Annotated in this window: 64 protein-coding genes and 2 pseudogenes (2 of these 66 only partly in view); 32 read left to right on the top strand and 34 right to left on the bottom strand. The window is 69.0% G+C overall.

Translation table 11 applies throughout. The features are described from left to right. The 9 genes and pseudogenes from C8D87_RS25065 to C8D87_RS25100 all read right to left on the bottom strand — a co-directional run. Positions 1-535 carry the 5' portion of a Uma2 family endonuclease gene (locus tag C8D87_RS25065; RefSeq protein ID WP_112228591.1) on the bottom strand. 14 nt of this gene lie to the left of the window's left edge, so the window shows 535 of its 549 coding nt (coding positions 1-535); its start codon is at positions 533-535; the stop codon falls past the left edge of the window. A 411-nt stretch (positions 536-946) separates the two neighbouring features. Further along, positions 947-1426, bottom strand: a complete 480-nt coding sequence (locus C8D87_RS46140; protein ID WP_170166571.1) for a hypothetical protein — start codon at positions 1424-1426, stop codon at positions 947-949. A 253-nt stretch (positions 1427-1679) separates the two neighbouring features. Further along, entirely contained in the window at positions 1680-4619 is a 2940-nt protein-coding gene (locus C8D87_RS25075) for an AfsR/SARP family transcriptional regulator (protein WP_170166572.1), read from the bottom strand. Beyond that, a complete protein-coding gene (locus C8D87_RS25080) occupies positions 4616-5203 on the bottom strand; it encodes a nitroreductase family protein (RefSeq protein ID WP_109639975.1) in 588 nt (195 codons plus the stop codon). The genes C8D87_RS25075 and C8D87_RS25080 overlap by 4 nt, the downstream gene beginning before the upstream one ends. A 59-nt stretch (positions 5204-5262) precedes the next feature. Then, positions 5263-5778 (bottom strand): DUF742 domain-containing protein, encoded by a 516-nt coding sequence (locus tag C8D87_RS25085; RefSeq protein WP_109639974.1) that lies wholly within the window; start codon positions 5776-5778, stop codon positions 5263-5265. Further along, positions 5775-6173, bottom strand: coding sequence for a roadblock/LC7 domain-containing protein (locus C8D87_RS25090; RefSeq protein ID WP_112228593.1), 399 nt, complete (start codon positions 6171-6173; stop codon positions 5775-5777). Before C8D87_RS25090 ends, C8D87_RS25085 begins: the two co-directional genes overlap by 4 nt. Further along, positions 6170-8314, bottom strand: a complete 2145-nt coding sequence (locus tag C8D87_RS25095) for a sensor histidine kinase (RefSeq protein ID WP_112228594.1) — start codon at positions 8312-8314, stop codon at positions 6170-6172. The genes C8D87_RS25090 and C8D87_RS25095 overlap by 4 nt, the downstream gene beginning before the upstream one ends. Further along, a complete protein-coding gene (locus C8D87_RS49410; protein ID WP_419503918.1) occupies positions 8314-8421 on the bottom strand; it encodes an MFS transporter small subunit in 108 nt (35 codons plus the stop codon). The genes C8D87_RS25095 and C8D87_RS49410 overlap by 1 nt, the downstream gene beginning before the upstream one ends. Before the next feature lie 134 nt (positions 8422-8555). Beyond that, positions 8556-9881 (bottom strand): annotated as a pseudogene (locus C8D87_RS25100) (OFA family MFS transporter); the annotation flags it as partial. 251 nt (positions 9882-10132) lie between these two features. Between C8D87_RS25100 and C8D87_RS25105 the strand changes: the two are divergent. Next, entirely contained in the window at positions 10133-10549 is a 417-nt protein-coding gene (locus tag C8D87_RS25105) for a DUF485 domain-containing protein (RefSeq protein ID WP_109639970.1), read from the top strand. A 3-nt stretch (positions 10550-10552) separates the two neighbouring features. Further along, positions 10553-12133 carry a solute symporter family protein gene (locus C8D87_RS25110; RefSeq protein WP_109639969.1) on the top strand — a complete coding sequence of 527 codons (1581 nt, stop codon included), beginning with the start codon at positions 10553-10555 and terminating at the stop codon, positions 12131-12133. Positions 12134-12146: 13 nt separating this feature from the next. Here the strand turns inward: C8D87_RS25110 and C8D87_RS25115 are convergent, their stop codons facing one another. Genes C8D87_RS25115 through C8D87_RS25125 form a run of 3 tightly spaced genes read right to left on the bottom strand, consistent with a single transcriptional unit; the run spans position 12147 to position 14748 of the window. Beyond that, entirely contained in the window at positions 12147-12794 is a 648-nt protein-coding gene (locus C8D87_RS25115; RefSeq protein WP_112228709.1) for a response regulator, read from the bottom strand. Further along, complete coding sequence (locus tag C8D87_RS25120) at positions 12791-14260, bottom strand: sensor histidine kinase (protein WP_170166573.1); 1470 nt, start codon at positions 14258-14260, stop codon at positions 12791-12793. The genes C8D87_RS25115 and C8D87_RS25120 overlap by 4 nt, the downstream gene beginning before the upstream one ends. A gap of 8 nt (positions 14261-14268) precedes the next feature. After that, entirely contained in the window at positions 14269-14748 is a 480-nt protein-coding gene (locus tag C8D87_RS25125) for a phosphatase PAP2 family protein (protein WP_215732472.1), read from the bottom strand. 214 nt (positions 14749-14962) lie between these two features. Here C8D87_RS25125 and C8D87_RS25130 point away from each other — a divergent pair, with 214 nt between their 5' ends. Then, positions 14963-15181 (top strand): hypothetical protein, encoded by a 219-nt coding sequence (locus C8D87_RS25130; protein WP_215732473.1) that lies wholly within the window; start codon positions 14963-14965, stop codon positions 15179-15181. Here C8D87_RS25130 and C8D87_RS25135 read toward each other — a convergent pair. Then, the gene (locus C8D87_RS25135) at positions 15112-15681 is read right to left on the bottom strand and encodes a DinB family protein (protein WP_112228597.1); all 570 of its coding nucleotides are present in this window, start codon (positions 15679-15681) and stop codon (positions 15112-15114) included. The two genes, C8D87_RS25130 and C8D87_RS25135, sit on opposite strands and share 70 nt — an antisense overlap. A 190-nt stretch (positions 15682-15871) precedes the next feature. Here C8D87_RS25135 and C8D87_RS25140 point away from each other — a divergent pair, with 190 nt between their 5' ends. Together C8D87_RS25140 and C8D87_RS25145 are read left to right on the top strand one after the other, a co-directional pair. Continuing rightward, positions 15872-16063 (top strand): hypothetical protein, encoded by a 192-nt coding sequence (locus tag C8D87_RS25140; RefSeq protein ID WP_146771862.1) that lies wholly within the window; start codon positions 15872-15874, stop codon positions 16061-16063. A 119-nt stretch (positions 16064-16182) separates the two neighbouring features. After that, the gene (locus tag C8D87_RS25145) at positions 16183-16701 is read left to right on the top strand and encodes a DinB family protein (RefSeq protein ID WP_109639965.1); all 519 of its coding nucleotides are present in this window, start codon (positions 16183-16185) and stop codon (positions 16699-16701) included. A 5-nt stretch (positions 16702-16706) separates the two neighbouring features. Here C8D87_RS25145 and C8D87_RS25150 read toward each other — a convergent pair whose 3' ends face one another. Next, a complete protein-coding gene (locus C8D87_RS25150) occupies positions 16707-18281 on the bottom strand; it encodes a sulfatase-like hydrolase/transferase (protein WP_112228599.1) in 1575 nt (524 codons plus the stop codon). An 83-nt stretch (positions 18282-18364) separates the two neighbouring features. Here C8D87_RS25150 and C8D87_RS25155 point away from each other — a divergent pair, with 83 nt between their 5' ends. Further along, positions 18365-19027, top strand: a complete 663-nt coding sequence (locus C8D87_RS25155; RefSeq protein ID WP_109639963.1) for a RibD family protein — start codon at positions 18365-18367, stop codon at positions 19025-19027. On the opposite strand, the gene C8D87_RS25160 is transcribed toward C8D87_RS25155, so the two are convergent. Beyond that, positions 19008-19409 (bottom strand): DoxX family protein, encoded by a 402-nt coding sequence (locus C8D87_RS25160; RefSeq protein WP_112228600.1) that lies wholly within the window; start codon positions 19407-19409, stop codon positions 19008-19010. The two genes, C8D87_RS25155 and C8D87_RS25160, sit on opposite strands and share 20 nt — an antisense overlap. Further along, complete coding sequence (locus C8D87_RS25165) at positions 19402-20136, bottom strand: CDP-alcohol phosphatidyltransferase family protein (protein ID WP_112228601.1); 735 nt, start codon at positions 20134-20136, stop codon at positions 19402-19404. Before C8D87_RS25165 ends, C8D87_RS25160 begins: the two co-directional genes overlap by 8 nt. A gap of 41 nt (positions 20137-20177) precedes the next feature. Here C8D87_RS25165 and C8D87_RS25170 point away from each other — a divergent pair, with 41 nt between their 5' ends. Continuing rightward, positions 20178-21176 carry a zinc-dependent alcohol dehydrogenase gene (locus tag C8D87_RS25170; protein ID WP_112228602.1) on the top strand — a complete coding sequence of 333 codons (999 nt, stop codon included), beginning with the start codon at positions 20178-20180 and terminating at the stop codon, positions 21174-21176. Continuing rightward, positions 21163-21855, top strand: coding sequence for a creatininase family protein (locus C8D87_RS25175; RefSeq protein ID WP_215732474.1), 693 nt, complete (start codon positions 21163-21165; stop codon positions 21853-21855). Before C8D87_RS25170 ends, C8D87_RS25175 begins: the two co-directional genes overlap by 14 nt. On the opposite strand, the gene C8D87_RS25180 is transcribed toward C8D87_RS25175, so the two are convergent. From C8D87_RS25180 to C8D87_RS25195, 4 genes are read right to left on the bottom strand one after another with little or no spacing between them, the layout of a single operon-like run. Further along, the gene (locus C8D87_RS25180) at positions 21769-22731 is read right to left on the bottom strand and encodes a lysylphosphatidylglycerol synthase transmembrane domain-containing protein (RefSeq protein ID WP_112228604.1); all 963 of its coding nucleotides are present in this window, start codon (positions 22729-22731) and stop codon (positions 21769-21771) included. The genes C8D87_RS25175 and C8D87_RS25180 overlap by 87 nt on opposite strands. Then, complete coding sequence (locus tag C8D87_RS25185) at positions 22731-23510, bottom strand: class I SAM-dependent methyltransferase (RefSeq protein ID WP_112228605.1); 780 nt, start codon at positions 23508-23510, stop codon at positions 22731-22733. Before C8D87_RS25185 ends, C8D87_RS25180 begins: the two co-directional genes overlap by 1 nt. Next, positions 23507-24478, bottom strand: coding sequence for a glycosyltransferase family 4 protein (locus C8D87_RS25190; RefSeq protein WP_325049710.1), 972 nt, complete (start codon positions 24476-24478; stop codon positions 23507-23509). Before C8D87_RS25190 ends, C8D87_RS25185 begins: the two co-directional genes overlap by 4 nt. After that, a complete protein-coding gene (locus tag C8D87_RS25195) occupies positions 24456-24866 on the bottom strand; it encodes a 6-pyruvoyl trahydropterin synthase family protein (RefSeq protein WP_109639955.1) in 411 nt (136 codons plus the stop codon). Before C8D87_RS25195 ends, C8D87_RS25190 begins: the two co-directional genes overlap by 23 nt. Before the next feature lie 93 nt (positions 24867-24959). Between C8D87_RS25195 and ribA the strand changes: the two genes are divergently transcribed. Both ribA and C8D87_RS25205 read left to right on the top strand, forming a co-directional pair. Beyond that, positions 24960-25595, top strand: coding sequence for a GTP cyclohydrolase II (ribA, locus tag C8D87_RS25200; RefSeq protein ID WP_109639954.1), 636 nt, complete (start codon positions 24960-24962; stop codon positions 25593-25595). Positions 25596-25633: 38 nt separating this feature from the next. After that, entirely contained in the window at positions 25634-26815 is a 1182-nt protein-coding gene (locus C8D87_RS25205; protein ID WP_112228607.1) for an amidohydrolase family protein, read from the top strand. Here C8D87_RS25205 and C8D87_RS25210 read toward each other — a convergent pair. From C8D87_RS25210 to C8D87_RS25220, 3 genes are read right to left on the bottom strand one after another with little or no spacing between them, the layout of a single operon-like run. Further along, positions 26773-27717 carry an NAD(P)-dependent alcohol dehydrogenase gene (locus tag C8D87_RS25210; protein WP_112228608.1) on the bottom strand — a complete coding sequence of 315 codons (945 nt, stop codon included), beginning with the start codon at positions 27715-27717 and terminating at the stop codon, positions 26773-26775. The two genes, C8D87_RS25205 and C8D87_RS25210, sit on opposite strands and share 43 nt — an antisense overlap. Next, entirely contained in the window at positions 27714-27938 is a 225-nt protein-coding gene (locus C8D87_RS25215; RefSeq protein ID WP_325049711.1) for a helix-turn-helix transcriptional regulator, read from the bottom strand. The genes C8D87_RS25210 and C8D87_RS25215 overlap by 4 nt, the downstream gene beginning before the upstream one ends. Beyond that, the gene (locus tag C8D87_RS25220; RefSeq protein WP_233442274.1) at positions 27935-28357 is read right to left on the bottom strand and encodes a hypothetical protein; all 423 of its coding nucleotides are present in this window, start codon (positions 28355-28357) and stop codon (positions 27935-27937) included. Before C8D87_RS25220 ends, C8D87_RS25215 begins: the two co-directional genes overlap by 4 nt. Positions 28358-28635: 278 nt before the next feature. Here C8D87_RS25220 and C8D87_RS25225 point away from each other — a divergent pair, with 278 nt between their 5' ends. Continuing rightward, the gene (locus C8D87_RS25225; RefSeq protein ID WP_233442275.1) at positions 28636-29352 is read left to right on the top strand and encodes a serine hydrolase; all 717 of its coding nucleotides are present in this window, start codon (positions 28636-28638) and stop codon (positions 29350-29352) included. Between the two features lie 262 nt (positions 29353-29614). On the opposite strand, the gene C8D87_RS25235 is transcribed toward C8D87_RS25225, so the two are convergent. Genes C8D87_RS25235 through C8D87_RS25245 form a run of 3 tightly spaced genes read right to left on the bottom strand, consistent with a single transcriptional unit; the run spans position 29615 to position 31278 of the window. Next, positions 29615-29980 (bottom strand): VOC family protein, encoded by a 366-nt coding sequence (locus tag C8D87_RS25235; RefSeq protein WP_109639945.1) that lies wholly within the window; start codon positions 29978-29980, stop codon positions 29615-29617. Beyond that, positions 29977-30321 (bottom strand): MmcQ/YjbR family DNA-binding protein, encoded by a 345-nt coding sequence (locus C8D87_RS25240; protein ID WP_112228611.1) that lies wholly within the window; start codon positions 30319-30321, stop codon positions 29977-29979. Before C8D87_RS25240 ends, C8D87_RS25235 begins: the two co-directional genes overlap by 4 nt. A 39-nt stretch (positions 30322-30360) precedes the next feature. After that, the gene (locus C8D87_RS25245) at positions 30361-31278 is read right to left on the bottom strand and encodes a DMT family transporter (protein WP_112228612.1); all 918 of its coding nucleotides are present in this window, start codon (positions 31276-31278) and stop codon (positions 30361-30363) included. Here C8D87_RS25245 and C8D87_RS25250 point away from each other — a divergent pair. From C8D87_RS25250 to C8D87_RS25265, 4 genes are all read left to right on the top strand, one after another. Next, a complete protein-coding gene (locus C8D87_RS25250) occupies positions 31277-32671 on the top strand; it encodes an aminotransferase-like domain-containing protein (RefSeq protein WP_112228613.1) in 1395 nt (464 codons plus the stop codon). The genes C8D87_RS25245 and C8D87_RS25250 overlap by 2 nt on opposite strands. A gap of 66 nt (positions 32672-32737) precedes the next feature. Beyond that, complete coding sequence (locus C8D87_RS25255; RefSeq protein ID WP_109639941.1) at positions 32738-33172, top strand: Fur family transcriptional regulator; 435 nt, start codon at positions 32738-32740, stop codon at positions 33170-33172. Between the two features lie 18 nt (positions 33173-33190). Next, a complete protein-coding gene (gene katG / locus C8D87_RS25260; RefSeq protein WP_112228614.1) occupies positions 33191-35437 on the top strand; it encodes a catalase/peroxidase HPI in 2247 nt (748 codons plus the stop codon). Between the two features lie 59 nt (positions 35438-35496). After that, on the top strand, positions 35497-36522 hold the full coding sequence (locus C8D87_RS25265; RefSeq protein WP_112228615.1) for an amidohydrolase family protein: 1026 nt from the start codon (positions 35497-35499) through the stop codon (positions 36520-36522). Here C8D87_RS25265 and C8D87_RS25270 read toward each other — a convergent pair. Next, entirely contained in the window at positions 36512-37153 is a 642-nt protein-coding gene (locus C8D87_RS25270; RefSeq protein ID WP_112228616.1) for a DedA family protein, read from the bottom strand. The genes C8D87_RS25265 and C8D87_RS25270 overlap by 11 nt on opposite strands. Before the next feature lie 282 nt (positions 37154-37435). On the opposite strand from C8D87_RS25270, the gene C8D87_RS25275 reads away from it, so the two are divergent. From C8D87_RS25275 to C8D87_RS25300, 6 genes and pseudogenes are all read left to right on the top strand, one after another. After that, positions 37436-37975, top strand: a complete 540-nt coding sequence (locus C8D87_RS25275; RefSeq protein ID WP_112228617.1) for a hypothetical protein — start codon at positions 37436-37438, stop codon at positions 37973-37975. Between the two features lie 71 nt (positions 37976-38046). Then, positions 38047-38574, top strand: a pseudogene (locus C8D87_RS49245) (phosphotransferase); the annotation flags it as partial. A gap of 211 nt (positions 38575-38785) precedes the next feature. Then, a complete protein-coding gene (locus tag C8D87_RS25285; protein ID WP_233440053.1) occupies positions 38786-39841 on the top strand; it encodes a heme/hemin ABC transporter substrate-binding protein in 1056 nt (351 codons plus the stop codon). Between the two features lie 123 nt (positions 39842-39964). Further along, the gene (locus tag C8D87_RS25290; RefSeq protein ID WP_109639935.1) at positions 39965-41449 is read left to right on the top strand and encodes a glycoside hydrolase family protein; all 1485 of its coding nucleotides are present in this window, start codon (positions 39965-39967) and stop codon (positions 41447-41449) included. Positions 41450-41492: 43 nt separating this feature from the next. Continuing rightward, a complete protein-coding gene (locus tag C8D87_RS25295; RefSeq protein ID WP_112228619.1) occupies positions 41493-42812 on the top strand; it encodes a hypothetical protein in 1320 nt (439 codons plus the stop codon). A gap of 44 nt (positions 42813-42856) precedes the next feature. Continuing rightward, positions 42857-43375, top strand: a complete 519-nt coding sequence (locus C8D87_RS25300) for a pyridoxamine 5'-phosphate oxidase family protein (protein WP_109639933.1) — start codon at positions 42857-42859, stop codon at positions 43373-43375. 123 nt (positions 43376-43498) lie between these two features. Here C8D87_RS25300 and C8D87_RS25310 read toward each other — a convergent pair whose 3' ends face one another. Next, complete coding sequence (locus C8D87_RS25310; RefSeq protein ID WP_109639932.1) at positions 43499-44548, bottom strand: alkene reductase; 1050 nt, start codon at positions 44546-44548, stop codon at positions 43499-43501. 59 nt (positions 44549-44607) lie between these two features. Between C8D87_RS25310 and C8D87_RS25315 the strand changes: the two genes are divergently transcribed. Beyond that, complete coding sequence (locus C8D87_RS25315; protein WP_112228620.1) at positions 44608-44979, top strand: MerR family transcriptional regulator; 372 nt, start codon at positions 44608-44610, stop codon at positions 44977-44979. A 15-nt stretch (positions 44980-44994) separates the two neighbouring features. On the opposite strand, the gene C8D87_RS25320 is transcribed toward C8D87_RS25315, so the two are convergent. Then, positions 44995-46038, bottom strand: coding sequence for an NAD(P)-dependent alcohol dehydrogenase (locus C8D87_RS25320; RefSeq protein ID WP_325049714.1), 1044 nt, complete (start codon positions 46036-46038; stop codon positions 44995-44997). Positions 46039-46178: 140 nt separating this feature from the next. Here C8D87_RS25320 and C8D87_RS25325 point away from each other — a divergent pair, with 140 nt between their 5' ends. After that, positions 46179-47048: a helix-turn-helix domain-containing protein gene (locus C8D87_RS25325; RefSeq protein ID WP_109639930.1), complete on the top strand. Its 870-nt coding sequence runs from the start codon at positions 46179-46181 to the stop codon at positions 47046-47048. Next, positions 47045-47332: an Rdx family protein gene (locus tag C8D87_RS25330; protein ID WP_109639929.1), complete on the top strand. Its 288-nt coding sequence runs from the start codon at positions 47045-47047 to the stop codon at positions 47330-47332. Before C8D87_RS25325 ends, C8D87_RS25330 begins: the two co-directional genes overlap by 4 nt. Positions 47333-47341: 9 nt before the next feature. Here C8D87_RS25330 and C8D87_RS25335 read toward each other — a convergent pair whose 3' ends face one another. Then, a complete protein-coding gene (locus C8D87_RS25335) occupies positions 47342-48124 on the bottom strand; it encodes an SDR family NAD(P)-dependent oxidoreductase (RefSeq protein WP_215732475.1) in 783 nt (260 codons plus the stop codon). A gap of 84 nt (positions 48125-48208) precedes the next feature. Here C8D87_RS25335 and C8D87_RS25340 point away from each other — a divergent pair, with 84 nt between their 5' ends. The 3 genes from C8D87_RS25340 to C8D87_RS25350 all read left to right on the top strand — a co-directional run bounded on the left by C8D87_RS25340 (position 48209) and on the right by C8D87_RS25350 (position 49829). Next, a complete protein-coding gene (locus tag C8D87_RS25340; RefSeq protein ID WP_112228622.1) occupies positions 48209-48796 on the top strand; it encodes a TetR/AcrR family transcriptional regulator in 588 nt (195 codons plus the stop codon). Positions 48797-48909: 113 nt separating this feature from the next. Further along, positions 48910-49413 carry a hypothetical protein gene (locus C8D87_RS25345; protein WP_146771863.1) on the top strand — a complete coding sequence of 168 codons (504 nt, stop codon included), beginning with the start codon at positions 48910-48912 and terminating at the stop codon, positions 49411-49413. Further along, entirely contained in the window at positions 49410-49829 is a 420-nt protein-coding gene (locus C8D87_RS25350) for an acyl-CoA thioesterase (RefSeq protein ID WP_112228624.1), read from the top strand. The genes C8D87_RS25345 and C8D87_RS25350 overlap by 4 nt, the downstream gene beginning before the upstream one ends. A gap of 1 nt (position 49830) precedes the next feature. Here the strand turns inward: C8D87_RS25350 and C8D87_RS25355 are convergent, their stop codons facing one another. Then, positions 49831-50124 carry a hypothetical protein gene (locus tag C8D87_RS25355; RefSeq protein ID WP_112228625.1) on the bottom strand — a complete coding sequence of 98 codons (294 nt, stop codon included), beginning with the start codon at positions 50122-50124 and terminating at the stop codon, positions 49831-49833. 301 nt (positions 50125-50425) lie between these two features. Between C8D87_RS25355 and C8D87_RS25360 the strand changes: the two genes are divergently transcribed. After that, on the top strand, positions 50426-51088 hold the full coding sequence (locus C8D87_RS25360; RefSeq protein ID WP_112228626.1) for an HAD family hydrolase: 663 nt from the start codon (positions 50426-50428) through the stop codon (positions 51086-51088). Position 51089: 1 nt separating this feature from the next. Here C8D87_RS25360 and C8D87_RS25365 read toward each other — a convergent pair whose 3' ends face one another. Then, a complete protein-coding gene (locus C8D87_RS25365; RefSeq protein ID WP_109639922.1) occupies positions 51090-51662 on the bottom strand; it encodes a dihydrofolate reductase family protein in 573 nt (190 codons plus the stop codon). Between the two features lie 129 nt (positions 51663-51791). After that, positions 51792-51998 carry a hypothetical protein gene (locus tag C8D87_RS25370; RefSeq protein ID WP_233442276.1) on the bottom strand — a complete coding sequence of 69 codons (207 nt, stop codon included), beginning with the start codon at positions 51996-51998 and terminating at the stop codon, positions 51792-51794. 89 nt (positions 51999-52087) lie between these two features. On the opposite strand from C8D87_RS25370, the gene C8D87_RS25375 reads away from it, so the two are divergent. Continuing rightward, a complete protein-coding gene (locus C8D87_RS25375) occupies positions 52088-52630 on the top strand; it encodes a TetR/AcrR family transcriptional regulator (RefSeq protein ID WP_233442277.1) in 543 nt (180 codons plus the stop codon). Positions 52631-52681: 51 nt separating this feature from the next. Beyond that, entirely contained in the window at positions 52682-52897 is a 216-nt protein-coding gene (locus tag C8D87_RS25380; RefSeq protein WP_112228628.1) for a hypothetical protein, read from the top strand. A gap of 22 nt (positions 52898-52919) precedes the next feature. Here C8D87_RS25380 and C8D87_RS25385 read toward each other — a convergent pair whose 3' ends face one another. Then, entirely contained in the window at positions 52920-53423 is a 504-nt protein-coding gene (locus C8D87_RS25385) for a hypothetical protein (protein ID WP_112228629.1), read from the bottom strand. A 7-nt stretch (positions 53424-53430) separates the two neighbouring features. On the opposite strand from C8D87_RS25385, the gene C8D87_RS25390 reads away from it, so the two are divergent. Beyond that, positions 53431-53727: an RICIN domain-containing protein gene (locus C8D87_RS25390; protein WP_170166574.1), complete on the top strand. Its 297-nt coding sequence runs from the start codon at positions 53431-53433 to the stop codon at positions 53725-53727. 41 nt (positions 53728-53768) lie between these two features. Then, positions 53769-54098 carry the start of a DNA alkylation repair protein gene (locus tag C8D87_RS25395; protein WP_233440052.1) on the top strand. The gene runs 342 nt beyond the window's last position, so only the first 330 of its 672 coding nucleotides appear in the window; its start codon is at positions 53769-53771; the stop codon falls past the right edge of the window.

Raw genomic sequence — 54098 nt, forward strand, 5'->3', positions numbered from 1 at the left:
ACTGGGCGCTGAGCTTCACCGCGAACGGGTACTGCAGTTCGATGATCTCCTCGCCTTCCGACCGCGCCTGTTCCACGTACACCCCGTTCTCGAGGTGCAGGCAGCGCAGCCACGGCCCGTCGTAGTCGATCATCCAGTAGTTCTCGCAGCCGACTTCCTGGAACTTCGCCCGCTTCAGTTCCAGGTCCACGTGTCGCGTCCGGGGCGAAAGGACCTCGACCGCCAGCACGGGCGGCCCCATGAGCGCCTGCTTCGTGAACTGTTCGCGACGTCCCACGACCAGGTCCGGGATGAAGACCGTGTCGTCGGCGAGCACCACGTCGACCGGAGCGGGGAGGACCTCCAGCTCCGGCGGGCAGACAGCCGTCAGCGCCACCAGCAGGCGGGCGACGACCCGCTGGTGCACAGGACGGGGCGAGGGGCTCATCACCAACACCCCGTCAACGAGTTCGAAACGGTGCCCGTCATCAGGCATCGCCTCCAGGTCCGCCCACGTCAGCGGTCTGCCGTGGGGAAACGTCGGGACACCACCCATGGTGCGTTCCACCCCCTGGTCGAGGCCACTGTCCGCCGGACGGGTCCCGGCGATGCCATTAGACAAGACTGGTCCGATTCTCACGACTCGCAAGCCCCTTTTGGCCGACCTCGCACCACTGCACGCACACGTCTCCGTGACCGCTACCCCGGAGCGTGAGGCCTCACTGGTCCTGTAGTGGAATGCGACACCCGGACGGAGCAGCGTTTTGGTTGCAATCGAACAAGTGGCTAATTTTTGATCAATTTTCGGGCGATTTTCGGTAACGCCATCACCGTTGCCAATTGCTCGCGAATGCGACCCTAACGGAATCTTACGAGCCAGCCAAGCACTCTGTTGGAGCAATACCTCACAACGGCCTCACATCCAGAAGATCAAATCACCTGGCGTGGGCTTCGAGCCCAATTCCGGTTAAAGGTGCGGGACAGTTCCCGACGGGCGGCGTTCAGGACGTCTGGGGCAGGTTCCGCAGCACCGGCGCCCGCCCGACGGGGTCCGCGAGCCGCTCGTACACCGCCGGCCCGCGCTGGTACCACCGCCGGGCCGCGACGAGGTCACCCGACGACCGCGAGAGGACGCCGAGGTTGCGGTACGCCCCGCCAGCTCACCGAGATCCTCGAAGACGTCCTTGGCCAGCAACGTCATCTCGTGCGCCAGGTCGTAGCGGCTCTGACTGATGTGCAACGACGCGAGCGAGCACCGCAGCACGGCCGCGCCGAGCACGTTGCCCGCCTTCTCACACGCTGCCAAGGCGATGTCGTGGGTGTGCTGCCATGCGTCGTGGTCCCCACCGGCCTCGAACAGTGGGAAGAACTTGGTGGCCACGCGGTGCGCGGCGTGCACGGCGAGCGTCGTCTTACCCGCCCCCACCGGGCTCGTCAGCAGCACCACCTGCGGGAACGGTGATGAGACGGTGTTGAGACGGGATCCGGAGCTCCCAGGCGGCACTGACGTGCGTACGACCCGCCGTTCGGAGCAATCCCGCGGCGGATCACCGGAATTTCGCTGGTGTGATCGCGGTGGGGACGCGGTGTGGACGCACTCCAACACGCTCGGTGGCATCACCACCGAGGGGAGCCGGAGATGCGCAGGACCACGGACAGAATCGCCCAGTACACCGCCATCGCACTGGTCGCGGGTGCCGCTACGACGCTGGTGCTGCTGGCGCTGTGGCTGTAGCGAGGACCCGCTTCGCCACGGCCATCGCCCTCGGCTGACGCAGGTGCTCGGCGGCCGCGACCGCCTCCTCGCCGTAGCGGATGGCGGTCTCCCGGTCGCCGAGCGCCAGGTGCAGAGTGGAGAGCTGGCCGAGCACCTTGTACCTGCTCCACCAGCGGCTGGTCGAGCTGACGACGGCCAGGCACCGCCGGGTGTGGCCGATCGCCTCGGTCAGCCGCCCGTCCAGCTGGGCGGCGAGCGACAGGGCCACGAGCATCGCGACCTGACCGATGTGGTCGCGAATCTCCTCCATCGCCGCCAGCACCGCGTGGTCGTCCGGCAGGTTCATGTACGCACGGCACAGTCTGCGCACCTCGCGCACCATCTCCCGGACGGCTGCGAAGTCACCCGTCTCGTACCGCCAGTAGGCGAACTCGGCCACGGCGATCGACTCTCCACGCCGGTCACCCGACTCCCGGTAGGCGGCCAGCGACCGCTCCGCGCAGGACCTGCTCTCCTTGTCGTTGGACATACCGAAGTGCACGTAGGCCAGGTCGTGCAGAACCCCCGCGTAGGCACGCACGTCACCGCGTGACTGCAACAGCGGAAGTGCTTGCTCCAGGTGCGTGAGCGCCTCGTCGTACTCCCCGCGCTCGGCGTGGAGGACGCCGATGTGCTCCAGCGCGTCCGCTTCCCCCGTCGGGGCACCCACCTGCCGCATCAGCACAAGGGCGCGTTGGTAGTGCTCCATCGCCTTGTCGAACTCGTGCTGTTCCCGTGCGGCCATGCCGAGCATTCCCAGTGTCGACGCCTCACCGCGCACGTCGCCGATCTGCCGCATCAGATCGAGAGCCTCGTGCAGGTGCTCCGCCGCCTTCTCGTAGTTCTCCTGCCCGAGGTGCGCCGATCCCAAGCCGCGCAACGCTTCCGCGCGCGCCTGCAGATCACCGAGGTGGTGCGCGGCCGCGAGCGCGACGCTCTGCACCTCGACCCGTTCCCGGCCGGATCCGCGCAACAGCAGGAAGTGCGCGAAGTGGTGTGGCAGCTGCCAGGCGTACCGGTAGTGCCCCTCGTACGCGGCCAGGTAGACGGCCGCCCTGAGGTTCCGCCGTTCCGCCTCCTGCCACGCCAGCGCCTCGACCGGCGTGGCGAACACGGGAGGATCGATCTGCTCGTACGTCACCGCCGAGTGGATCTCGGGCCGGCCGGGCGCGATCCGTTGCGCGGAGGTCGCCGCGCCGTGCAGGTAGTGGTCGAGGATGCGGACGACGGCCTCGTCCTTCTCGTCCGGCTCGACACTGGCCTTCGCGTGGTCGGCCAGGAGGTCGTGGAACCGGTAGCGGCCGTTCTCCTGTTGCTGCACCAGGTGCACGTCGAGCAGTTCGTCCAGCAGGCGTTCGGCCTCCGCCCGCGTCGTGCCGGCCACCGCCGCGGCGAGGTGCACGTCCCAGTCCTCACCGGTGTGCAGGCCCAGCCGCCGGAACAAACGCTGCTGGTCTGCCGTGAGTTGCTGGTAGGACAGGGCGAACGCGCCAGCGACGCTGCGCTCGCCCGCCTTCAGCTCGGTGAGGCGCTGCTCGGTGAGCCGGCGCGTGAGATCGAGCGCGGTCCACGCGGGCCGGGAGCGCCACCGGGCACCGACGATGCGCACGGCCAGCGGCAGGTAGCCGCAGAGCCGGACGATCTCGCGCGCCGCTTCCAGGTCGTGGTCGACCCGGTGCCGGCCGGCGATGCTCGCGAGCAGGTTGAGCGAGTCCACTTCGGACAGAACGCCGAGCGACACCGTGTACGCCGCGTCGAGGTCGACGAGCCTGCGCCTGCTGGTGACCAGGACCAGGCCGGTGCCGGGCAACAACGGGCGGACCTGGGCGGCGCTACCGGCGTTGTCGAGCACCACGAGTGCCTTGCGGTGGGCCATTTCCGCTCGCCATCTGGCGGCGCGGGCGTCCAGGCCGTCCGGGATGTCCTGCGCGGGCACGCCGAGCGCGGTGAGCAACGCCAGCAGCGCGTCCGACGGTGTTCGCGGTTCAGCGCCCTCCGTGTAGGAGTGCAGGTCCACGAACAGCTGCGCGTCGGGGAACTTCGGCGCCAGCCGGTGGGCGGCACGGACCGCGAGCGTGGTCTTGCCGATGCCCGCCATGCCGTCGATCGCGGTGATCGCGACGCAGCCGGACGGGACGGCGGCGAGGATCTCGTCGAGATCCTCGGCGCGGCCCGCGAAGTCGGGGATGTCACCGGGCAGGTCGTTGCGAGCCCTTGGCCGGTTGTCAGCCGTGAGGACCTGCTGATGGGCCTGCTGCAGGTCCCTGCCGGGGTCGAGGCCGAGCTCCTCGGCGAGCCTGGTGCGGATGTCGTCGTAGGCCCGCAGCGCTTCCGTCTGCCGGTCGCAGCGGTGCAGCGCGACGATCAGCTGGGCCCACAGGCGTTCCCTGGCCGGGTGCTGCCCGGTGAGCGTGCGCAGTTCCGGGACGAGCTGCTCGTGCCTGCCGTGCTTCAGATCCTGGTCGATCCGCGCTTCCAGCGTCGCGAGGTACTGCTCGGTCAGCGCGGGCACGTGGTCGCGTTCCAGCGCGTCGCTGCCGATGTCCGCGAACGGGCGGCCACGCCAGAGCTTCAGCGCTTCCCGCGGTTCCAGCAGGCCGAACCGGTGGACGTCGACCTCGTCCGGCCGCACGTCCAGCAGGTAGCCGCCGGGCCGGGTCTGCACGAGCTCCGGCCGGCCGAGGTCCTCGCGCAGCCTGCCGACCGCGGTCTGCAGGGCGTTGCGCGACCCGCCGGTCAGCTCGACCAGCTCGTCGACGCCGACCACCTGGCCTGGACGCAGCAGCAGCGCGGCGAGGATGACACGCCGTTTGCCGGACGGGACGTGGACGTGGTGCCCGTCGAGCACCACGTCCAGCGGCCCGAGCAGGCCGAACGACCTCACTTCCACTGACCCCAGTGGACCATCTCCTCGAACGGGGTGCGCTTGCGCGTCCGCGGCGACGCACCCTCGGAGATGCCCTCCTCCGCGGGGTGGCCGATCGCGATCATGCCGATCGGCACGTAGCTGTCCGGCACGCCGAACGCCGCCCGCAGCTCGGGCCACGTCTCCTTGTCGGTGCCGAAGAACACCGCGCCGAGGCCCTCGTCGACCGCGGTCTGCAGGATCAGCAGCGCGGCCATGCCCGTGTCGATGTCCCAGTACGGCACGGGCCAGCGGTTCTCGTCGCGGTCCGTCCACCCCTTGTCGGCCTGCGCGTACCGGTCGAGGTAGACGTCCTTGGCCGAGAACGGGATGACGACGACCGGAGCCGACTTGGCGCCCTCCCCGCCCCACCACTCGAACATCTCGCTGAGCCGCTTCAGCGACTCCCCCTGCAGCACCAGAAAGCCCTGCCCCTGCGAGAACCCGGCGGACGGACCACGCACCGCGTTGCGCATGATCCGCTGGATGCTCTCGTCACTGACCGGCTCGCCGGTGAACTTGCGCACCATGCGCCTGCGCCGGACCACGTCCTGAAACTCCACGTCAACCTCCCCAGATGTGATCTCGACCGTAGCAGCGGTCCGGGGGAGCTCGTGCGGAGTCAGAGCCGACGCAGTCCGGCCAGCACTCGTTCCAGCAGAGCACCATCGGGACGATCGCCGCCGTACGAGGAAGCCGTGCGGTGGACGTCGATCAGGCCGTGCGCGGCCATGTCGCCGAGCAGCACCTTGGTGACGCCCAGCGGCAGACCGCGCAACGCGGCGATCTCGGCCACCGAACGCGGCGAGTGGCACAACGCCAGCACGTCCTGGTGCTCCGGGCGCACGGCGGTCGCCGAGAACTCGTTCACCGAGACCAGGGTCTCGATCTCCAGATGCACCTCGGACGTGGTGCGGCCACCGGTCCAGGCGTAGGCGCGCACGATGGACGCCGACGACTCGATGGACGGCAGCGGCGGCACGTCGAACGGCAGCGTGGCGTACGGGTCCGGCTCCGGCGGGGGTTCCGCCGCGCGCGTGGCCTTCTTCTTGCCGCGCTTGCGGATCCGTTCGCTGTCGAAGCTGAAACCGCTGATCAGATCGCCGAAGTTGACCTGCTCGTCGGGCTCTCGGTTCATGCCAGCTCGGCCCGCAGTTCCGGCGTGAGCAGCTGGCCCACCTGCCGCACGACCACCGTCATCTCGTAGGCGACCTGCGAGACGTCGCACGAGGACGACGCCAGCACCGCGAGGACGGAGCCGTCGCTGATCGACATCAGCAGCATCACGCCCCGGTCCATCTGCACCACGGTGCGCACGACCGACTCACCGGCGAAGCACTGGGACGCCGACTCCGCGAGCGACACCACGCCTGCGACGATCGCCGCGAACTGGGGTGCGACGTGCGCCGGCAGCCTCGACGACGAGATCAGGACCAGACCATCGGCCGAGATCACCACCGCGTGCTCGATTCCGGGTGTGCGCTCGGTGAAGTTGGTGACCAGCCAGCCGAACTGGTCCACCTGCGTGCTCATCGACTCTCCTGCCGGTCGGGAAGGCCTCGCTGCACACCGCGCTGGAAGGCGTCGAGGAAGCCCCGAGCCGACTCAGGCGACTGGCGTGCTGGTGCGGGTGGAGGCGGTGGAGCGGCACCCGGTGACTCGAACCACGACGCCGGACCCGACGCCGTACCCGGCATCTGGGCAGGCGTCGCCGGTCGAACCGGACGCTGCTCGATCGCTTCCCCCCGGAAAGACTCCCAGGACTCCTCCCGCCGTGGGGCCAGTTCCGCCGGAACCAACACGATCGCGCGAGTGCCTCTGCCTTGTTGGGCATCGAGCCGTACCACGATCTGATGGCGCGCGGCCAGCCTGCCGACGACGAAAAGTCCCATTTCGCGGAAGACCTGGACGTCCGCGCCCTCGCCTGCGGCCTCGAGGCGGTGGTTCACGACCGCCAGTGCCTCCGGGTCGATGCCGATGCCGTGGTCGACCACGTCGATCTGCACGATGTCACCGGCCTCGATCGACGCGCTGATCGTCACCTGCGTGTGCGGCGGCGAGAAAGCCGTTGCGTTGTCAAGAAGTTCGGCCAGCAGCCGGACGAGGTCGCTCGCCACATAACCGACCACTTCGGCGTTCGGCGCCGTGTGCACCATCACCCGCTGGTACTGCTCGATCTCCGCGGCCGCCGCGCGCAGCACGTCCGTCAGCGGAATCGGCCGGGTGAACCGCCGCGCCACGTCGCCGCCGGAGAGCACCATCAGGTTCTCGTTGTTGCGGCGCATGCGGGTGGCGAGGTGGTCGAGCTTGAAGAGGTTCGCGAGCTGGTCCGGGTCCTCCTCGTACTTCTCCAGCTCCTCCATCAGCTTGAGCTGGCGTTCGACGAGGCTTTGGCTGCGCCGCGAGAGGTTCACGAAGATGTTGCGCATGTTCGCGCGCATGCCGGCCTGTTCGATGACCGAGCGGACCGCCTGCTGGTGCACCTCGTCGAAGGCGCGCGCCACCTGGCCGAACTCCTCGGTCGTGTCCACCGGCACCGGTTCGATCTGAGTGCTGCCGCGTCCGGTTGCCACCATTTCGGGAAGTTTGTGCCACGCCACTTCCAGCGCGGAGCGGCGCAACGCGTTGAGCGAGCGCAGCAGGTAACGGCCGACGACGAACCCGATCGTGCCGGCCAGGATCAGGCTGGCGAACAGGATGGCGGACGCCGCACCGGCGCGGTCGCTCGTCTCGTCGCGCAGGCGGTTCGCGGTGTCGCGCAGGTCGTTCTGCATGCCCTGCACCACGCCGTCGAGCGACGTCGCGACAGCTCCCGACGCCTTGCTCCAGTCCGATGCCGCGATCGGCAACGGCTTGGGCCTCGCCGTGGCGCTGTTGTTGCTGTTGTTGTTGCCCGTGCTGGGAGCGTCCGAGGCCGGATGCAGCACCGCGGTGGTGAGCATCTTGCGGTGGGCCTCGATGTCCGGGCCGTTGAACTTGGTGCTCCAGGTGCTCAGCTGGTCCGCGGTCGCGAGCGCGGCGAACTCGCCGGCGATGTAGCCGAGCTTGACGTTCGACTCGACGAGCGACCGCACCTCCGCGGTGACCAACTGGCCGCGCGTGAGCCCGGACAGCACGACCGCCTGCTGGTAGAGGACCTGCTCCTGCACGTGCAGCACGTGTTGCAGGCCCATCGCCGTGCGGAAGAGCGCGGCGTCGCCGAACTCGCTCGCGAGGACCTCGTCCACGTCGAGCATCGACTCGGTGAGGGCGGTGTACTCCCTGATCACGCCCGGCACGTCGGTGGTCCGCTCGCGCAACGCGGGCAGACCACCGATCTTGGCCGCGACGTCGTCCATGCGGGCCGTCACGACCTCGGCCAGGGAGGTCTTGGCGATCTGCCCGCGCAACGCCGTCCTGGACTCGTCGGTGCGGCGCACCTGGTCCTGGAGCGCCTGCTGCCCGGAACCCTCGGCGACGATCCGCCGTTCCGCCTGCACGCCCTCGATCACGGGGATCAGCGCGGCACGGACCTTCACCAGCCGCTGGAGCGCCGCGTAGGACTCGGCGCGTTCCATGTGGGACTGGATCTGCAGTACGCCGGCGCCCACCGCGATGAAGACCGGAACGATCAACACCGCGGCGAGCTTCACCGGCAGGCGCCAGTTGCGCCAGTTGACGAGCGCCTTGAACATCAGACGAAGAGCTTGGCGGCGTTCAGGAAGAGCCGGTACAGGCCGTAGGCGAGCGGGATGCCCACCCACAACCACGCACCGATCAGCAACAAGCGCTGGGAGTTCACTTCCGCACCACGCCTTCCGCGTCGACTGCGTCTTCCTCGTCGGCGGCCTTCGCGGCGTCCGCCGCCTCGGCCTCGTTCCACTTCGCGACCGTGGCCTCGTCGTCGGTCTTCTGCGAGGGCTCGTCGGTCTCGTCGGCAGCCTTGGGTTCGTGGAACTTCGGGTCGACCGGGCGGATCAACTCGTTCGCGACGAAACCAACGACCAGCAGCGAGATCATGATGTAGAACGACATCGCGTACAAGTCAGGCCCGACGTGTCCCGCCTTCTTGCCCGCGTCCGCGATGGCGTTGACGATCAGCGGCCCGAGCACGCCGGCGACCGACCACGCGGTCAGCAGGCGACCGTGGATCGCGCCGACCTGGTAGGTGCCGAAGAGGTCGCGCAGGTACGCGGGAACGGTCGCGAAGCCCGCGCCGTAGAAGGACAGGATCACCATCGCCGCGACCACGAACAGCGGGGTGCTGGTCGGGCCGAACACCAGCAGCACCAGGTAGAGCAGTGCGCCGACGCCGAGGTAGAGGCGGTAGATGTTCTTGCGGCCCACGATGTCCGAAGTGGACGACCAGATGAACCGGCCCGCCATGTTGGCGGCGCTCAGCAGCGCCACGAAACCGGTGGCCGCCGTGGCCGCGACCGGTATCGAGGACTCCTTGAAGAAGTCGACCAGCATCGGCGCGGCCTTCTCCAGGATGCCGATGCCCGCGGTGACGTTGAAGCACAGCACGACCCAGAGCAGCCAGAACTGCGGCGTCCTGATCGCGTTGTTCGCGGAGACGTTGAAGCCGACGGAACCCTTGGGCCTGTCCTTGAGCAGCTCCGCCTTCTCCTTGGTGAACTCCTCGGAGGGCAGGCGGATCAGCAGCACGCCGACGCTCATGAAGATCGCGTAGACGATGCCGTGGATGAGGAACGCCTTGCCGATGCCCGACGTCGAGGTGTTCCCGAACGCCGTCAGCATCGAGGTCGACCAGGGTGAGGCGATCAACGCGCCGCCGCCGAAGCCCATGATCGCGATGCCGGTCGCCATGCCCGGCCGGTCGGGGAACCACTTGATCAGCGTCGAGACCGGCGAGATGTAGCCGATGCCGAGACCGATGCCGCCGACGAGGCCGTAGCCCAGGACGACGACCCAGTACATGCCGGCCCACACGCCGACAGCCGAGATCAGCAGACCGGAGCAGAAGCAGACCAGGGAGGTGAACATCGCCCACCGCGGTCCCCGTCGCTCCACGGTCGTGCCGAGCACCGCGGCCGAGAGCCCGAGCATCACGATGCCGAGCTGGAAGGGCAGAGCCGACTGCGTTCCGGTGATACCGAGAGATTTCTCCAACGGCGTCTTGAAGACGCTCCAGGCGTAGGCCTGACCAATGGAGAGATGAATCGCCAGTGCTGCGGGCGGAACGAGCCAGCGGTTCCATCCGGGAGGCGCGACTGTGCGTTCGCGCGCTAAGAACCCCACTTTATCCCCAACCGTCACAAAAACGCGGACCGATCGATCCTAGGCCAGGCGTACACGTGCGACAACGGTCGGGAGCTGTCCTACCGCTGTTACATGGGACGCAACTGCGGTTCACGCAGACGAGCTACTCTCGCGTCCGACCATTTGAGACGAATGCAGTGTCCGGTTTTGCCCGTTTCCCGGTACTGGACGCGTTGACTGCACACGTGAGAGCGCTACAGTGGGCGCGCACGCATGAGGGGCGGGGGTACATGACCAAGGCGATGTGGTCGCCTGGAGAAACGCAGCACGAGGATCGGGAATTCCGGGGCTTCGCGTCGTTCGGCGACCCCGAGGCTTTGTCGTACGTCGATTCGAACGGCAAACCGAACTTCGCGCTGATTCGGCAGACCGACGAATTCCGCATCCTCCGCCGGCGGCTCACGACGTTCATCTTCCCGATGACCGTGTTGTTCCTCGCGTCTTACTTGACCTTCGTGCTGCTGTCCGCGTATGCGAGAGACGTCGTCAGCATCAAGGTGGTCGGCGTGATCAACCTCGGTATCCTGCTGGGTCTCGGGCAGTTCGTGACTTCGATCATCATCACGCTCGGCTACGCCCGTTACGCAAAGCGACGGCTGGACCCGCAGCGCAAATTGCTCGCAGAGAAGACAGGCGTCGAGGAGTAAGGCATGCCCACCACCGGCAACCCGGTGCTGAACCTCAGCGTCTTCGCGGTGTTCGTCCTGATCACCCTCTACATCGTCTACCGGGTCAGCAGCCGCAACGTCACGGCGTCGGACTACTACGCCGCGGGCAGCTCGTTCACCGGCGCCCAGAACGGTGTCGCACTCTCCGGTGACTTCCTGTCCGCCGCGTCGTTCCTCGGCATCTCCGGCGGTATCGCGGCGCACGGCTACGACGGCTTCCTCTACTCCGTCGGCTGGGTCGTCGCGTGGCTCGTCGGCCTGCTGCTGATCGCCGAGGGCCTGCGCAACACCGGCCGCTTCACCGTCGGCGACGTGCTGGCGTTCCGGATGAAGCAGCGCCCGGTCCGCGCGGCCGCCGCGAACGCGACCCTGGTGATCTCGTTCTTCTACATGATTGCGCAGATGGCCGGCGCGGGCGGCCTGATCGCGTTGCTGCTCAACGTGTCCTCGAAGTGGGGCCAGGCGCTGCTGATCGCGGTCGTCGGCATGGTCATGGTGCTCTACGTGCTGGTCGGCGGCATGAAGGGCACGACCTGGGTGCAGATCATCAAGGCCGTTCTGCTGCTGCTCTGCGTGACGCTGATGAGCGTCTTCCTGCTCGGCAAGTTCGGCTTCAGCCTGTCGGCGATCATGCAGCAGGCCACCGAGAACAACAAGCTCGGCGAGGCCGTGCTCGACCCCGGCGCGAAGTACGGCTTCAGCACGATGTCCAAACTGGACTTCGTCTCGCTCGCTCTGTCGCTCGTGCTGGGCATCGCCTCGCTGCCACACGTGCTGATGCGCTTCTACACCGTGCCGAACGCGGCGGAGGCCCGCCGCTCGGTCGTGTGGGCGACCTGGACGATGGTCATCTTCTACCTCTGCACGCTGGTGATCGGCTTCGGCGCGATGGCGCTGGTCGGCTCCGAGACGATCGCCGCGGCACCGGGTGGCGAGAACTCCGCCGCACCGCTGCTGGCGTTCCGGATCGGCGGCGCGGTCCTGCTCGGCGTCGTGTCCGCGGTCGCGTTCGCCACGATCCTCGCGGTCGTCGCTGGCCTGACCCTGGCGGCGTCGGCGTCGTTCGCGCACGACGTGTACGCGAACGTGATCAAGCGCGGCAATGCCGAGCCGCGCAAGGAGATCAGGGTCGCGCGGCTGACCGCGGTGGTCGTCGGCGTGCTGTCGATCCTCGGCGGTATCGCGGCGAACGGCCAGAACGTGGCGTTCCTCGTGTCGCTGGCGCTCGCGCTGGCCGCGTCCGCGAACCTGTCGACGATCCTCTTCACGATCTTCTGGCGGCGTTTCAACACGACCGGCACGCTGTGGAGCATCTACGGCGGGCTCGGGTCGTGCCTGGTGCTGATCATCTTCTCGCCGGTGATGTCCGGGGCGAAGACGTCGATCTTCCCGGACGTCGACTTCGCGTGGTTCCCGCTGGGCAACCCCGGCCTCGTGTCGATCCCGTTCTCGTTCCTGTGCGGGTTCCTCGGCACGATGTTCTCGAAGCCGGAGCCGGAGAAGGCGGACCTGGCCGCGGAGATGGAAGTCCGGGCCATCGCGGGTATCGGCACCAAGGCTTGATTCTCGGGCCTGATCACGCCGGGATCAGGCCCGCTTCGTGGGCGATGATCGCGGCCTGCACGCGGTTCCTGACGTTCAGCTGCCGGAGAATGGTGCTCACGTACACCTTGACGGTTCCCTCGACGACGTGGATCCGGCTCGCGATCTCCGCGTTGGACAGACCCGCGCCGACCAGGCCGAGCACCTCGCGTTCGCGTGCCGTGAGCACCTTGATCCGCTCGGTGGCGCTCGACCGCGGCCGGGCTTTCGCGAGCTGGTCGACGACTCGCCTGGCGACCAGGGGCGACAGGTAGGCGGCGCCGGTCGCGACGGCGCGAACCCCGGCGATGATCTCCTGCGGGTCGCCGGTCTTGAGCACGAACCCGGCCGCGCCCTCCCCCAGCGCCCTGCTGATGTAGGTGTCGTCGGCGAACGTCGTGAGCACCAGCGTCCGCGTCTCCGGGTGGCGCTCGCGGATCCGCGCGGCCGCGTCGAGCCCGTCGACGCCGGGCATGCGGATGTCGAGCACGGCGACGTCGGGCCGGTGCTTCGCGACGAGGTCGAGCGCCTCGCTCCCGTTCTCGGCCTCCGCGACGACCTCGATGTCCCCGCCGGTCGCGAGCACGGCCTTCACGCCGAACCTGACCACCGGTTCGTCGTCCGCGAGCACCACCCTGATCAACCGCTCCTCCTGGCGAGCCACTGCTTGGACACGAGCCGATCATCCCGGAAGCACAGCTGGTGGAGGTCGTGCCGGTGGCTGTCGAACGGGTTGGCGTGCGTGCTGTAGTACCGGCACTCGGCACCGGCCGGGGCGCTGACCCCGAGCGGGTTGTCGACGCGGGTGCGCAGCGGCAGGTCCAGGTCGTCCTCGTGGTGCCCGAACTCGGCCCGCGCGAACTGCTGTGGCGTGAGCACCGACGTCACCGCGTCGAAGACCATGTAGCCCGGCACGCCGATCGCGATCACCGCGCACACCACCGAGGTGATCAGCACGGTGCGTCTGGCGCTCTTGCGGATCTCGGCCTCGGCGGTCTGCCGGCGCACGTGCGTGGGAGTGGTGCGTGGCAACGGGCGTTCCGGCAGCTTTGCCCTGACCTCGAACCCGCCGTCATCGGTCGGCGCGGCCTCGAACCAGCCGCCGACGAGGGCGACGCGTTCGGCCAGCCCGACCAGTCCCTTGCCGCTGCCCACCGCGGAGGTCTTCGGCGCCGGTCCGTTGGTGATCCGCAGTTCGAGGTTCGCGCTGAGGCGGACGGTGACCTTCGCACCGGGAGCATGCTTGATCACGTTCGTCAACGCTTCGGCGGTCACCCGGTGCACCGTCCGCGCGATGATCCCGTCGATCGCCGTTCTGCGTCCGTTGGTGAGCTCCACGTCGAGGCCGCTGCCGGCCACGACCTCCTCGATCGTCGCCACGGGTTCGTCCGCGTCGGCCCTGAGCACCTGCATGACGTCGGCGAGCCGTTCCGCTGCCGCCGTGACACTGGCGCGAGCGGTCCTGGCCGCCTCGCGTTGCTGTGCGGTGAGAGTCGGTTCCAGTTCGAGCGCGCCCACCAGCAGCGCCGCCCGTGCGAGCTCGTGGCCCACGAGATCGTGCATCTCACCGGCGAGGCGCGCGCGTTCGGCGTTGCGGGCGTTGTCGGCGTCCCGCTCCAGCAGGGAAGCGTGCTCCCAGCCGACCTCCTGCAGCTCCGCGTACCGGCGCCGGAACCCCCCGAACGCCCACGGCACCACACCGAGCACGCCGATGCCGGACGTGACGGCGAGCGCGGTGTCCGATCCACCGCGCTCGATCAGTGCCACGACCACACCGGCGATCTCGGCGATGGTCAGCGCGATCGCGGTCGCCCGCGGGTCTTTCGCGTGCCGTCCGGCGAGGAAGCTCGTGAGGGCGAGCGCGGGCGCCAGCGCGATCAACCCGATGACGCTGTCGGACTCGACCCGGACGAGGTAGCAGACCAGCCATGCCCCGAGCGCGAGGCCGAGCGCCACCGCCGGCCTGCGGTGCACGACGGAGAACGCGGCGGCGAGCACGACCAGGTAGAGCACGACCTCCCAGACCGCGAGCCGGCCTGGCCGGGAGGTCTCCGCCGCGGCCACCACCAGCGTCGCCGCGCACACCCACAGGATCAGCCGAACCCACACGGGGCCCATCATCCCAGCCGGCTGAGAACCACGGTCGGTGCGTCGTCATGGCGTGCTTGCTTCTTCTTCAGCAGCACCGCGATTCCCCAGGAGACAAGCGCGCCCAGCAACAACCCCGCCAGCACGTCGTGTACATAGTGGACACCCACGATCACCCTCGACGACGCGGCCGCGAGCGCGCAAACCGCCGCGACCCAGCCGAGAGTCCGGTGCATCGCCCAGATCGCCATCGCGGACGACCCGGCGATCACGGAGTGGTTGCTGGGAAACGACCAGTCGCCCGGTGCGGGGCATTCGGCGAGCGAAGGCGCCGTGCGGCACGGCCTTTCCTCCTGCACGACCAGTTTGACCACCTCGCTCACCGCGTACGCCACCACCACACCTGCGCCGGCGAGGAAGGCGCGCAGCCGGAGTTTCATCACCAGCCAGGCGAACATCAACACGAACACGACCAGCACCGCATCGGTGCCCACCACGAGCCAAGTCACCCAGCCGAAGCTACGAAGATCCCGGCCGTCGCACCTCTGCCGATGGGAACCGATCAGACCTTACTTTCGACAAGGTCGGCCCCCGCGCCGATCCGGTCTGGACGGTGGAGAATCCACCCCTCGGCCCTTGGAGGAGAGCGACTCGGTGTGCTGATCCAGCGTGCGGCCATTGCCCTCGTCCAGGTTCCAGTGCCGTGGCAGTCAGCCTTTGCCCGTGTTCGGGGTGTTCTCCGCGTCGCTGAGCGAGGTCGCGGACCCGCGCTACGTCGGGACGGCGCTCACCGCGCTGACCGTCGTCGGGTTCGGGCTGACGGTGGTCGGCATCCAGCTCGTGCCGCTGCTCGCCGAGCTCGTGACCTGGCGCTACGCGTTCCTGCTGCTCGCGCCGGGGCCGCTCGCCGGAGCGCTCGCCATGCTCAGGACCAGGTCGTAGAAGCCCTCGGGGTTGTCGGCGCCGGACCGGCCGTCGATCAGCTCCCGCACGATGTCGCAGTGGCCGGCGTGCTGCGCCGTCTCCGCCACGACGCGGACGAGCAGGTGCCCGAACGTCGTCTGCCGCCGGTGCTCCGGCCACCACGGCACCGACGCGGGCGCGTCCAGCTGCAGCTGCGCGATCGACTCGTCGCTGTGCCGCCAGGCGAGGCGGTAGAGATCGAGCAGGTACTCGCGGCTCTCGTCGGGCTTGGCCCACATGTCGCCGTTCTCCCAGACGGACTTGTCCTCGACCCACGGCAGCTTGACGGTCGAGGGACGGCCGGAGGACTCGCCGAGGTAGCCGAGCTCGATGCCGATCAGGTGCTTCACCAGGCCGAGCAGGTTGGTGCCGCTGGGCACGAGCGGGCGGCGGGCGTCGTACTCGCTCAGTCCGTCCAAAGAGGACACGATGGAGTCACGTGAGGCCTGGAGGTAGTGGCGCAGGTCGTCGGAGGTCATGTCGCGACAGTAGCCACTGGGTCCGACAGTTTCTGGAAGCCTCGATCCCGTGCAGAAACTGATCTTCGCCGCCGGGTGGCTCGCGAGACAGATGGCCGACGGCGCCGGCTTCGACAAGGCCAACGCCCCGCGCGCACCCCGGTTCGTCTGCTGACGTTTGCCGGTCCGGCTCGTCGGAAACCACCAAGGCATGACCCAACACGAGCAGTTCACGACGCCGGAGGGCGGTGGCGAGCTCGTCGACGACGAGCCGGACGCGGTCGCGGTTGCCGCGGGCGAAAGCGACTACGTCTCCGCGACAGAGGAGACCGCCATGCACATCGAAGAGACCGAGGAGGGCGGAGGCAGAGTCGACCGGCCCGACGACGGCTACGTGGGCTGACCTGCGCAAACACAACGCCGAATTCTCGCCGCACGATCGTTCGTTCTTTAGGACAGCAGCTGACCGCAAGTGGTCATAGTGTTCTTCCTGTCGGGACAAACAAACGAAGGAAAAGAGCCATGACCAGCACCGAGATCCTCACCGGCGAGCGCGCGGACCTCCTCGAGACCCTGCGGCAGCACCGGTGGTTCCTGACGTTCACCGCGCAGGGCCTCACCGACGAGCAGGCCGCGTCCAGCCCGACGGTCAGCGCCCTGTCGATCGGCGGTCTGATCAAGCACGTCACGTCGGTCGAGGAGAACTGGGTCAGGTTCATCGAGTACGGCACCGAGGCGATCGCGTCCGACCCGGAATCGACGGACCACGAGGACCACGCTGCCAACTTCCGGATGGAGCCGGGCGAGACGCTGGCGAGCCTCCTCGAGCGGTACAACGAGGTCGCGGCCTACACCGACAAGCTGGTCGAGACGGTCGACCTGGACCTGTCGCACCCGCTGCCGTCCGCCCCGTGGTTCCCCGAGGGCAAGACGTGGTCGGCGCGGCGCGTGCTGGTGCACATCGTCGCCGAGACCTCGCAGCACGCGGGCCACGCCGACATCATCCGCGAGACGATCGACGGCCAGAAGACGATGGGCTGAGGCCCTCAGGGCCGCGGCGGCGAGAAGGTCGAGAGGAACTGGTCCCGGAAGTCGCTCATCCGCGACACCGGGGCCGACCCTCCCGGCCTGACGCCGTCGTCCCACTTCCAGTCCTCGACCCGGGAGAGCACGGCGGGGTCCTTGGCGACGATGGTGATCGGCACGTCCCGCGAGGCTTCCTCGCCGGTCACCATCTGCGCCGGCTGGTGGTCGCCCAGGAAGACGAACACCAGGTTCTCGTCGCCGTACCGCTCGACGTAGGAGATCACCGATTCCAGTGAGTACGAGATCGAGTGGCCGTAGTCGGCGCGCACGGCCGCCGGGTCGCGGCCGAAGATGGACTCCGGCGGGTCGTTCGAGGCGGGCATCGTGCGGTAGATCGAGCCGTCGCCCAGCGCCGACCAGTCGACGAAGTCCGGCGTCGGCGACCACGGCGCGTGCGAGGACACCATGGGGATCGCCGCCATCACGGGCTTGTGCTCACCGGTGCGCTCCGCGCGTTGGAACGACTCCAAGGTGAACTGGTCGGGCGTCGTCGCGTAGCCGAACCGCGGCCCGGTGTACCCGAGGTCCTGCGCCGCGTAGATCTCGTTGTAGTGGAAGAAGTTTCCTTCGGGCCACGCCTGGGTGATGCCGGGGACCACACCCACCGAACGCCACGACGCCTCGCGGAACGCCCGCGGCAGCGTCAGCCGGTCGCTCGCCACGAGGTTGCGGTAGCGCTGCTGGTTGTCGATCCACAACCCGGACAGCAGCGTCGCCTGCGCCATCCAGCTGCCGCCACCGGCCGTCGGCGAGGTCAGGAACGCCGAACGGGCGCTGTACCCGGCCGCCTTCAACCGGTCGTTGCCCTGCGCCAGCTTCGCGGCCACGTCGGGCAGGTCGAGCGCCGACTTGCCGTAGCTCTCGACGAACGTGAAGACGACGTCCTTGCCCTGCAAGGAGGACAGCAGCCCCGGATGCCCGCGGTAGGCGTCGACGGACGCCTCGGCCGCGAAGGCCTCCTGGTCCTGCAGCCCGGCCTGAAAGCGCCGCGCGTGATCCACCAGCGACGTCGCGGCGGCGTCCGAGTACACCGGAACCCCTGGGACAGCAAGCGAAACACACGCCACGGCCGTCAACGCCACGGCACGGATCGCGACCGGACGCCGCCCGGCTGCGGCAGAGCTGAGCCGGAGCACGGAGAACGAGGCCAGCACCACGATCCCGACGACCATCGCCGCGGCGGCCAGCACGGCCAGTACGGAGGCGACGCGGCCGAACGTCACGTCGACGAAGTCGACGGCGGGCACCAGCAACGGCCAGTCCAGCACGAGGTCGAACGGCCGGTACAGCACCATGTCGAAACCGATGTCCATGATCTTGACGACCGTGAACAACCCCAGCGCGACACCACCGGCGATCGCCAGCGGCCTGCGGAACCGGTCCGGCACCAGCACCAGCGCCATGACGCCGATGAGACCTTCGAGCGGCACCCGCAGGAACGCCTCGAACGTGAACTTCTCCAGGTCGCTCGGTGCGATGAGCACGAACAACACGAACAGCCCTGCCAAGACCGTGGCCGTCCGACGCAGCAACATCCTCACCGAGAATCCCCTTTCCTGACCTATGAGGGAAACGCACCACGACCCGCGACCGGTTCAACTGCACTACCATCTCGGCTGTGACCCGCCCGCACGTTCTGCTGAGCGTCGCCGTCAGCCTCGACGGCCACATCGACGATCGCGGCACCGAGAGGTTTCCGCTTTCCAACGCCGAGGACTTCGATCACGTCGACCGGATGCGCGCGGAGTCGGACGCGATTCTGGCCGGGGCCGAGACGCTGCGGCGCGACAACGCACGACTGCTCGTCTACAGCGACGAGCGGCGCGCGCAGAGAATAGCGGACGGCAAACCGGAGTTCCCACTGCGGGTCACCGTCACGAGAAGCGGACAACTGGATCCTGAGCTGCTGTTTTGGCACTGCGGCGGCGAACGGCTGGTCTACACGGCGACAACGCCGACCACGGTCGACCACCTCGCCGAAACCAGAAGGTTCAGCTCATTCTCAGAAATTCTGGACGATCTGGGCGCACGCGGCGTGAGAAAGCTCATGGTCGAAGGCGGCACGAGCATTCACACGGCGTTCCTCAAAGCGGGACTCGCCGACGAGATCCGGATCGCGGTCGCGCCGATGCTGATCGGACAGGCGACGGCCCCGCGTTTCGTGAATCCCGCTGAATTCCCCGGCGGACCGGCGCGCCGATTCCACCTGGAGGACGTCACGAAAGTCGGGGACGTCGCCGTGCTGCGCTACTTCCCGAAAGTCAGCTCTTCACCAGCCTGAGCGGGCGGAGGATCTGCTCGCGGCGGTAGACCGCGATCACCAGCGCCCACACCATGAAGATGATCGGCATCGTGGCGGCCTTGAAGCCGCCGTTCGTCACCAGGAACAGCTCGGTGAGGGCCGCAGCTCCCATGATCCCTGCCAGCGCCAGCGCCGCGAGGCCGCAGATGCGCGGGATCAGCAGGCCGATCGCGGTGGTGATCTCCAGCACGCCGGTGAAGTAGCGGAACCACTGGCCGAAGCCGATGTCGTCGAACTTGGCGACGAACTGGTCGGTGAACAACGCGTAGCCGTTCATCACGAACTGCCACGCGAGCACGATCTGCAGGATCCAGACGACGATGTTGCCGATCTTCGCCGCGGTCGAGGTCTGCTCAGACATGCCCGGATCCTCCCACCGGAACTCCGGCGTTGCGCCAGAGCCAGAGGACATCGCGACCGAACGACCACACGAGCGATGCCAGCGCGAGACCGACGAGAACCCCGGCGAACGGGAGGACGCCGGAGGCCGCCACGACCAGGAAGATGCCCTGCACCGCGGCCACGACCTTGCGCGCGTAGCTCGGCGGCAGCGACGCGTTCATCCAACGGAAGCGCCACGACGCGGCCACGAACACGTACCGCATGAGCCCGATCGCGAGCACCCACGGTCCCATCTGCACGGCCACGTACGCGCTGAGCACCAGGATCAGGAACGCGTCCACCTCCATGTCGAACCGCGCACCCAGCGCGGTCGACGTGCCGGTGCGGCGAGCGACCTGACCGTCCACCCAGTCGAGTGAGAGTGCGACCGCCGCGAGCGTCACGACCAGCGCGACCGGCACGTCCTGGCCCGCGCGGTCCGCGACCAGCGCGGTCACGGCGCCGACCATCAGGCCACGGGCCAGAGTGACCCGGTCAGCAGGCCCCAAGGAGGCCGTGCGGTGCCGTTGCATGCCGTAGCCGAGGAACGCCCAGGTGGCGAACCCGTAGGCCAGACCGGCGGCCCAGCCCAGCGGGCCGAGGCCGGCGGTGGCACCGACCACGCCCAGCAGGAGTACCTGGGCGGCCGCCCAGACGGCAGGCTCGCGTACGACAGCGGACGCCCTGGTGTGCTGAAGTGTGATCATCAGGTGCTCCTGGTGAACTTCGTGCGGCGGAGGTGTTGTGAGTGACACGTACGGCGAGTGCCTTTTGGCTCAATGAATCCGGAAAAGGAGAGGTTCGGCAGGTCACGCTGGCCGGGCCGGGACCGGGTGAGGTCGAGGTGCGCACGCTGTTCTCCGGGGTCAGCCGCGGCACGGAGACCCTCGTCTTCCGCGGTGGCGTGCCGGAGAACCAGCACGCGGTGATGAGGGCTCCTTTCCAGGAGGGCGAGTTCCCGTGGCCGGTGAAGTACGGGTACCTCAACGTCGGCGTCGTTGAACACGGACCCGAACGACTGCGCGGGCGCACGGTGTTCTGCCTCTATCCACATCAGACTCGTTACGTGGTCCCGGAAACCGCGGTCACCCTCGTCCCGGACACCGTTCCGGCAGCTCGGGCGGTGCTCGCGGGCACCGTCGAGACGGCCGTGAACGCGGTGTGGGACGCGCGTCCGCTGATCGGCGACCGGATCGCGGTGGTCGGCGGCGGCATGGTCGGGTCGAGCATCGCGGCCGTGCTGGCGACGTTCCCCGGCGCGCGCGTCCAGCTCGTGGACGCGGATCCCGCCCGTGCGGCCGTCGCTGACCAGCTCGGCATCGGTTTCGCCTTGCCGGGCAACGCTCTCGACGGCTGCGATCTCGTCTTCCACGCCAGCGCGACGGAACCCGGCCTCACCACCGCGCTGAACCTGCTCGCCCCGGAAGGCCGGGTCGTCGAGCTGAGCTGGTACGGCGACCGGAAGATCGCGGTGCCGCTGGGCGAGTTCTTCCACTCGCGACGGTTGACGATCCGCAGCAGCCAGGTCGGCACGGTCGGCCGTCCTGACCGCACCTACGCCGAACGCATGGCGCTCGCCCTCGACCTGCTCGCCGACGACCGGTTCGACGCGCTCATCACAGGAGACAGCAGGTTCGAGGAGCTGCCCGACGTGATGCCGAGGCTGGCCGACGGCGAGATTCCCGCGCTGTGCCACCGCATTGACTACAGCCACATTAACTACGGTGGTTCCCATGTTTCCGAGTGACACCACCACAGACGTCCGCGACCGGCGCGTGGCCGTGCTCCCGGTCGGCAGCACCGAGCAGCACGGCCCGCACCTGCCGCTGGCCACCGACTCGGTGATCGCGTGGACGATCGCGTCGGAGATCGCCGCGAAGTACCCGGTCCGGCTGCTGCCGCCGATCCAGTTCTCGTGCTCGCAGGAACACGCCGGCTGGCCGGGCACCGTCAGCATCTCCGCGCGCACGCTGGTCTCAGTGATCACGGACATCGCGGACTCTTTGCGGCACAACGGTGTCACGGGTCTCGTGCTGGTGAACGGGCACGGCGGCAACTACGTGCTGTCGAACATCGTGCAGGAGGGCGAGGGTCTGGCGCTCTTCCCCGGCCGGGACGACTGGGCGTTCGCGCGGGAGAAGGCGGGCATCGAGACCTCGGCGTACAGCGACATGCACGCGGGTGAGCTGGAGACCTCGATCCTCCTGCACGCTCACCCCGATCTGATCCGGCCCGGCTACGAGACTGCTGATCACCTGGCGGAGGACAGGCGGCACCTGCTCACCCTGGGTCTGGCGCCGTACACGGAGTCCGGCGTCATCGGGCGTCCTTCACTCGCGTCAGCGCGCAAGGGCGAGCTCCTGCTCGCGGGGCTGGCCGAGTCGTTCCGCCACTACCTCGGCCTTTTCGACCTTGGTACGGCGTGACAGGAACAGCACGACCGCGCCGGGCAGAGCCGCGATCAGCGCCAGCACGCCGTAGACGATGCCCGTGGTGAAGCCGTGCTGGGCGCCGAGGCCGGCGGCACCGAAGGCCACCGCGAGGAACGCCTCGCGCGGCCCGAACCCGCCGATGTTGACCGGGATCGCCATGATCAGCAGCGCCAGCACCACGACCGGCGCGAGCTGCGTGATGGTGGCGTCCGACCCGGCGGCGCGGGCGGCGACCACGAACATCGCCACGTAGCCGGCGACCGTGGCGGCCGACAGCCCGATGACCGCGGGCCAGGTCTTGAACGACAGCAGCCGGATACCGTCCGCCAGCGTGTTGACCAGCACTTTCCGCACAGGCCTGATGCGCCAGCCGACCACGACGAGTGCGGCGAGACCAGCGAGGACGAGCGCGACGGTCGGGCCGTCCGGTGCGAGGCCGAGGCCGGGCGCGGGGTGCGTGAGCAGCACCGCGAGCCCGATCCCGATGAGCACCATCTGGCCGGCGAAGCGCTCGAAGAACACGGCGCGCACGCCACGTCCGACATCGCCGGACTCACGGCCGTGGTTGACCGCGCGGTGCACGTCGCCGAGCACGCCCGCGGGCAGCACGGCGTTGACGAGAAGCGCGCGGTAGTAGTCGCTGACCGCGGTGCGCAGGGACAGCGACAGGCCGAGGCGGCGCGCGATGAGCACCCAGCGGCCGGCGCTGAGCAACGTCGTCGCGAACCCGATCGCCAGCGCGGCGGCGACGGAGAACGCGTCGATCGCGCGCAGTCCGTCCACGAACGCCCCGGTGCCCAGGCGCAAGCCCACCGCCACCAGGATCGCCACCGCCAACACCAGGCGAAGCCACGGCCAGAACTTCTTCATCAGACAGCCCTCGGTATCGCTAGCAGGTCGACGTGGTGGACCACCGCGGAAGCCTCTGACCTGCGGCGCAGGTACTCCGGTGCCTCTGCGGAGAGTGCGGGTTCCTGCTCGACCGCCGCACCGACCCAGCCCTTCAGCCACTCCCTCTGCAGGGCGTCGGCGTTCAGGCGCCAGGGGCTCTGTGCCGTCCGAACCGAAGCGCCGAGCGCTGCGAATGCCTCTTCGGCAGCGGCCGGAGCGTCCGGTCCGAGCAGGCGGCGCCCGTCCACGACGCGGCGCTGGTGAGCGTTGAACGCGTCCTGGAAAGCGGCGTCGAGCGGCTCGGCCGGGTCGAAGTCGATCCGGCCTGCCACCGAGAGCGTGAACAGTGCGGGCACATGTGCTTCTACGCATGCAACCGCCAGAGCGTTCATCTCGTCAGCAGTGAGCAAGTCGAGCAACGCGGAACATGTGACCAGGTCGGCGCCCGCGAGGTCGGTGGCGGTGAGCGCGGTGAGGTCGCCCTCACGCGTCTCGGCGGTGACGTTCTCGATGGCGCTCATGCCGGCCTCCGCCAGCGCGAGCAGCCGGGGGTCGCGGTCGTGCAGCACCCAGTGCTGTACGCCGCCGAGCCTCCCGGCGAGCCATCGTCCCATCGATCCCGTGCCACAACCCAGGTCACGGATCGTCAGTGGGTTTCGGTTCACCAGAGTTGCGCGGACCACGTCGACGAGCTCGGTCGAGCGTGCCTCGGCGTCCGCTTTCTCCCGCAGTGCCAGCCATTCCGGCGAGAAGGTCATGGCCGCAGACTAACCAGCACCCTCCGCAGGTCCTCTGTGGATTCGTCCCAAGTGGACAAACTTGCTCGCCGGGTCAGCGCTTTCGCCCGCAGCTCCCGGCGGAATTCTGGATCATGGAACCACCGTGTTAGTGCAGCTTCCAATGCGTCTTGATCGCCCGCGGGGAGCAGCAGGCCGCCGTCGCCGAGGGCGTCCGGTACGGCGCTCGCGATCACCGGCAGACCTCTCGCGAGCGCCTCGGTGACGACCATGCCCCAGGTCTCGGCACGCGACGCCAGCACGAAGAGGTCCGACTTGGCATACGCGCTGGTCAGAGCCTCGCCGGTGAGCGGTCCGGGAAAGCTGACGCGATCGTCGTGCGGGAGCGTCTCGAGGAACGGCCGGTGCGGCCCCACGCAGACGAGCCGGAACTCGTGGTCGATCTTCTGCAGGGCCCTGACCAGCAGGTCGTGGCCTTTGCGAGGTGTGATCGAGGCAACGCAGAGGAGTTGGCTGACGCCGTCCGCGCCCCGTGCGACCGGGGCCGGGTCGGTGCCGGGAACGACGACGTGGACGGTGCCGAGCCCGTGCCTGGCCCTGAGGTTGTGCGCGGCCGTCGGGCTGGTCGCGATGACCGCGCTCGCAGCCCTCAGGACCTGCCGTTCCTTCTCGTCGAGCAGCGCGGCCGTCGCGGGATCGAGCCCGGTCTCGTCGGCCAGCGGCAGGTGCACGAGCACGGCGAGCTTCAGCCGTCGCGCGTGCGGCACGACCACTTCCGGCAGACCGCAGCCGACCAGGCCGTCGACGAGGACGACGTCCCCGTCGGGAATGCCCGCAAGCGTTTGCTCCAACGCTGTGGTGTCGCGCGGTCGCGGCCAGTCACCAGCGACGGTCAGGCGGTTCAGCCCTGCTCCGACCCGGAGGTCGTAGACGTTGCCGCCGCTGGGACTGGCCGGATCGTCGACGTCAGCCGGCAGTACGAAGTGCACGTTCGTAGCTCGCCCACGCCACGTGCGACTCGTGGAGTGTGACGGCGATCGCATCGATGCCGTGAGCACCCTCACCGAGAGCGCCCTCCGAGATCTTCTCCGCGAGCTGGTCCGCGATGTGCTTGGCGAGCCACTCCGTGGACGTGTTGATGCCCGCGAACTGCGGCTCCTCGTCCAGGTTGCGGTAGTTGAACGCGGCCAGGACCTTGTTCAGCTCCTGGGTCGCGAGTCCGATGTCGACAACGATGTTGTCGGAATCGAGTTCGGCACGTTTGAACGTTGCGTCCACCAGGAACGTTGCTCCATGCAGACGTTGTGCCGGACCGAAGACCTCGCCGCGGAAACTGTGGGCGATCATCACGTGATCGCGGACGGTGATGCTGAACAGGGTGACCTCCGCTGTGCGGTCGGGTTACGGTGCGACCTCGCACCCGAGCGTAGTTGACGTTCGGAAGGCGCCAGGTGGACGAGGGGACCCTAGATGTTCGAACAGGCCTTCAACGACGAGGACGTGGCGGAGTCCGACCTGGTGACCCGCCGTGGCACGTTCCGCGCGGTCGCTTTCCGTGCGGACGGTCACGAGCACATGGCCCTCGTCTACGGCAAGACGAAGCTGCGCGAGAACGTGCTGGTGCGCATCCACTCCGAGTGCATGACCGGTGACATCTTCGGCGCCATGCGGTGCGAGTGCGGCGAACAGCTCGACGCAGCGCTGAGCACCATCGTGCGCGAGGGCAGCGGCATCCTCGTCTACCTGCGTGGCCATGAGGGCCGCGGAATCGGTTTGGTGGCGAAGGTCCGCACCCACGTCCTGCAGGACGCCGGCCTCGACACCCTGGACTCGGCGACGTCGCTCGGCCTGCCCGTGGACATTCGCGACTACACGCCCGCGGCCAGAGTGCTCCGGCACCTCCGCGTCCAGTCCGTGCGTCTCATGTCCAACAACCCGGACAAGATCGCGGCGCTGGAGGAGAACGGGATTCCCGTGACCTCGCGGGTGCCGTTGCTGATGGCGCCGAACACGCACAACATCGCGTACCTGACGGCGAAGCGTGACCGGCTCGGGCACGACCTCCCGCAGGTCGAGGAGTTCTCGCAGCTCCCGCACGCGCGCTGACCATTGCTTTCCCAGCATGTGGCGCTCAGAATGTCCCGATGCTGGCGCTGCGTGCTGGGCGTGCGTTCGACGGTGAGCACTCGCTCGCCGGGCCGGTCACGGTCCTGATCGAGAACGGCACGATCAAAGCGGTCGAGCAGGGCCATCCGGACGTTCCCGGTGCCGAGGTCGTCGATCTCGGCACCGCCACCGTCCTACCCGGACTGATCGACACCCACGTCCACCTGTGCGCGGACAGCGAGAACGGAGCGCTCGACCGCCTTCCTGACTTCTCGCCGGAACACCTCGACGCGGTGATCGAGGACAGCCTCGGCCGCCACCTGAGGGCCGGTGTGACCACGGTCCGCGACCTGGGTGACCGGCAGTGGGCCGTGGTCGAGCAGCGCTCGAAGCACCGTCAGCGCGTTCTCGCCTCCGGCCCGCCCATCACCTGCCCGCGGGGCCACTGCTGGCCGATGGGCGGCGAGGCGGCCGGCGAGGACGAGCTCCGCCGTGCCGTGCGGGAGAGGGCCGAGCGCAAGGTCGACGTCGTCAAGATCATGGCCAGCGGCGGGTTCGCGACGCCGGGCACCGCCGTCGGCGACTGCCAGTTCACCGAGCAGGAGCTCCGGGTCGTGGTCGAGGAGGCGCACGCCCACGGCCTGCCGGTGACCGCCCACGCCCACAGCCTGACCGCGGCGCAGCGGGCCGTGGCCGCGGGGGTGGACGGCATCGAACACCTCTCCTGCCTCACCGATCGAGGCATGCACGTCCCGGACGACCTGCTGGACGCCTTGGCGGAGGCGGACATCGCGGTCTGTCACACGCTCGGTGTCACACAGGAGCCACCACCCTTCATGAAGGAGGCGTGGGACAAGATCGGCATGAGCTACGCCACCAAGGTCAGCATGGCGGGCCTGATGTACGACCACGGCGTGAAGACCGTCGCGGGTACGGATGGGGGCATCGCTGCCGGGAAACCGCACGGAGCAATCGCCTACTCGGTCGTCGACCTGGTCAAGGGCGGCGTGCCGAACAGGGGTGCGCTGGCGAGTGCCACCAGTCAGGCCGCGAAGGTCTGCGGTGTCACCAAGGGAGTGCTGAAGCCCGGCTGGGACGCGGACATCATCGCCGTGCGCGGAAATCCCATGCGGGACATCACGGCGCTGCACGACGTCACCACCGTGATCATCGGTGGTCAGATCGTGACGACGACCTTGCCTGCCGACCGTCGCGTGTAGACGTACGAGATCGCGTCGACCGCTGCGGACAACGGAAAAGTCCGGTCCACAGCGGGTTTGACGGCGCCGGCCTCGATCATCACGCCCAGCTCGTCGTAGTCCGCGCCGCGTTCCCGGGACATCAGCGTGACGAGTTTCTGCGACACGAACGGGTTCAGCGCCATGGCCCGCAGCGCGCGGTCGAACCCGCCCAGCAGCGGCTCCGTGGTCTCGGAACCCACCAGCACCAGCGTTCCGGCCGGGGTCAATGCCTTGCGCAGCCGTGACAACGACCTGTGCCCACCGCAGTCGAGGATGAGGTCGTACGTGCCGGTGAAATCAGCGACCGTGTAGTCCACGACCTCTTGCGCACCCAACTCACGCACCAGTTCCACCTTGGGCGTGCTGCACACCCCTGTCACGTGCGCACCGAGCGCCCGTGCAATCTGCACCCCGTACGAGCCGACGCCGCCACCGGCGCCGAGCACCAGAACCCGTTGCCCCGGGTGAACGCCGCGCAACGCCTGCAACGCCGTCCCGCCCGAGATCGGCACCGCGGCCGCCTCCGTGAACGACAACACCTCCGGCTTGCGCGCCAGCTTCGAGACCGGAGCGACGGCGTACTCGGCGAACGACCCCGAGCACACGCCGAACACCTCGTCACCGACCGCGAACCCGGTCACACCCGGCCCGATCTCCCGCACCACACCGGACACATCCATGCCCGGCACCGGCGACTTCGGCCCGCGGAAGCCGAACCCGATGACCCGCAACAGGTACGGCCTCCCGCTCAGCAGGTGCCAGGTGCCCATGTCGACCCCCGCAGCCCGCACCTCCAGCAGAACCTCGTCCTGCCCGGGCACAGGCACGTCCAGGTCACCGAGCACCGCCGATCCGTATCTTCGTTGCACCACGGCCTTCACGTCGTCTCCTCCTCCGGGTACTGGAACACCTCTTCGAGCGACACCTTGAACACGCGCGCGATCCGGAACGCGACCTCCAGCGAGGGCGAGTACTTGCCCTGCTCGATGGTGATCAACGTCTGCCGCGTCACGCCGACAGCGGAAGCGAGATCGGCCTGCTTCATCTCGCCGTGCGCGAACCGCAGCGCACGGATGGAGTTCGTCACCTTTGTCGGCTTCACTGCAGACCTCGCCGGTAGGCCACGATCTTCGTCACCGAGCCGAGCACCGCGGACAGCACAAAGCACAGGTAAAGGACGTTCGCGATCCAGAAGTGCGCCACCTCTGCCATCGCCAGCACCATCGCCGACACGCCGCCGATCACGACGAACGACTGGCCGACGTACTCGCCGAACCTGCCGATCTCGCGGTCGCGCTCGTCGACCTGCAGGCCTTCCTCACGCGACGCGATGCCGGCCCAGATCCCGGACAGGATGCCCGCGACGATCCCGATCCCGATCGTCCACAACGCCGTGCTGGCGTACGGCACCTCTGCCAACGGCCGTCCGGCCGCACGACCCAGGATGACCAGCACGTACACGGCGTAGCCGACCACAGCGATGATCGCCATGGACCACGCGCGTTTCTCTTCGAACGCCACGGTCCCACTCCTGATGTCAAAGAAACCTGACATCGACGAAGGTAAAGCGAACCGGACACCAAGTCAAACATCTTTTACTTGATCACGCGTCCGTATGGCGGTCGACTACCGCCGATCAGCCCCATAGCGTGCGGCACATGCTCCGTCCGATCCTTGTTGCGTGCGCGCTTGCCCTCACCGCGTGCGGTCAGGCGGTGACGGCGGAACCACCAGCCGCCGCACGTACGCAACACACGCCGGCGGCGGCGCCTCTGGTCGCAACGCCCCAGGTCTGCCCGATGCCCGACAGCGGCCTCGAATGCGAGTTCCAGCGGCGCGTCCAGGACGCGAAGAACTACGCCGAGACCAGGCCGGGCACCGTCGGCATCGTGCTGCGCGACCGCAAGACCGGGGCGATGTGGCGCAACGACCACGCGGACGAGCTGACGTGGACCGCATCGACGATCAAGCTCGCCATGGTGGTGAACCTGCTGGAGCGCAACCGATCGGGCAAGATCAAGCTGACCGGTGACGACCGTCGGCTGATGAACGCGATGCTGCACAGTTCCGACGACGACGCCGCGGACACGTTGTGGAAGCGGTACACGGGCTCGACGTTCAACGCGGCGTTCCCCAAGTACGGAATGACCGGTTTGGTGGCACAAAGGGGCTATTCGGCCACTTTCCCCTACTGGGGCTACGAGAAGTGCACGGCGAACGACCTCGACCGGCTGATCAACTACGTGCTCGACACCGTTCCAGCCGAGGACCGCGCCTACATCGTCGGGCAGATGCGCCAGGTCGGTCCCGAACAGCAGTGGGGTGTGTGGGGTCCCGGCTCCGGCACGAAGAACGGCTGGTCGCAGGAGGACAGCGGCTGGGTGATGAACTCCGTCGGGTTCGTCGGGCCGGACGAGCGGTACACGCTCGCGATCATGAACAACCTCAAGGGCGAGGGCGGTTACGACGAGGGCCGCGAGACCGCCACGGAGATCGCCCGCATCCTGTTCCGCTGATCCACTCAGGACATCGGCTCGAAGTGGAACGAGCGGATGAAGCAGTCGCGTGGCTGGTTCACCGCGAACAACACGCAATCGGCCACGGACTGCGCGGTCAGCACGCCGTCACGGGGCGCGTTGTCCTCGTTCGGACCGACGCAGCAACGGCACCGACGCCGTCGATCACGGTGTGCTGCCTGGTCATCGTCTTCCCCCTGTCACGCGCGGAAAGGTAGCACCCGTCCGGTGGTCCAATCAGGACCCGGCTCGTGACTCGGGATCACGTGGCGTCCGCGATGGATTCCCACAGGCACAGCACGGTTCCCTCGCTGTCCTTGACGTACTGCGAGAAGCCGTAGTCGCCCACCCGCTCCTTGGCGTTGAGGAGCGTGCCACCCGCTGCCGTGACCTTCGGCGCCACGTCGTCGATGCTCGGCACCTCGATGATCAGCACCGGCCCCTGCACGAACTCGGTGCGCGGAGAGATCCCGCCGTCCGCGTCCTGCGGGTCGACCGGCTCCCCATCGGTGTCGACCAGCACGTACTCGAACGGCAGCTTCTGCGCCGCCCACCCGAAAACCTCGCGGTAGAACGCCGTGGCCCGTGCGAGATCGTCGGCAGGCAGCTCGAACTTGACCCTGGTCATCGCGCGAGGTCCGGCACCTGGGCCACGAGCTCGTCCGGCGCCGACAGCCGCCACGCCTCGAACGCCAGCTCCCGCAGCTCGTCGGCCTCGACGCCCTCCAGGTACACCACGACCCAGCCGAACCCGCCCGCCGTGAACTGCTCCTCGAACACGTCCGGCCGCTCGGCCACCAGCGCCCGCTGCTCCGACAACGTCTGCTTGAGGCCAACGGTCTGCGTGCGCGGCCAGAAGTAGCCGAACACCTTGCCCCGCACCCGGAACGTGTCGTACTGCTGACCGGAGGAGCGCTGCACCTCCGCCAGCGCGTCCACGATCTTGAAGAGTTGCTTGCTCGTCGCCACTGCCGACCCCCAAAGCCGAAGGCAGGCAGTATAAAACCGTCAGCGGACCGGTTGGGGATCGGCGACCGCCGTCGTTGCCGGAACACGGCTGCGCTGGGTCAGCACGACGCAGACGACAACCACGGCCGCGGTGGCCAGGGCCGGCCAGCCGACCGGTTCGCCCAGGACCACGGCCGACCACATCAGGGTGAGCACCGGTTGGGCCAGCTGGATCTGGCCGATCTTGGCGACGCCGCCCGCCGCCAGTCCCGCGTACCAGGCGAAGAAGCCCAGGAACATCGAGATCAGGGCCACGTAGGCGAAGCTGAGCCAGACGACCGGTGTGGCACGCGAGAAGTCGGCTGTGTACAAGGAGATCGGGATGGTCGCGGGCAGGGAGACGACCAGGGCCCAGCAGATGGTCCGGGCCCCGCCCAGCTCGCGGGACAGGGCGCCGCCCTCTGCGTAACCCAGGCCGCACAACAAGACGGCGATGAGCAGGTAGGCGTCGGCGAGGCTCAGGGAGCCGGAGAGGCCGCCGCCGGTCGCGACGAACGCCAGCACTGCCAGCAGGCCCGCGCCGCTGGCGAGCCAGAACGCCACCGGCGGGCGTTCGGCGGCGCGCACGACCGCCCAGACCGCGGTGCACATCGGCAGCACGGCGATCACCACGGCGCCGTGGGCAGAGGTTTGGGTGGTGAGAGCCAGGGACGTGAAGAGCGGGAAGCCGACCACGATGCCCGCGGCGACGATCACCAGGCGTCGGAGCTGCGTTACCGTTGGGAGTGGCGCGCGAGATAACGCCAGGTAGGCGATCGCCAGGACTCCGGCGACGAGGGCGCGGCCGAACGCCACGAACCACGGGTCGAGCCCGGCCACTGCCAGGCGAGTCGCCGGCAGCGAGAAGCTGAAACCCAGGACGCCCAGCGCGCCGAGTGTTACCCCCGCTGGGACGATAACGTTACTCTTGGCTCTCATGAATGAGGATAACGCAGCCGCTCGCGTTATCGAGGACCTGAGAGCTGCGGCACTTGCCGGGCGCGCGGGCGATCGGATGCCGTCGGTGCGCGATCTGATGGCTCGGCATCGGGCCTCGCCCGCGACGGTGCAGCAGGCGATTCAGCGCGTGGCGGCCGAAGGGCTGGTCGAGGTGCGGCCGGGGCGCGGCAGCTACGTCGCCCAGCGGCCCGTCACCAACCACCAGGACCTGTCGTGGCAGGCCGTCGCGCTCGGCGAGGGCAGGCCGGGCGAGGACCTCGTGGCGAACCTCCTCGCGGTGCCGAAGCCGGAAGCCATCCCGTTGTCCAGCGGCTACCTCGATCCCGACCTGCAGCCGGCGGAGGCGCTCGGTGCCGCGCTCAGCCGGGCGGCGCGCAGGCCCGCCTCGTGGGGGCGCGTGCCGGTCGAGGGCAGGGAGGAGCTGCGCGCCTGGTTCGCGAAGGAGGCCGGCGGCGAGCTCAGGGCCGGCGACATGACGGTGTGCGCGGGTGCACAGGAGGCGCTCGCGACCGTGTTTCGCGGGCTCGGCGACCGCGGTGACGCCGTCCTCGTCGAGTCGCCCACCTACCTCGGCGCGATCGCGGCCGCGCGCGACGCCGGACTGAAGGTCGTGCCCGTGCCGGCGGACCAGGACGGAGTGCGGCCGGACCTGCTCCAGGCCGCGTTCGAGCGGACCGGCGCGAAGCTCTTCTACTGCCAGCCGCTGCACGCGAACCCGCACGGCGCCGTGCTGTCCGAGCAGCGGCGGCCCGAGGTCGTGCGGGTCGTCCGCGCGGCGGGCGCGTTCCTCGTCGAGGACGACTGGGCGCGCGGCCTCACCATCGACGGCACCGCGCCCCCGACACTCGCGGCGCACGACACCGACGGGCACGTCGTCTACGTCCGGTCGCTGACCAAGGTCGCCGCGCCCGGCCTGCGCGTCGCCGTGATCGGGGCACGGGGGCCCGCGGGCATCCGGTTGAAGAACACGCGGTCGAAGCAGGACCTGTACGTCGCGGGGCCGCTGCAGGATGCGGCGATCGACTTCGTGACGTCGCCGGTGTGGCGCCGGCACCTGCGCATGCTGCAGCTGTCCTTGAGGTCCAGGCGCGACGCTCTGGCTCACGCGATCCGCGAACACCTGCCCGAGCTCGAGGTCGCGCGGTCGTCCGGCGGTCTGCACCTGTGGGCGAAGCTGCCGGACGACTTCGACGACCTGGAGCTGACGGCGGCGGCCGCCGCGCGCGACGTCGTCGTGTTCCCGGGACGGCCGTGGTTCGCCGCTGAACCACGGGGCAGTTTTCTTCGTTTGACCTACGGCGGAGCACCGGAGCACGTGCTCGCCGAGGGCGTGCGGCGGCTGGCCGGCGCCGTGGCCGCCGCGCGGCGCTGACCGGTTCACTTGAATGGCATCATTCAGTAACTTGACTCGCTCAAGAAAAGGCGGCATGGTGGTCCCGTGCCCACGGCTTCCGACTTCGAGCGCCTGTTGCGTGGAGCGTCACTGCGGGTGACGGCTCCGCGGATAGCTGTGCTGTCCGCGGTGCACGAACACCCGCACGCCGACACGGACTCGATCATCGGTGTCGTGCGTCAGAACCTCGGTGCTGTCTCCCACCAGGCCGTGTACGACGTGCTCCGCGCGTTGACCGGTGCCGGCCTGCTGCGCCGCATCGAACCCCAGGGCTCCGTCGCGCGTTACGAGGCGCGCGTCGGGGACAACCACCACCACGTCGTCTGCAGATCCTGCGGCGCCATCGCCGACGTCGACTGTTCTGTCGGCGCCGCGCCGTGCCTGGACGCATCCGACGACCACGGCTTCGTCATCGACGAGGCCGAGGTCATCTACTGGGGCACCTGCCCCGAGTGCACGACCGCCGCGAAAAGTTCCTGAACACCCGGAAGGATTCCCGTGTCCGACAGCACTGACGCGAAGTTGAGCGAGCTGAACGTGGAGGAGGCTGGCGGCTGCCCGGTCGCGCACGGGCGACTCAGCCACCCCACCGAGGGCGGTGGCAACCGCGACTGGTGGCCCAAGCAGCTCAACCTCCGGATCCTCCGCAAGCACCCCGTCCAGGCCAACCCCATGGGTGGCGAGTTCGACTACGGCCAGGAGTTCCTGACCGTCGACCTCGACGAGCTGGCGCGCGACGTCGACGCCGTGCTGACCGAGTCGAAGGACTGGTGGCCCGCGGACTTCGGGCACTACGGCCCCTTCATGATCCGCATGGCGTGGCACAGTGCGGGCACCTACCGCACCCACGACGGCCGCGGTGGCGCCGGCGCGGGCATGCAGCGCTTCGCTCCGCTCAACAGCTGGCCGGACAACGGCAACCTGGACAAGGCCCGCCGTCTGCTGTGGCCGGTCAAGAAGAAGTGGGGCAAGAAGGTCTCCTGGGCCGACCTCATGATCTTCACGGGCAACCGCGCGCTGGAGACCATGGGCTTCAAGACCTTCGGCTTCGCCGGTGGCCGCGCGGACGTGTGGGAGCCGGACGAGGACGTGTACTGGGGCCCGGAGACCGAGTGGCTCGGCGGCGACACGCGCTACAGCGGTGAGCGCGACCTCGAGTCCCCGCTGGCCGCGGTCCAGATGGGTCTCATCTACGTCAACCCGGAGGGCCCCAACGGCAACCCGGACCCGCTGGCCGCCGCCCGCGACATCCGCGAGACGTTCGGCCGCATGGGCATGAACGACGAGGAGACCGTCGCGCTCATCGCCGGTGGCCACACCTTCGGCAAGGCGCACGGTGCCGGTGACCCGTCGCTCGTCGGCGCGGAGCCCGAGGGCTCGCTGATGGACGCGCAGGGCTTCGGCTGGATCAGCACGCACGGCACCGGCAAGGGCCGCGACACCATCACGTCGGGCCTCGAGGTGACCTGGACGCAGCAGCCCACCAAGTGGACGAACCTGTTCTTCAAGAACCTGTTCGAGTTCGAGTGGGAGCTCACCAAGTCCCCGGCCGGCGCGCACCAGTGGAAGCCGAAGGACGGCGCCGGCGCCAACACCGTGCCGGACCCCGAGGACGGCACGCTCAACCGCACGCCGATGATGCTGACCACGGACCTCGCGCTGCGCTTCGACCCGATCTACGAGCCGATCTCGCGCAAGTTCGCGGAGAGCCACGAGGCGTTCGCCGAGGCGTTCTCCCGCGCGTGGTTCAAGCTGACCCACCGCGACATGGGCCCGATCCAGCGCTACCTCGGCCCGCAGGTGCCGCAGGAGGAGCTGATCTGGCAGGACCGCCTGCCGGTCCGCGACTACGAGCTGATCGACGCCGCCGACGTCGCGGCGCTGAAGGCCAAGATCCTGGAGACCGGCCTCTCGGTCTCGCAGCTCGTCAAGACGGCGTGGGCGTCCGCGTCGACGTTCCGCCAGAGCGACAAGCGCGGTGGCGCGAACGGTGCCCGCATCCGCCTCGAGCCGCAGCGCGGCTGGGAGGTCAACGAGCCCGACCAGCTCGCGCAGGTCCTGCGTGCGCTGGAAGGCGTGCAGGAGGCGTTCAACAGCGCCCAGACCGGCGGCAAGAAGGTCTCGCTGGCCGACCTGATCGTCCTCGGCGGTGCCGCGGCGATCGAGCAGGCCGCGAAGGCGGCCGGCCACGAGGTCGAGGTGCCGTTCCTCGCGGGCCGCACCGACGCCACGCAGGAGCAGACCGACGCCGAGTCGTTCGCGGTGCTGGAGCCCAAGGTCGACGGCTTCCGCAACTACGGCACCAAGGCCAACCCGCTGCCGTCGGAGTACCTGCTGATCGACAAGGCCAACCTGCTCGGCCTCTCCGCGCCGGAGATGACCGTGCTCGTGGGTGGTCTGCGCGTGCTGGGTGCGAACCACGGCGGTTCGACCGCCGGCGTTCTCACGCAGAAGCCGGAGACGCTGACCAACGACTTCTTCGTCAACCTGCTCGACATGGAGACGGAGTGGAAGTCGGTCACCGAGGACCAGGAGAACTTCGAGGGCCGCGACCGCGCCACCGGTGCCGTCCGGTGGACCGGCACCCGCAACGACCTGGTGTTCGGCTCGAACTCGGAGCTGCGCGCCCTCTCCGAGGTCTACGCGAGTGACGACGCGTCGGAGAAGTTCGTGCAGGACTTCGTCGCCGCGTGGAACAAGGTCATGAACGCGGACCGCTACGACGTGGAGTCCAGCCTCTCCTGATGCCGTGAACGGGACGAGTACCCCAGGCCAGTCCCCCGGCCTGGGGTACCTTCGTTTTCATGGGGGTGAGGATCTCGGGCATCGCTCTGCCTTCGCGCACTCCGGTCTCGTTCGTCGTGGACGGGGAACGGTTGCGCGCTTCCGGCGAGTCCACTTCGGACGATCTGTGGCTGCTGCCGGGACTGGTCGACGTGCACTCGCATCCCGGGATGGAGGCGCCCGGCGATGCCTACGACCACGAGTTGTTCCGGCGGCACATGCTCGCGCACCGGGCCGCCGGAGTGCTGACCGTGCGGTCGCCGGGGTCGCCGGATCCGTTGCTGGACAGGGCTGACGATCCTGATCTGCCGCGGCTCGCCCGCGGTGGCAGGTGGCTCGCGACGCCCGGCCGGTTCTTCGAGGGCTACGGCCGGCGGGTCACCGAGGACGAGCTGCCCCTGGCCGCCGCCGAGGACTCGGCCGCCGGCTGGTGCAAGGTGATCGGCGACTGGATGCCGGACGATCCGCCCGTGCCGCTGGACGTGCTGACGGCGACCGTCGAGGCCGTGCACGCCGTCGGCGGGCGCGTCGCGGTCCACTGCCAGACCGCGAAGGGCTGCCGCAACGCCGTGCTGGCGGGTGCGGACAGTCTCGAGCACGGGATGCACCTGGATCATTCGCTCCTTCCCCGGATGGCGGCTCAGGGCATGGCGTTCGTGCCCACCCTCACCGCGATCGGCAAGACGAGGGAGAACCTGGACAGGTCGAAGGATCCGCGGTTCAAGGAGTGGATCCTGAGCGGCTGGGAGCACGCGTTTCCCACTGTTCGCGCGGCCCACGAAGCCGGGGTGACGGTGCTGGCGGGCTCGGACAGCAAGCCCTGCGGCGAGATCGCAGGCGAGATCGCCTGGCTGATCAAGGCGGGGATGCCGGTCGAGGCGGCCATCGGGGCCGGGTCGTGGACCGCGCGGTCGTGGCTCGGCCTGCCGGGGCTGGTGGACGGCGGGTTCGCCGATGTCGTGGCCTACGAGGCGGATCCGGTGGAGGATCCGTCGGTGTTGTTGCGGCCGAAGCGGATCGTGTTGCGCGGCAACGTCATCGCCTGACCCGCGGGAGCACCTGCGTGGCCTCCGGGTCCCCCTTCGAGCGCCGGCGCAGGCGCGTCACCACGAACAGGGCGAGGGCGACGGCCACGGTGGCGAGCACGAGCTTCTGGAAGACGCCCGCATAGGACTCGACGCGGTGCCAGTTCTCGCCGAGCAGGTAGCCCGCGCTCACGAAGACGGTGTTCCAGATCAGGCTGCCCAGCGTCGTCAGCGCCAGGAACACCGGGAAGTTCATGCGTTCGACGCCTGCGGGCAGCGAGATGAAACTGCGGAACAACGGCACCATTCGGCCGAAGAACACGGCTTTGGTGCCGTGCCGGGTGAACCAGGCCTCGGTTTTGTCGAAGTCGGACACGTTCACCAGAGGAATGCGGGCCACCAGGCGGCGGGTGCGGTCGCGTCCCAGGAGCATGCCCGCGAAGTAGACGATGACGGCACCGGCGACCGAGCCCAGCGTGGTCCAGAACAGGGCCGCGGGCAGGCTGAACACGCCTTTGCTCGCGGAGAAGCCGGCCAGTGGCAGCACCAGTTCGCTCGGGATCGGCGGGAACAGGTTGTCGAGCCCGACCACGACGGCCGCCCCCACGCCGCCCAGTTCTTCCATCAGGCCGACGGCCCATTCAGCCAGCATCGTGTTTCCCCTTGCGATGACGAAGGAATTGGTCGAGATCAACGCTAGGAAAGGGGAACCGGGCGCACCATGAGGTGCTCCATCGGGAATCGCGGGGGAAACCGCAGGGCGATACTGCGGAGAACCACAATGCCGGGGGGAACCTCGCCGTGACCGTGATCGCCAAGTACGCCCAGAAGAAGTGGCCCGTGGCGCGCAGCCACAAGGGCGGCTTCCTCAAGTCGTACAAGAACGCCCGTGCCCAGTTCAAGCCCGGACTGATGTGGGCGTTGTGGGAGAACGTTGCACGAGATTCGGCGCAGTGCGCTCATCAACTACTTTGCCGCGGTCGTGCTGGCGGCGGGCTCGTCGATCGTCCCGGCCTCGGAGGTGCTGCGGTTGCCCGCCTGGGTTCCGCCGTGGGCGGTGATCCTGGTGATCGGACTGCCGCTGATGGAAATGCTCTGGCGTTCCGGTCTGAGGCCGCGGCTGATGTGGAACGACGGCGGGATCGCCGTGGTGCGGCCGTTCACGATGGCCGTGTTCCGCTGGAGCGAGATCGCCAGGTTCGAGGAGGAGTTCAACCGCATTCACATCGTCCTCGCCGACGACAGCGAGGAAGTGTGGGAGTTCGACAACGCGTGGCTGTGGTCGAAGATCTCCAAGAGTTACGCGGCTCGCAAGGGACGCAACCAGGCCGCGTTGACGGAGGCGCTGGCGAACGGACGTGAACGCGGAGAAGCGGTGCGTCCGCCGGAAAAGCTTCCGCGCAGGCCCGTGGTTCTCTACCTGCTCGTGGTACCGGCCGCGGTGTTCGGCTCGTGGCTCGTCACAACCCTGTGACCGAGTTCGAGGCACTGCTCGCGACGCCGGGAGCGGAAGCGGCGCGCGGGACCTTCCATGATGCCGTTGTGGTGCGGGACGAGTGGGTCGCCCGCTTTCCCCGCACCGCACTGGTCCTGGCCGATGCGCGTCGCCGCGCTGAAGCACTCCGGCGGATCGCGCGGCTCGGTCTGCCGTTCGCCGTTCCGGAAGTTGTCGAGGAACGGCTCGACCTGCCACTGGGCAGGGCGCACGTCATCGTCTCCTACCTGCCCGGCGAACCGGTGGAGACCGCGAGCGACGACGCGGTGCGGGAGGTGCTCGACGCACTCGCCGCGGTCGAGCTGGACGACGAGCTCATCGCCCTGCTGGACGAACCGCTGCACCACGCGGGCGGGCGTCAGGTCGCCGAGGCGATCACCGAGCTCGTGTTCCCGCTGCTCGACGCCGACGAACGCGCTCAGGCTTCCGAAGTCCTGCAACGCTTCGCGGACCTGCCCGTGGTGACCGGTTTCGTGCACGGCGACCTCGCCCCGGTGAACCTCCGCTGGCACAACGGAAGGATCAGCGGAGTCATCGACTGGGACTTCGCCTGCGCCGGCGATCCCGCGCTCGACGCGGCCGCGTTCGCCAACTACGGCTGGCCGCTGGTCCGCCGCATCCGGCCGGAGCTCTGCGAACGGGCGCGCACGCACGCCGCGATGTTCCCGCTGACCGGCGCGGTGTCCGAGATCCGGCAGGGCGGGATCCGGCGAGGTTCCTCGCCTGGTTCCGCCGCCGATGTGCGGTTCGCGAGCACCCGCCGGCCGGCTGAGGAGCTAAGTTCGAGGCGTGAGGATCTGGGTGGCCGGGCTCACGCTCGTGCTGGCGGCAGGCTGCACCGGCACGGCGAACCCGAACACGCCCGAGGTGCCGTCAGGTGGTCCCGCCAGAACGCCACTGGAACAGCTGGCACCCGCGGATCCCAGGCAGAGGACGGGGCCGAGCACCGCGACGGTCGCGGAGCCCGACATCGTCCCGATCAGCGACGAGGTGTCGCCGAAGCTGCCCACGACGGTCACCGACGCGCAGGACACCGATGTCACGGTGACGAACGTCGACCGGATTCTCGCGTTCGACCGGTACGGCACGCTCGGCGCGACGGTGTTCGGGCTGGGACTCGGCGACCGGCTGGCCGGGCGTGACATCTCGACCGGGTTCCCCGCCGCCGCAAGGCTTCCGCTCGTCACGACGAACGGGCACCAGCTCGACGCCGAGGCGATCCGCGCGCTGCGGCCGACGGTCGTGATCACCGACAGCACGCTCGGGCCGTGGGACGTGGTGCTGCAGCTCCGGAACTCCGGAATCCCCGTCGTCGTCACGGATTCCCGGCGTGCGGTCAACAACGTCGGCACGGTGATCCAGCAGGTCGCGGACGCGCTCGGAGTGCCGGCGGAAGGACGGCGGCTCGCCGGCCGCACGAACCTCGAGATCGAGAAGACGAAGATCGCGGTGCAGAAGCTCGCGAACGACTCGAAGCTGCGGATCGTGTTCCTCTACCTGCGCGGTCGGTCCGGCGTGCACCAGATCCTCGGCAAGGGCACCGGCGCCGACGAGCTGATCAGCGCGGTCGGCGGGGTGGACGCGGCGTCCGAGATCGGGCTGGAGGGGGCGAACCCGATCGGCCCCGAGGCGTTGGCCAAAGCCGCGCCGGACGTGATCCTGGTGATGTCGACGGGACTTCGGTCCGTCGGCGGGATCGAGGGCGTGCTGTCCGTGCCCGGTGCGGCACAGACGCCGGCCGGGCAACAGCGCCGGGTCGTCGACATGAACGACCACCAGGTGCTGAGCTTCGGGCCGTTGACCGCCGCGGTGATCGACGGCCTGGCGCGGGCGCTGTACACGTGAGAGCCACTTCACGGTGTGTTCCACGGCGGGTTCGTGCTGCTCATCGCGCGAAAGGTGAATTGATTCCGGTTTAGCGGTCGCGGACTTCACCCGTCCGGAGGAGTTGATCACTATGATGGGTGAGTGCCCCTGAGTCGTAGACCCTTCGCGCTGCTGGCTGCGCTCGCGCTGCTCGGCCCGGTCACGGCCTGTACCAGCGCGGCGGCCGGTGACCCGGTCAGCACTCAGGTGGGACAGCCTCAGGCAGCGGAGAGCAACGCTCCGGCCGCGCCGAGGGAACGCATCAGGCTCACTTCGGAGAACGGGCGGCAGAGCCCCGGCACGGTCGTCGCCGGGATCGAGGACGCGGTCTACAACTACGCGCCCGCCGTGATGCTCGACGGCGGCAGGGTCCGCACGTGGTGGTGCAGCCAGATGGGCAGCGCCCAGCCGAACGGCGACGACATCCTCTACGCCGAGGGTCCCGACGCGGACGGCCCGTTCAGCACGGCGCGCGCGGTGCTGTCCGGCAGCGGCGGCAACTTCGACGCGATGCACACGTGCGACCCGTCGCTGGTCAAGGTCGGCGACACGTATTACATGTATTACACCGGCGCGTCGCGGGACAACCACGCGAACGGCAGTTCGATCGGCGTCGCGACCAGCAAGGACGGCACCAACTGGGCGCGGGCCAACGGCGGCCAGGCGATCATCGGCCCCGCGAACGACGTCATCCGCGCGAACACCTACGGCGCAGGTCAGCAGTCCGCGATCTACCTCGACGGCTGGATCTACCTGCTCTTCACCGACACCACGGGGTACGCGGCCGCCACGAACGGTGCCGGCCAGTACGTGCTGCGCTCGAGGGACCCGCTGTTCGGCAAGGACGTCGAGGCGCTGGGCCCGCAGGGCTTCAAGCCGGTGGAGCGGACCAACCAGCCCCGAACCCGGTCGCTGGTGGAGGCGTTCAGCGCGGACTGGATGTGGATCGAGGCGGCGTCGGCGTTCGCGATCGCCCACTCGACCGACGAGGGCACCACCGTCACGTTCTGGAACAGGGAGTTCACCCGGCACCCGTTCGAGCCGGTGGTCATCTCCGGCGCGTGGAAGGAAGGCCCCGGCCTCCTGCGCACCCCGGAGGGGCACGCCCCGGTCAGCACCAGCGATCCGTGCGAGAAGGTCGGACTGGACGTCCTGCGCGCCACCACGAGCGACGGGTCCGGCGCGCCGACGAACATCAGCCACTTCGGCATCGACGCGATCGGGCTCAACGGCTGCCTCACCGAGGACGAGGCCAGGGCGCTCAACGGCTTCGCGATGCCCTCCCCCGAACGCACCGCGGACGTCGTGGTCGGCGGCAAGATCGTCCGGTTCGAACGCGGCTCGGTCGCGGCCAAGTACGCCGTCGGTGTGCTGGCCAAGCGCCCCAAGGCCGTCGACTCGCTCAAGGTCGCGGTCCGGGTCCCCGCGGGTGTTCCCGCGGTGCAGAGCCCGAGCGACCAGGTGGGCCTGCTGGTGGACAACAAGCTGATGGTCATGAACTCGCTCGACGCGGCCAAGCTCAACTCCTCCGAGGTCACCATCGTGACCCAGGAGCAGTGGGACCGGTGGGAGCGGCTCACGACCTGACCCCGTACCGTTTCCCCGGTTCGAAACGGGACATGGGGGACCGATGACGGCGACGACCGAACGACCGAGAGCACTCGCCGGCAGCGTGATCCCGCTGCCAGCCGATCCTCCGCACGAGCGGGCGTGGCTGGGCTTCGCGGGCGCGTTCGTGGCGTCGGTGGCGTTCCTGCTGCTCATTCCGCCCGGCTGGGCCCGCCTCGACCACCTGTGGGCGGAGGACGGCGCCAGGTTCATGGTCGACGCGGTCCGCTCCCCCGCGCTCGGCAACCTGGTTGAGCCCTACGGCGGCTACCTGCACACGTTGCCGCGCCTGGTCGCGGAAGTGGTCGCGTTGCTGCCGATCGAGTGGACCGCCGCCGGGTTCGCGATCGCCGCGGCGATGCTGCGGGCGCTGGTCGCGCTGATCACGTTCGCGGCCTCCGGGGCGTACCTGCGGTCGTGGCCGCTGCGGTTCGCGCTGGCGGCGCTCGTCATCGTGCTGCCGGCTGGCAACTCCGAGACGTTGAACAACATGTCGAACCTGCACTGGTTCCTGCTCTACGGCGCCTTCTGGGCGTTGTTGTGGCGCAATGCCCCACGCGTGCCCGTCGCGTTGTTCGTGTTCCTCGCCGCCGTGTCCAGTCCGCTGGTGTACATCCTGGCGCCCATCGCGCTCGTGCGGCTCTTCCTGCCGCGCAAGGAGGTGCCGATCGCGTTCCTCGTGGGGCTCGCGGTCCAGGCGGTGGCGATGCTGTTCGCGACCAGGACGCCGTACTCGCACGACGAGGTCGACCCGGTGCAGGTGCTGCTGGCGAGCCTGCTGCGGGTGCCGGTGGTGGCGTTCACGGGTTCCGAGCGGGTCAGCCAGTTCTACCCGGCGCACGGCAACCTGGTGATCCTGGTGGCGCTGCTGGTCGCCGCGGTGCCGATGGTGGCGGGACTGCGGTTCGGCGACCGGGCGGGGCGGACGCTGGTGCTCGTCGCGGCCGCGTACAGCGTGATCGTCATCGTCGCGTGCCTGGTGCTGAACTGGACGCACGTGCTGCAGGTGCAGGTGCCCGAGGTCGTGATGGCCGGGCAGCGCTACAGCATCGCCCCGTGCCTGTTCCTGTTCACCGCGATCTTCGTGGGGCTCGACGCGACACCGGCCACGACGTGGGAACGCGCGGTGGTGGGCGGCAGCCGCTACCTGATCGGGCTCGCCGTGGTCGTCAGCATCTTCGCCCACCTGCGGGTCCCGAACACCGTGCTGAAGGGCATTCCGTGGGACGAGAGCCTCGCGCGGGCCCGTGCGGAGTGTGCCGCCGGTGCGCCGGAAGCCAGGCTGGAGCACGAGCCGAAGGGCTGGTTCTTCGTCGTGCCGTGCAGCGTGGTGGGCCGATAGCGGGACGGCTGTCGAGAACGCGGATCCCCGTTCGACGTGTGTGCATGACGAACACGACGATTGAGACCCGCAACCTCGACCAGTACGGCAACGCCGCCCTGCGCTGGAGCCAGGCGCAGGAGCTGCTCGCCACCGAGTCCGCCTCCAAGGACGTGCCGTTCTTCCTGAACACCGTGCGGCCGGACGGCAGGCCGCACTCGGCGGGCATAGGCGCCGTCTGGTTCTCCGACGCCCTGCACTTCGTGAGCGGGCCGGGCACCCGCAAGTCCCGCAACCTCGCGGAGAACCCGGCCTGCACGGTGTCGGTGCGGCTGACCGGGATGGACCTCGTGCTGGAGGGCGACGCCCGCCGGATCACCGATGAGTCCACTTTGGACCGTGTCGCCGCGAGGTACCGCGAGTCCGGCTGGCCCGCACAACGGGAAGGGCAGGCGTTCACCGCGCCCTACACCGCGCCGAGCGGTGGCCCGCCGCCCTGGTACGTCTACCGGGTCTCGCTGCGCGCCGCCCACGCCGTGGCCACCGTGGAGCCCGGCGGCGCGACGCGGTGGACGTTCAGCTGAGGAACTCGCGGAACGACCGGGCCGTCACGTCCTCGACGGTCGTGGTGACCCGGTCTTTCGCGCCGCGCCGGATGTCCTCGTCGAGCCCCTCGAACGGCTCGTCGACCACCTGATGCGCGCGCTTCAGTGCTGATAGCTGGGATGGTCGATGTATCCCGCCTCGGTCTGGAACCACGTCTCGCGGTCGGTGCTGACGAGCGGCAGGCCCAGCCGGAACCGTTCGACGAGATCGGGATTGCCCAGGTACGCGCGGCCGTAGCTGATCAGGTCGGCACCGTTGGCGAGCCAGCGTTCCCCCTGCTCGCGCGTGCCCTCGTGCGGGCCGATCTGGCCGCCGGGGTTGAGGATGAACGCCGTCGGCCACGCCTTGCGCAGACCCATCAGCACCTCGTCGTCCGCGGTCGCCAGCACGTGGATGTAAGCGATGTCCGGCAACGCCTTCAGCAACGCGTCGTACAGCGCGCGCATGTTTTCCTCGACGATGTCCTGGACCTCACCGCCGGGTGAGAGCCGGATGCCGACGCGGTCCGCACCGATGGCGTCCACCGCCGCCTCCACCGCCTCCACGGCGAACCGGATGCGTCCGGTGATGGAGCCGCCGTAGCCGTCGGCGCGCCGGTTCGCGTTGGAGGACAGGAACTGCTGGATCAGGTAACCGTTCGCGCCGTGCAGCTCGACACCGTCGAACCCGGCGTCGAGCGCGCAGCGCGCAGCGTCACCGAACGCCTGCGCCTGGTTCCGGATCTCCGGGATCGTCAGCTCGCGCGGCACCGGCGCGGGCTTGATGCCGGTGGGCGTGAACACCTCACTCGCGGCCGCGATCGCCGACGGGCCGACCGGGTGGTGCCCGGCGACCTCGGGATGACCGATCCGGCCGCCGTGCATGAGCTGGGCGAAGATCCGCCCGCCGTTGGCGTGCACGGCGTCCGTGACGACCCGCCAGGCCTCGACCTGGTCGCCGGTGTGGACGCCGGGCATGAACGGGCCGGCCTGGCCGACCGCGTTCGGGTGCACGCCTTCGGTGACAATGAGGCCCGCGGTGGCGCGTTGGGCGTAGTAGGTGGCCGTCGCTGCGGTCGGTTTGCCGTCCACGGCTCGTGCGCGGGTCATCGGGGCCATGACGAGGCGGTTCGGCAGAGTCAGGTTTCCGAGTCGGTAGCTGGTGAGAAGCATGAGGACTACGCTAGAAACCTGACATTGACGTCAGAGGTAGCTTTTGTGGTGGAGGTCTCATGCGCATCGGTGAGCTGGCGGAACGCACGGGCGTGAGCGTGCGCGCGTTGCGCTACTACGAGGAGCAGGGCCTTCTCACCGGCGAACGCAGCCAGAGCGGGCAACGGCACTATCCCGACGAGGCCGTCGACCGCGTGCGGCTCATCCAGCAGTTCTACGCGGCCGGGATCTCCAGCGCCTCGATCCTCGAGATGCTGCCGTGCGTGGTGACCGGGGTGGCCTCACCGGAGGTCCTGGCCACGCTGCACGGACACCGGTCGTCGGTGGTGCGGCAGATCGAGGAGCTCCAGGAGACCCTCCGGCAGCTCGACTCGGTGATCGCGGGCGCCGCCAGGTCCCACGAGTCCGGGGTGCCCTGCCAGCCGGGCTGACAGGGCACCTGGACGTCAGATCGTCGCGGTGTCGATCACGAACCGGTACCGCACGTCGCTCGACTGCACCCGCTCGTAGGCCACGTTGATCTGGTCGGCGTTGATCAGCTCGATCTCCGCGCCCAGGCCGTGCTCGGCGCAGAAGTCCAGCATCTCCTGGGTCTCCGCGATGCCGCCGATCATCGACCCGGCAAGCGTCTTGCGGCCGCCGAGCAGCCCGAACAGGTTCAGCGAGATCGGCTCCTCCGGCGCGCCGACGTTCACGATCGCGCCGTCGGTCTTCAGCAGACCGAGGTAGGCGCCGAAGTCGAGCGGCGCGGACACCGTGGACAGGATCACGTCGAACTTCCCCGCCAGGTCGGTGAACGTGGCGGGGTCGCTGGTGGCGCGGTAGTCGTGGGCGCCGAGCTTGAGCCCGTCGTCCTTCTTGCGCAGCGACTGCGACAGCACGGTCACCTCGGCGCCCAGCGCGACGGCGATCTTGACGCCCATGTGGCCGAGACCGCCGAGGCCGACGACGGCGACCTTCTTGCCCGGTGCGACGCCCCAGTGCTTGAGCGGCGAGTAGACGGTGATGCCCGCGCACAGCAGCGGCGCGGCCACGTCCAGCGGCAGCGCGTCCGGGATCCGCACCGCGTAGTTCTCGTCGACCACGATCTGCTTCGAGTAGCCGCCGTAGGTGACGTCGCCGTGGCGGTCGATGGCGTTGTAGGTCATGGTGCTGCCGCTCGTGCAGTACTGCTCCAGGCCGCGCAGGCAGTTGTCGCACTCCCGGCAGGAGTCGACCATGCAGCCGACACCGACCCGGTCGCCGACGGCGTAGCGGGTCACCTCGGAGCCGACCTCGGCGACCACACCGGCGATCTCGTGGCCGGGAACCATCGGGAAGATTCCCTGGCCCCAGCCCTCGTTGACCTGGTGGATGTCGGAGTGGCAGATGCCCGCGAACTCGATGTCGATCAGAACGTCGTGCGCGCCGACCGCGCGACGTTCGATGGTGGTGCGCTCCAGCGGTGCCTTGGGTGCGGGAGCGGCGTAGGCAGCGACGGTGCTCATCAGGTTCTCCTCGTTCGTCGTGTCGCTTGACGACACTGCTCCGGTTCGAGGGACCCACCCAGACACCTGGTTTTCGTACGACTGGCGTGCCTACCACTGGCAGTAGCAGGCACGGCGTTCCTGGTCCGGGGATACTCGGGAACATGACCGTCGATCCGCGCACCGAGCTGAGCGAGTTCCTGCGCAGCCGCCGGGCGCGGCTGTCCCCCGACGACGTCGGGCTGCCCCGGTACGGCAGGACCCGCCGCGTGCCGGGCCTGCGCCGCGAGGAGCTGGCGCAGCTCGCGGGTGTCTCGGTGGCGTACTACACGCGGCTGGAGCAGGGCAACGGACGCAACGTCTCGGCAGAGGTGCTGGACTCGATCGCCCGTGCGTTGCGGCTGAACGACGCCGAGCACGCGCACCTGCGGAACCTGGCGAACTGCAAGCACGGCAAGAAGAAGACCGTGCGAACGCAGGTGCGGCCCGCGCTCAGGCATCTCCTGGACGGCGTCGGCGTCCCCGCGTACATCGGCGGGCGGCGCTCGGACATCCACGCGTGGAACCCGATGGCGGCGGCGTTGTTCGGTGACTGGGGCGAGCTCGCGCCACGCGACCGCAACTGGGCGCGGCTGATCTTCCTGCGACCGTCCTACCAGGACCTCTTCGTCGACTGGCGGAGCAAGGCTGCCGACGTCGTCGGCTTCCTGCGCATGGACGCGGGCTGCTACCCGGACGACCCCGAGCTGGCCGCGCTGGTCGGCGAGCTGTCGGTGAAGAGCGAGCTGTTCCGGCAGCTCTGGGCCAAGCACGACGTCAAGGAGAAGAGCTTCGGCACCAAGGTGCTCAGGCACCCGCTCGTGGGCGAGATGACGCTGTCGTACGAGACGTTGAAGATGCCGAGCGAGCCCGACCTGTTCTTCACCACCTACCACGCCGAACCCGGCACCGCGTCCGCCGAGGCGCTGCAGCTGCTCGCGAACTGGGGTACGGACGCGACCCGCGCCGGCACCTCTGTTAAGACTCAGGCATGAGGACACCGCGCCTGGAGATCGAGTACTGCACCCAGTGCCGCTGGCTGCTGCGCGCCGGCTGGACCGCGCAGGAGCTGCTGACCACGTTCACGACCGAACTGGGCGAGGTCGCGCTGATCCCCGGCACCGGTGGCGTGTTCGACGTGCGGCTGGACGGCGAGACCGTGTGGTCGCGCAAGGAGCAGGAGGGCTTCCCGGACCTCGCCGTGCTCAAGCAGCTGGTGCGCGACCGGGTGGCGCCGGAGCGGTCGCTGGGCCACACCGACCGCAAGAACCCGGCCTGACCGGCTCGCTCAGCGGGCGCCGTTCAGCGCGCCCATCGCCATGACCGCGAGCCGCCTGTTGAGCAGCCTGGACAACGTCAGCAGCAGCCGGTTGAGCCGGCCGACGGCGACACTCGGCGGCGGGTTGCGCCGGCCCAGCGTCCGCAACGCCGTCTCCACCACCAGTTCCGGCGAGTGCATCCGCGCGCCCGCCGCGGCCTCGGGGCCGGCGACGTCGAAGAACTCGGTCCTGGTCGCTCCTGGCGAGAGCGCGAGCACCCGCAGACCACTGCGGCGGTGTTCCTGCCACAACGCCTCGGTGAAGCTGAGCACGAACGCCTTGGCCGCGCCGTACACCGCCATCCTCGGCACCGGCGCGTACGCGGCCATGCTCGCGACGTTGACCAGCAAGCCGCGGCCGGATGCCGCGAGCTCGCCGACGAACGTCCTGGACAGCTCCACCACGGCCGAGACGTCGAGCGCGATCTCGGCGCGCAGCCGTTCCGCGTCCTCCCCGGCAAACGGCCCGAACGTGCCGAACCCGGCGTTGTTGATCAGCCCGGTCAGCTTCAGCCCTCGCGCCTGAAGCTCCGCGGCCAGGCCCGCCACGGCTCCCGGTTCGGTGAGATCGCACGGCAGCACTGTCACCTCGACCTCCTTCAGCTCGGCGGCGAGTGCCTCCAGCCGTTCCGCCCGGCGAGCGACGAGCACCAGGTCAGCGCCCCTGCGGGCGAGCTCACGAGCGAACTGCGCGCCGATTCCGGCACTGGCTCCGGTGATCAGCACCCGCATGCCTCGACAGTCGATTGTCACTCGATTCCTCCTTGGCATCGAGTGCCAAGTTAGCATCAAATGCCACCCAGGCGCCAAGAGTCGAGGTGGCACTAGGCTGGGCACGTGTCAGATCGCTTGTGGGACCGCACGCGCCGCCGCGTCCAGGAGGAGGTCGTGGACGCCGCGCTCGCGCTGTTCCTGGAGCACGGCTTCGAGGAGACGACGGTCGACCAGGTGGTGGCCGCGGCCGGGATCTCGCGGCGTTCCTTCTTCCGCTACTTCGGCACGAAGGAGGACATCGTCTTCGGCGATCTCGCCGAGCAGGGCCCGGCGATCCTCGAAGCGCTGCGTGAGCGCCCCGACGACGAGCCGATCTGGGAAGCGCTGGGGCACGCGTTCGGCGTGCTGACCACGCGCATGAGCCCGGAGCGCGGCGCGATGATCGGCAGGCTGGTCACCACCAGCCCCGCGTTGCGCGCCGCCCACCTGGAGAAGCACCTGCGCTGGCAGGAGGTTCTGGCACCGGAGGTCGAGCGCCGCGTCGGCACCGGCGGCGCCCCGGCCGGCCTCGTCGGCGAGGCGATCGTGGCCACCGTGCTGGCGTGTCTCGACGCGGCCTCCGCCGCCTGGGTGCGTCAGGGCGCCGACGGCGGCCTCGACGAGCTGCGACGGCTCACCTACGCCGCGCTCACCGCTGTCCGAAGTGGATGATCAGCCGACACTGAGCGGGGTGTCGATCCGCATCGGTTCTCCCCCTTCGGTTTCTCCACCTTTCGCGGCGAACCGGCACCGTCAATCGCACGTCAGCTCGTATCGTGTGGGCCGTGCATCCGAACCAGGGCTGGCAACCGCGGCAACCACCGGGATACGGACCGCCTCCCGGCTGGGGCCCGCCACCGAAACCGAGTACCGCGCCGGCGTTCCTCGCGGGTGGGCTGTGGCTGCTCGTGTCCGTGCTGTGCTTCGTGCTGGCGGGTCTCAACACCGCGGACGGTGTGGGACAGACACCGAGAGCCGCCGTGGCGTTGATCGGAATCATGCTGCCGCCCGGCATCGTCGGCAACGGTGACGCGGTGATCGCGGCGACCTACACGGCGGGCGGCGTGGTCCTGTTGCTCGTGGTGCTGCTGTTCGCCCGGCTGGGGTTCGCGCGCTGGATCGCCGCCGCGCTCGGGTTCCTCGTGGTCGTCTACTACATCTTCGCCATCGTGCGGCTGACGACCTTCCACGGGGGAACGTTCATCATCGTGCCGGGTGTGGCGTTGCTGCTGTGGCTGGCCGCGTCGATGGTGTCGGTGCTGCCGCCGGTCGGACGGGCGATGCGATGAACGACGTCTGGTCCGGCTACACGTTCACGCCCCGGTTCTACGAGATCGACGGCCAGGGCGTGATGTTCAACATGTGGTACCTCGGGCACGTCGACGAGGCGGTCGACGGCTTCTTCGTCCACTGTGGCCTGCCGTACTCCGACTGGCCCGGCATGGGTTTCGACGCCCACGTCGTGCACGTGGACCTCGACTTCCGCGCCGGTGTCAGGTCACGTGACATCGCCGAGGTGCTGATCAGCCCGTCCCGGATCGGGCGCAAGAGCTTCACGCTCGACTTCGCGTTCCGCCGGGACGGGGAGATCGTCTGCAGTGGTGGCGTCGTCTACGCCACCGTGTCCACCGAGGGGCACGGCACCATCGAGCTGCCCGACCAGCTGGTCAAGGCGCTCGGCGAGGTGCGGCCCCTGCGCGGCTGAGTCACTCGCACGTCCGGGTCGCCGGCACCCAGCGACCGTCGGCGGCCTTGCGCTGTCCGGCGAGATCGTTGTTCTCCGCCACCGCGAGGACGCGTTCGTTGATGGGCAGCTCGCCGTAGAACTCGGTGCCGGGCCAGACCTTCACGGTGAGCCGGCCGTCGTTGTCGTCGTCCTGCCGCGCGGCCGGCTGGCCGGCCGCGTTGACACCGATGGGACGCGGGTCGTTCATCACGTACTTCTGCACGGCCGCGCCGGTGACGAGGCCCCACCGCCACAGCGCCACGTCGTCGGCCACGATCTTGAAGGTGCCGCGAAGTCGTAGCCGATGAGCTCGCCGCTGCCGTTCGCACCAAGGAGGTAGTGCCGGGTCGAGACCGGCGCGTTCACGGCGATCGGCGTGCCGTTCGCCTGCGCCGGCACCGCCGGTGCCGGCAACGAAAGCAGCGCAGCGCAAACCACGGTCGTACGACGCATGTGAATCCCCCGTTGGTCCAGTGCGGGGATTCCGTACCGCGGGTCACCGGGTGGCAAGGCGCTCGAGCCGGGTTCGAGCTGACGGACGTAGCGTCTCCACCACCCGGCGGAGGAGTGCGCCCGTGAACCGCTGCGTGATCTTCGATCTGGACGGCACGCTCGTCGACACCCCGCGCGGGATCGTCACGACGTTCGCCGCGGTGTTCAGCCGGCTCGGCCTGCCCACAGTGGACTCCGCCTCGATCCGCGGCACGATCGGGCTGCCGCTGCCGGCCGCGTTCGCGAAGCTGCTCGGTGTCGCCGAGGACGAGCCCCGCGTCGCCGAGTGCGTCGCGCACTACCGGTCGATGTCCCGCAGGATCATGCTGCCGATGGCACCGAACCTGGTGTTCCGCGGTGTGTTCGACGGGCTGGCGTCGTTGCGGGAGAACGGTTTCCTGCTCGCCGTCGCGACGAACAAGTTCAGCGCGAACGCCGAGGAGCTGCTCGTCGCGGCCGGCCTCCGCGACGAGTTCTCCGCTGTCGTCGGTGCGGACCAGGTGCCGATGCCCAAGCCGGACCCCGCGTCGGGGTTGCTGGTGCTGAACAGGCTCGGCGTGGCACCCGAGCGAGCGGTTGTCGTCGGCGACACGACGTGCGACGTGCTGATGGCGCGCGCGGCCGGGATGTCGTCGATCGGCGTGACCTACGGCGTGCACGGCGTCGACCAGTTGCTCAGCGCCGGCCCCACCTGGCTCGTCGACTCGTTCGCCGAGGTCGTCACCGCTGTGCGCGAGTGCCTCTGACTCAGCGCACGACGTCGTAGACCAGCTTCTGGATGCCGTTCGGGTACGACTCGCTCTCGGCGAGCTTCAGCATCTGCTTGTCCTTGTCGGTCTGGCTGAACAGCCGCTTGCCCGCGCCGAGCAGCACCGGGAACACCAGCAGGTGGTAGCGGTCGATCAGCCCGGCGTCGGACAGGTTGCGGTTGAGCGTCGCGCTGCCGTGGATGGTGATCGGGCCGCCCTCGGTCTCCTTCAGCGCCGCGACGTCGTCGAGGGAGCGCAGGATCGTGATGTCGCCCCAGTTGTCGACGAGCTGGTCCTCCTTGAGCGTGCTGGAGACGACGTACTTCGGAATCACGTTGTAGCGCGGGAAGTAGTCGAGGGTCGGCCACACCGGGGAGAACGCCTCGTAGCTGACCCTGCCCATCATCATCGCCGCGGACTCTTCCTGCTCGCGGCCCTTGATCTCGTAGGCGGCCTCGTCGAACTCGATGTCCTTGAAGGTCCAGCCGGAGCTGCGGTGACCGGGCTCGCCGCCGGGGGCTTCGACGACGCCGTCGAGCGAGACGAACGCGGTGGCGATCAGGGTGCGCATCGGAGTTCTCCTTGGTGTTCGAAACGTGCTGTCATCAGTCTGTCGAACGGGAGATGCCGGGATCGACACCTCGCGCCAGGAAAGTTTCCGCCATGCGTCACGGCCGCGGGTGTGTGGCCGGGCACAGCCTTAACCCTTCAGCCAGTCCCAGCCGAACCGCCGGGCCACGATCAGCAGCCCGGACACGACCATCACCACGTACGCCGCGATGCGCACCGCGTCCGGCATCTCCACGTAGTTCAGCACGAACCAGCTCTTCGACCCACCGGTCAGGTTGTTGATCAACCCGCCTCCACCCTGCACCAGCAGGACCAGCGCGATCAGCTCCACGTCCACCCCCAGATCAATACGAACGTATCGGTTTGCTCCACCGTAGCCCGCTCTCGTGGTCAAATCAATGCGAACGTCTCGGAAAGGGGATGCGAGTGACACCGGTGCGTGGCCTGGGAGCCGCCCACGACGAACGGCGCGGCGCGATCCTGGAGGCGGTGTTCGCGATCGTCGACACCGAGGGCACCCACCAGGTCAGCATCCGCCGCGTCGCCGAGCGGGCCGGTGTCTCCGTCGGCCGCGTCCAGCACTACTTCCCCAGTAAGGACGACCTGCTGACAGCCGCCTTCACCGCGATCAACGACCGCGGCACCGCCCGTGTCCAGGCCCGGCTGGACGGCGCCTCGAACCCGGTCGAGGTGCTGCTGACCGAGCTGATCCCCGCCACGCCGGAAGATCACCGGCTGTTCCGCGTGGCGCAGGCGTTCGAGACGCACGCGCTCACCGACCCCGAGCTGTCCGAGCGGCTGCGGCAGAGCTACTCCGAGCTCCTCGCCCTGCTCACCGCACTCGGCTCCGACCGCGCCGCCGAGCACCTGGCGCTGGCTCTCGGCCTCGCGGGCCTGACCCTGACGGGCAATCTCACGGCCGCGGAAGCCCGCGCCGCAGTCCGGTCAGGAATCAAGAAGCGCGGGTGATCCTCCCGCTCCTAACGTTGTCCTCAACAACAACTAGGGAGGACAACGAAAATGAGCGGCAACAAGAGGATCCGGCGGTTCCACCGCGTGGTCAGCATGTTCTTCATGGCCACCGTCGTCTTCACGGCCGTCGCCCTGACCGTGGACAACTCCGCGGTGTGGGTGTCCTACGTGCCGCTGCTGCCGTTGTTCATCCTCATGGGCACCGGCGTCTACATGTGGTTCCTGCCGTCGATCGCCAGGCGCCGCGCCCGCCGTGCCGCCTAGTGGCCTGACCGGCACTAGCCGTTCAGCCGGTTCTCCAGGTGCGTGAGGGTGGCGTGCAGCGCCACCCCGTACACCGCGATCCGGCACGCCATCCGCCGGAACGTCGCGTCCGACGGCGCCATCGCCAGCTGAGCCCTCTGAGCGCCTCGATGTTGTGCCCCATCAACCGCTGGTGCTCGGCGGCGCCGTCCCACGCGGGCACGTCACGCTCGATGAAGTCCTCGAGCTCGTCGGCCATCTCCCGCTGCGCAACTGCGATGTTGAACCAGGTGGTGGCGTGCGCGGCGATGACGTCCGGCCGTCCCGTCAGCTCGTCCAGCACGTCCCTGAGCGGCCCGATCCGCTCCATCGCGGCCTTGGTCGTCTCCTCCGCGGGCGCGACCAGCGAGGGCACGGCGGCCTCGCGGACGGGATCCGGTTGCGGCGCCTGCTCCCCCGCGAGGTCGTACAACCCGGCCACGATGAGACGCAGGTTCTCCTCGACGTACTCGACCAGCTCGTCCTGCCGGACGTGCTTCTCCAGCACCAGGCCGATGATCCACCGGCACCACCGCGGTGCCGTGCGGATCAGGGTCGCGCACAGCGGCAGGTGCGTCGACGTGTGGGACGCGAGCCAGGACGCGACCGCCGACGCCACGCAGTACACGTGCAGCGCCACCAAGTTCAACCAGCAGTTCGCCGTCGAGCCGACCGGCACGGGCTCGTTCAAGCTGAGGGCGCGCCACAGCGGCCAGTGCCTGGAGATCGCGGGCCGCGGGCTCGCCAACAAGGCGAAGCTGCACCAGAACTGGTGCGTCGCCCACCGCGCCCAGGAGTGGGTCGTCGGCTGACGGCCTAGGCTGACCGGCACAACGCGAACAGGAGGGCTGAGGTGGCGGAGACGACGGTGGCCGGGGTGATGGCCGAGCTGGCCGCGCTGGAGGACCCGAAGGCACGCGCGGTCAACGAGAAGCACGGCGACGACCACGGCGTGAACCTCGGCAAGCTCCGCGCGCTCGCCAAGCGCCTCAAGACCCAGCAGGACCTCTCGCTGGAGCTGTGGGCGACCGGTGACACCGCGGCCCGTCTCCTCGCCCTCCTGATCTGCCGCCCCAAGGCGTTCTCCCGCGACCAGCTCGACACGATGCTGCGCGAGGCCCGCCGTCCCAAGGTTCACGACTGGCTCGTGAACTACGTGGTGAAGAAGAGCGCCCACGCCGAG

The organism is Lentzea atacamensis, assembly GCF_003269295.1.
GTDB lineage: Bacteria > Actinomycetota > Actinomycetes > Mycobacteriales > Pseudonocardiaceae > Lentzea > Lentzea atacamensis.

Bases quoted from the DNA above. Each gene is read 5' to 3' on its own strand.
- C8D87_RS25085 (WP_109639974.1), bottom strand. From the start codon at position 5,778: ATGAACCGAGAGCCCGACGAGCAGGTCAACTTCGGCGATCTGATCAGC.
- C8D87_RS25090 (WP_112228593.1), bottom strand. From the start codon at position 6,173: ATGAGCACGCAGGTGGACCAGTTCGGCTGGCTGGTCACCAACTTCACC.
- C8D87_RS25095 (WP_112228594.1), bottom strand. From the start codon at position 8,314: ATGTTCAAGGCGCTCGTCAACTGGCGCAACTGGCGCCTGCCGGTGAAG.
- C8D87_RS25105 (WP_109639970.1), top strand. From the start codon at position 10,133: ATGACCAAGGCGATGTGGTCGCCTGGAGAAACGCAGCACGAGGATCGG.
- C8D87_RS25110 (WP_109639969.1), top strand. From the start codon at position 10,553: ATGCCCACCACCGGCAACCCGGTGCTGAACCTCAGCGTCTTCGCGGTG.
- C8D87_RS25135 (WP_112228597.1), bottom strand. From the start codon at position 15,681: ATGACCTCCGACGACCTGCGCCACTACCTCCAGGCCTCACGTGACTCC.
- C8D87_RS25140 (WP_146771862.1), top strand. From the start codon at position 15,872: ATGACCCAACACGAGCAGTTCACGACGCCGGAGGGCGGTGGCGAGCTC.
- C8D87_RS25145 (WP_109639965.1), top strand. From the start codon at position 16,183: ATGACCAGCACCGAGATCCTCACCGGCGAGCGCGCGGACCTCCTCGAG.
- C8D87_RS25150 (WP_112228599.1), bottom strand. From the start codon at position 18,281: ATGTTGCTGCGTCGGACGGCCACGGTCTTGGCAGGGCTGTTCGTGTTG.
- C8D87_RS25160 (WP_112228600.1), bottom strand. From the start codon at position 19,409: ATGTCTGAGCAGACCTCGACCGCGGCGAAGATCGGCAACATCGTCGTC.
- C8D87_RS25165 (WP_112228601.1), bottom strand. From the start codon at position 20,136: ATGATCACACTTCAGCACACCAGGGCGTCCGCTGTCGTACGCGAGCCT.
- C8D87_RS25175 (WP_215732474.1), top strand. From the start codon at position 21,163: ATGTTTCCGAGTGACACCACCACAGACGTCCGCGACCGGCGCGTGGCC.
- C8D87_RS25180 (WP_112228604.1), bottom strand. From the start codon at position 22,731: ATGAAGAAGTTCTGGCCGTGGCTTCGCCTGGTGTTGGCGGTGGCGATC.
- C8D87_RS25185 (WP_112228605.1), bottom strand. From the start codon at position 23,510: ATGACCTTCTCGCCGGAATGGCTGGCACTGCGGGAGAAAGCGGACGCC.
- ribA (WP_109639954.1), top strand. From the start codon at position 24,960: ATGTTCGAACAGGCCTTCAACGACGAGGACGTGGCGGAGTCCGACCTG.
- C8D87_RS25205 (WP_112228607.1), top strand. From the start codon at position 25,634: ATGCTGGCGCTGCGTGCTGGGCGTGCGTTCGACGGTGAGCACTCGCTC.
- C8D87_RS25225 (WP_233442275.1), top strand. From the start codon at position 28,636: ATGCCCGACAGCGGCCTCGAATGCGAGTTCCAGCGGCGCGTCCAGGAC.
- C8D87_RS25235 (WP_109639945.1), bottom strand. From the start codon at position 29,980: ATGACCAGGGTCAAGTTCGAGCTGCCTGCCGACGATCTCGCACGGGCC.
- C8D87_RS25250 (WP_112228613.1), top strand. From the start codon at position 31,277: ATGAATGAGGATAACGCAGCCGCTCGCGTTATCGAGGACCTGAGAGCT.
- C8D87_RS25245 (WP_112228612.1), bottom strand. From the start codon at position 31,278: ATGAGAGCCAAGAGTAACGTTATCGTCCCAGCGGGGGTAACACTCGGC.
- C8D87_RS25265 (WP_112228615.1), top strand. From the start codon at position 35,497: ATGGGGGTGAGGATCTCGGGCATCGCTCTGCCTTCGCGCACTCCGGTC.
- C8D87_RS25270 (WP_112228616.1), bottom strand. From the start codon at position 37,153: ATGCTGGCTGAATGGGCCGTCGGCCTGATGGAAGAACTGGGCGGCGTG.
- C8D87_RS25295 (WP_112228619.1), top strand. From the start codon at position 41,493: ATGACGGCGACGACCGAACGACCGAGAGCACTCGCCGGCAGCGTGATC.
- C8D87_RS25300 (WP_109639933.1), top strand. From the start codon at position 42,857: ATGACGAACACGACGATTGAGACCCGCAACCTCGACCAGTACGGCAAC.
- C8D87_RS25310 (WP_109639932.1), bottom strand. From the start codon at position 44,548: ATGCTTCTCACCAGCTACCGACTCGGAAACCTGACTCTGCCGAACCGC.
- C8D87_RS25315 (WP_112228620.1), top strand. From the start codon at position 44,608: ATGCGCATCGGTGAGCTGGCGGAACGCACGGGCGTGAGCGTGCGCGCG.
- C8D87_RS25325 (WP_109639930.1), top strand. From the start codon at position 46,179: ATGACCGTCGATCCGCGCACCGAGCTGAGCGAGTTCCTGCGCAGCCGC.
- C8D87_RS25330 (WP_109639929.1), top strand. From the start codon at position 47,045: ATGAGGACACCGCGCCTGGAGATCGAGTACTGCACCCAGTGCCGCTGG.
- C8D87_RS25350 (WP_112228624.1), top strand. From the start codon at position 49,410: ATGAACGACGTCTGGTCCGGCTACACGTTCACGCCCCGGTTCTACGAG.
- C8D87_RS25365 (WP_109639922.1), bottom strand. From the start codon at position 51,662: ATGCGCACCCTGATCGCCACCGCGTTCGTCTCGCTCGACGGCGTCGTC.
- C8D87_RS25380 (WP_112228628.1), top strand. From the start codon at position 52,682: ATGAGCGGCAACAAGAGGATCCGGCGGTTCCACCGCGTGGTCAGCATG.
- C8D87_RS25390 (WP_170166574.1), top strand. From the start codon at position 53,431: ATGATCCACCGGCACCACCGCGGTGCCGTGCGGATCAGGGTCGCGCAC.